61 protein-coding genes and 1 pseudogene are annotated in these 57,671 nt (G+C 28.0%); 8 read left to right on the forward strand and 54 right to left on the reverse strand.

The window, feature by feature from the left end; translation table 11 throughout:
* Positions 1-211: 211 nt before the first annotated feature.
* The 6 genes from CHF27_RS07605 to CHF27_RS07630 all read right to left on the reverse strand — a co-directional run bounded on the left by CHF27_RS07605 (position 212) and on the right by CHF27_RS07630 (position 4,660).
* Positions 212-406, reverse strand: coding sequence for a hypothetical protein (locus CHF27_RS07605; RefSeq protein WP_330409776.1), 195 nt, complete (start codon positions 404-406; stop codon positions 212-214).
* Positions 407-577: 171 nt separating this feature from the next.
* Positions 578-1,318, reverse strand: a complete 741-nt coding sequence (locus tag CHF27_RS07610; RefSeq protein WP_095406416.1) for an FtsZ/tubulin family protein — start codon at positions 1,316-1,318, stop codon at positions 578-580.
* A 35-nt stretch (positions 1,319-1,353) separates the two neighbouring features.
* Positions 1,354-1,854, reverse strand: a complete 501-nt coding sequence (locus tag CHF27_RS07615) for a QueT transporter family protein (RefSeq protein WP_095406417.1) — start codon at positions 1,852-1,854, stop codon at positions 1,354-1,356.
* Positions 1,855-2,181: 327 nt separating this feature from the next.
* Positions 2,182-2,766, reverse strand: a complete 585-nt coding sequence (locus tag CHF27_RS07620) for a CDP-alcohol phosphatidyltransferase family protein (protein ID WP_095406418.1) — start codon at positions 2,764-2,766, stop codon at positions 2,182-2,184.
* 48 nt (positions 2,767-2,814) lie between these two features.
* Positions 2,815-3,498 (reverse strand): TVP38/TMEM64 family protein, encoded by a 684-nt coding sequence (locus CHF27_RS07625; RefSeq protein ID WP_243444975.1) that lies wholly within the window; start codon positions 3,496-3,498, stop codon positions 2,815-2,817.
* A gap of 232 nt (positions 3,499-3,730) precedes the next feature.
* Positions 3,731-4,660 (reverse strand): DUF362 domain-containing protein, encoded by a 930-nt coding sequence (locus CHF27_RS07630; RefSeq protein ID WP_095406419.1) that lies wholly within the window; start codon positions 4,658-4,660, stop codon positions 3,731-3,733.
* Between the two features lie 207 nt (positions 4,661-4,867).
* Between CHF27_RS07630 and nhaA (CHF27_RS07635) the strand changes: the two genes are divergently transcribed.
* Positions 4,868-6,049, forward strand: coding sequence for a Na+/H+ antiporter NhaA (nhaA, locus tag CHF27_RS07635; RefSeq protein WP_095406420.1), 1,182 nt, complete (start codon positions 4,868-4,870; stop codon positions 6,047-6,049).
* A gap of 92 nt (positions 6,050-6,141) precedes the next feature.
* Here nhaA (CHF27_RS07635) and CHF27_RS07640 read toward each other — a convergent pair whose 3' ends face one another.
* The 19 genes from CHF27_RS07640 to CHF27_RS07730 all read right to left on the reverse strand — a co-directional run bounded on the left by CHF27_RS07640 (position 6,142) and on the right by CHF27_RS07730 (position 21,966).
* Positions 6,142-6,615 carry a cupin domain-containing protein gene (locus CHF27_RS07640; protein ID WP_095406421.1) on the reverse strand — a complete coding sequence of 158 codons (474 nt, stop codon included), beginning with the start codon at positions 6,613-6,615 and terminating at the stop codon, positions 6,142-6,144.
* Position 6,616: 1 nt separating this feature from the next.
* A complete protein-coding gene (gene eutH / locus CHF27_RS07645; RefSeq protein ID WP_095406422.1) occupies positions 6,617-7,711 on the reverse strand; it encodes an ethanolamine utilization protein EutH in 1,095 nt (364 codons plus the stop codon).
* 13 nt (positions 7,712-7,724) lie between these two features.
* Positions 7,725-8,282, reverse strand: a complete 558-nt coding sequence (locus CHF27_RS07650) for a BMC domain-containing protein (protein ID WP_095406423.1) — start codon at positions 8,280-8,282, stop codon at positions 7,725-7,727.
* Positions 8,275-8,547: a EutN/CcmL family microcompartment protein gene (locus tag CHF27_RS07655; RefSeq protein WP_095406424.1), complete on the reverse strand. Its 273-nt coding sequence runs from the start codon at positions 8,545-8,547 to the stop codon at positions 8,275-8,277. Before CHF27_RS07655 ends, CHF27_RS07650 begins: the two co-directional genes overlap by 8 nt.
* A gap of 15 nt (positions 8,548-8,562) precedes the next feature.
* Entirely contained in the window at positions 8,563-9,252 is a 690-nt protein-coding gene (locus tag CHF27_RS07660) for a TIGR02536 family ethanolamine utilization protein (protein ID WP_095406425.1), read from the reverse strand.
* Between the two features lie 20 nt (positions 9,253-9,272).
* Positions 9,273-9,899 carry an ethanolamine utilization phosphate acetyltransferase EutD gene (gene eutD / locus CHF27_RS07665; protein ID WP_095406426.1) on the reverse strand — a complete coding sequence of 209 codons (627 nt, stop codon included), beginning with the start codon at positions 9,897-9,899 and terminating at the stop codon, positions 9,273-9,275.
* A gap of 12 nt (positions 9,900-9,911) precedes the next feature.
* Positions 9,912-10,682 (reverse strand): cobalamin adenosyltransferase, encoded by a 771-nt coding sequence (locus CHF27_RS07670; protein WP_095406427.1) that lies wholly within the window; start codon positions 10,680-10,682, stop codon positions 9,912-9,914.
* Positions 10,683-10,751: 69 nt separating this feature from the next.
* Positions 10,752-11,036, reverse strand: a complete 285-nt coding sequence (locus CHF27_RS07675) for a BMC domain-containing protein (RefSeq protein WP_095406428.1) — start codon at positions 11,034-11,036, stop codon at positions 10,752-10,754.
* An 83-nt stretch (positions 11,037-11,119) separates the two neighbouring features.
* Positions 11,120-12,589, reverse strand: a complete 1,470-nt coding sequence (locus CHF27_RS07680) for an acetaldehyde dehydrogenase (acetylating) (RefSeq protein ID WP_095406429.1) — start codon at positions 12,587-12,589, stop codon at positions 11,120-11,122.
* Entirely contained in the window at positions 12,586-13,218 is a 633-nt protein-coding gene (locus CHF27_RS14575) for a BMC domain-containing protein (RefSeq protein ID WP_095406430.1), read from the reverse strand. The genes CHF27_RS07680 and CHF27_RS14575 overlap by 4 nt, the downstream gene beginning before the upstream one ends.
* A 3-nt stretch (positions 13,219-13,221) precedes the next feature.
* A complete protein-coding gene (gene eutL, locus CHF27_RS07690; protein ID WP_095406431.1) occupies positions 13,222-13,875 on the reverse strand; it encodes an ethanolamine utilization microcompartment protein EutL in 654 nt (217 codons plus the stop codon).
* A gap of 18 nt (positions 13,876-13,893) precedes the next feature.
* Entirely contained in the window at positions 13,894-14,775 is an 882-nt protein-coding gene (gene eutC, locus CHF27_RS07695) for an ethanolamine ammonia-lyase subunit EutC (protein WP_095406432.1), read from the reverse strand.
* 12 nt (positions 14,776-14,787) lie between these two features.
* Positions 14,788-16,152 (reverse strand): ethanolamine ammonia-lyase subunit EutB, encoded by a 1,365-nt coding sequence (locus tag CHF27_RS07700; RefSeq protein ID WP_095406433.1) that lies wholly within the window; start codon positions 16,150-16,152, stop codon positions 14,788-14,790.
* Between the two features lie 18 nt (positions 16,153-16,170).
* Complete coding sequence (gene eutA / locus CHF27_RS07705; protein ID WP_095406434.1) at positions 16,171-17,604, reverse strand: ethanolamine ammonia-lyase reactivating factor EutA; 1,434 nt, start codon at positions 17,602-17,604, stop codon at positions 16,171-16,173.
* 166 nt (positions 17,605-17,770) lie between these two features.
* A complete protein-coding gene (locus tag CHF27_RS07710) occupies positions 17,771-19,165 on the reverse strand; it encodes a sensor histidine kinase (RefSeq protein WP_095406435.1) in 1,395 nt (464 codons plus the stop codon).
* 3 nt (positions 19,166-19,168) lie between these two features.
* Positions 19,169-19,744, reverse strand: coding sequence for an ANTAR domain-containing response regulator (locus CHF27_RS07715; protein WP_095406436.1), 576 nt, complete (start codon positions 19,742-19,744; stop codon positions 19,169-19,171).
* Positions 19,745-19,765: 21 nt separating this feature from the next.
* Entirely contained in the window at positions 19,766-20,194 is a 429-nt protein-coding gene (locus CHF27_RS07720) for a EutP/PduV family microcompartment system protein (protein ID WP_095406437.1), read from the reverse strand.
* Positions 20,195-20,210: 16 nt separating this feature from the next.
* Positions 20,211-20,561: an ethanolamine utilization microcompartment protein EutS gene (gene eutS / locus CHF27_RS07725; protein ID WP_095406483.1), complete on the reverse strand. Its 351-nt coding sequence runs from the start codon at positions 20,559-20,561 to the stop codon at positions 20,211-20,213.
* Positions 20,562-20,835: 274 nt separating this feature from the next.
* A complete protein-coding gene (locus CHF27_RS07730; RefSeq protein WP_095406438.1) occupies positions 20,836-21,966 on the reverse strand; it encodes a 1-propanol dehydrogenase PduQ in 1,131 nt (376 codons plus the stop codon).
* A 546-nt stretch (positions 21,967-22,512) separates the two neighbouring features.
* On the opposite strand from CHF27_RS07730, the gene CHF27_RS07735 reads away from it, so the two are divergent.
* Both CHF27_RS07735 and CHF27_RS07740 read left to right on the forward strand, forming a co-directional pair.
* Entirely contained in the window at positions 22,513-23,994 is a 1,482-nt protein-coding gene (locus CHF27_RS07735; RefSeq protein WP_095406439.1) for a sodium-dependent transporter, read from the forward strand.
* The gene (locus CHF27_RS07740; RefSeq protein WP_115976053.1) at positions 23,995-24,096 is read left to right on the forward strand and encodes a MetS family NSS transporter small subunit; all 102 of its coding nucleotides are present in this window, start codon (positions 23,995-23,997) and stop codon (positions 24,094-24,096) included.
* Positions 24,097-24,251: 155 nt separating this feature from the next.
* Here the strand turns inward: CHF27_RS07740 and CHF27_RS07745 are convergent, their stop codons facing one another.
* The 4 genes from CHF27_RS07745 to CHF27_RS07750 form a co-directional block, all read right to left on the reverse strand.
* Entirely contained in the window at positions 24,252-25,514 is a 1,263-nt protein-coding gene (locus tag CHF27_RS07745) for a cation:proton antiporter (protein WP_095406440.1), read from the reverse strand.
* Between the two features lie 427 nt (positions 25,515-25,941).
* Positions 25,942-26,103 carry a hypothetical protein gene (locus tag CHF27_RS14200; RefSeq protein ID WP_158534735.1) on the reverse strand — a complete coding sequence of 54 codons (162 nt, stop codon included), beginning with the start codon at positions 26,101-26,103 and terminating at the stop codon, positions 25,942-25,944.
* A gap of 33 nt (positions 26,104-26,136) precedes the next feature.
* Complete coding sequence (locus tag CHF27_RS14205; protein WP_158534736.1) at positions 26,137-26,301, reverse strand: hypothetical protein; 165 nt, start codon at positions 26,299-26,301, stop codon at positions 26,137-26,139.
* A 338-nt stretch (positions 26,302-26,639) separates the two neighbouring features.
* Positions 26,640-27,584 (reverse strand): L-lactate dehydrogenase, encoded by a 945-nt coding sequence (locus CHF27_RS07750; protein ID WP_095406441.1) that lies wholly within the window; start codon positions 27,582-27,584, stop codon positions 26,640-26,642.
* 370 nt (positions 27,585-27,954) lie between these two features.
* Here CHF27_RS07750 and CHF27_RS07755 point away from each other — a divergent pair, with 370 nt between their 5' ends.
* Positions 27,955-29,097 carry a DEAD/DEAH box helicase gene (locus CHF27_RS07755; protein WP_095406442.1) on the forward strand — a complete coding sequence of 381 codons (1,143 nt, stop codon included), beginning with the start codon at positions 27,955-27,957 and terminating at the stop codon, positions 29,095-29,097.
* Between the two features lie 70 nt (positions 29,098-29,167).
* Here CHF27_RS07755 and CHF27_RS07760 read toward each other — a convergent pair whose 3' ends face one another.
* The 3 genes from CHF27_RS07760 to glpK form a co-directional block, all read right to left on the reverse strand.
* Entirely contained in the window at positions 29,168-29,410 is a 243-nt protein-coding gene (locus tag CHF27_RS07760; RefSeq protein ID WP_095406443.1) for a DUF1667 domain-containing protein, read from the reverse strand.
* Positions 29,367-29,678, reverse strand: a complete 312-nt coding sequence (locus tag CHF27_RS14705) for a hypothetical protein (RefSeq protein ID WP_330409777.1) — start codon at positions 29,676-29,678, stop codon at positions 29,367-29,369. Before CHF27_RS14705 ends, CHF27_RS07760 begins: the two co-directional genes overlap by 44 nt.
* A 196-nt stretch (positions 29,679-29,874) precedes the next feature.
* Positions 29,875-31,389, reverse strand: a complete 1,515-nt coding sequence (gene glpK, locus CHF27_RS07770; RefSeq protein WP_095406444.1) for a glycerol kinase GlpK — start codon at positions 31,387-31,389, stop codon at positions 29,875-29,877.
* Between the two features lie 488 nt (positions 31,390-31,877).
* On the opposite strand from glpK, the gene CHF27_RS07775 reads away from it, so the two are divergent.
* Positions 31,878-33,110, forward strand: coding sequence for an LL-diaminopimelate aminotransferase (locus CHF27_RS07775; RefSeq protein WP_095406445.1), 1,233 nt, complete (start codon positions 31,878-31,880; stop codon positions 33,108-33,110).
* Positions 33,111-33,206: 96 nt separating this feature from the next.
* On the opposite strand, the gene CHF27_RS07780 is transcribed toward CHF27_RS07775, so the two are convergent.
* The 3 genes from CHF27_RS07780 to CHF27_RS07790 all read right to left on the reverse strand — a co-directional run bounded on the left by CHF27_RS07780 (position 33,207) and on the right by CHF27_RS07790 (position 36,582).
* Positions 33,207-34,448, reverse strand: coding sequence for a peptidase U32 family protein (locus tag CHF27_RS07780; protein WP_095406446.1), 1,242 nt, complete (start codon positions 34,446-34,448; stop codon positions 33,207-33,209).
* A 233-nt stretch (positions 34,449-34,681) separates the two neighbouring features.
* On the reverse strand, positions 34,682-36,082 hold the full coding sequence (locus tag CHF27_RS07785; protein ID WP_095406447.1) for an NCS2 family permease: 1,401 nt from the start codon (positions 36,080-36,082) through the stop codon (positions 34,682-34,684).
* 266 nt (positions 36,083-36,348) lie between these two features.
* Positions 36,349-36,582 carry a hypothetical protein gene (locus CHF27_RS07790; RefSeq protein ID WP_095406448.1) on the reverse strand — a complete coding sequence of 78 codons (234 nt, stop codon included), beginning with the start codon at positions 36,580-36,582 and terminating at the stop codon, positions 36,349-36,351.
* A 212-nt stretch (positions 36,583-36,794) separates the two neighbouring features.
* Between CHF27_RS07790 and CHF27_RS07795 the strand changes: the two genes are divergently transcribed.
* A complete protein-coding gene (locus CHF27_RS07795; protein WP_095406449.1) occupies positions 36,795-37,277 on the forward strand; it encodes a permease in 483 nt (160 codons plus the stop codon).
* A complete protein-coding gene (locus CHF27_RS07800; protein ID WP_095406450.1) occupies positions 37,270-37,809 on the forward strand; it encodes a permease in 540 nt (179 codons plus the stop codon). The genes CHF27_RS07795 and CHF27_RS07800 overlap by 8 nt, the downstream gene beginning before the upstream one ends.
* Positions 37,810-37,962: 153 nt before the next feature.
* Here CHF27_RS07800 and CHF27_RS07805 read toward each other — a convergent pair whose 3' ends face one another.
* From CHF27_RS07805 to CHF27_RS07820, 4 genes and pseudogenes are all read right to left on the reverse strand, one after another.
* Positions 37,963-39,228: a sensor histidine kinase gene (locus tag CHF27_RS07805; protein ID WP_095406451.1), complete on the reverse strand. Its 1,266-nt coding sequence runs from the start codon at positions 39,226-39,228 to the stop codon at positions 37,963-37,965.
* Positions 39,212-39,880: a response regulator transcription factor gene (locus CHF27_RS07810; RefSeq protein WP_095406452.1), complete on the reverse strand. Its 669-nt coding sequence runs from the start codon at positions 39,878-39,880 to the stop codon at positions 39,212-39,214. Before CHF27_RS07810 ends, CHF27_RS07805 begins: the two co-directional genes overlap by 17 nt.
* 303 nt (positions 39,881-40,183) lie before the next feature.
* A pseudogene (gene nhaA / locus CHF27_RS07815) lies at positions 40,184-41,320 on the reverse strand (Na+/H+ antiporter NhaA); the annotation flags it as partial.
* A 356-nt stretch (positions 41,321-41,676) separates the two neighbouring features.
* Positions 41,677-44,169, reverse strand: coding sequence for a heavy metal translocating P-type ATPase (locus tag CHF27_RS07820; RefSeq protein ID WP_095406454.1), 2,493 nt, complete (start codon positions 44,167-44,169; stop codon positions 41,677-41,679).
* A 242-nt stretch (positions 44,170-44,411) separates the two neighbouring features.
* Here CHF27_RS07820 and CHF27_RS07825 point away from each other — a divergent pair, with 242 nt between their 5' ends.
* Positions 44,412-45,470: an NAD(P)H-dependent flavin oxidoreductase gene (locus tag CHF27_RS07825; RefSeq protein WP_095406455.1), complete on the forward strand. Its 1,059-nt coding sequence runs from the start codon at positions 44,412-44,414 to the stop codon at positions 45,468-45,470.
* A gap of 91 nt (positions 45,471-45,561) precedes the next feature.
* On the opposite strand, the gene CHF27_RS07830 is transcribed toward CHF27_RS07825, so the two are convergent.
* The 15 genes from CHF27_RS07830 to CHF27_RS07900 all read right to left on the reverse strand — a co-directional run bounded on the left by CHF27_RS07830 (position 45,562) and on the right by CHF27_RS07900 (position 57,628).
* A complete protein-coding gene (locus CHF27_RS07830) occupies positions 45,562-46,014 on the reverse strand; it encodes a MarR family winged helix-turn-helix transcriptional regulator (protein ID WP_095406456.1) in 453 nt (150 codons plus the stop codon).
* A gap of 120 nt (positions 46,015-46,134) precedes the next feature.
* Positions 46,135-46,953 carry an acetyl-CoA carboxylase carboxyltransferase subunit alpha gene (locus CHF27_RS07835; protein ID WP_095406457.1) on the reverse strand — a complete coding sequence of 273 codons (819 nt, stop codon included), beginning with the start codon at positions 46,951-46,953 and terminating at the stop codon, positions 46,135-46,137.
* Entirely contained in the window at positions 46,946-47,824 is an 879-nt protein-coding gene (gene accD, locus CHF27_RS07840) for an acetyl-CoA carboxylase, carboxyltransferase subunit beta (protein WP_095406458.1), read from the reverse strand. Before accD ends, CHF27_RS07835 begins: the two co-directional genes overlap by 8 nt.
* A complete protein-coding gene (locus tag CHF27_RS07845; RefSeq protein ID WP_095406459.1) occupies positions 47,817-49,169 on the reverse strand; it encodes an acetyl-CoA carboxylase biotin carboxylase subunit in 1,353 nt (450 codons plus the stop codon). Before CHF27_RS07845 ends, accD begins: the two co-directional genes overlap by 8 nt.
* Positions 49,170-49,177: 8 nt before the next feature.
* A complete protein-coding gene (fabZ, locus tag CHF27_RS07850; RefSeq protein WP_095406460.1) occupies positions 49,178-49,600 on the reverse strand; it encodes a 3-hydroxyacyl-ACP dehydratase FabZ in 423 nt (140 codons plus the stop codon).
* Between the two features lie 3 nt (positions 49,601-49,603).
* The gene (gene accB / locus CHF27_RS07855; protein WP_095406461.1) at positions 49,604-50,095 is read right to left on the reverse strand and encodes an acetyl-CoA carboxylase biotin carboxyl carrier protein; all 492 of its coding nucleotides are present in this window, start codon (positions 50,093-50,095) and stop codon (positions 49,604-49,606) included.
* Between the two features lie 14 nt (positions 50,096-50,109).
* Positions 50,110-51,345 carry a beta-ketoacyl-ACP synthase II gene (fabF, locus tag CHF27_RS07860; RefSeq protein ID WP_095406462.1) on the reverse strand — a complete coding sequence of 412 codons (1,236 nt, stop codon included), beginning with the start codon at positions 51,343-51,345 and terminating at the stop codon, positions 50,110-50,112.
* 11 nt (positions 51,346-51,356) lie between these two features.
* Positions 51,357-52,097 (reverse strand): 3-oxoacyl-[acyl-carrier-protein] reductase, encoded by a 741-nt coding sequence (gene fabG / locus CHF27_RS07865; protein ID WP_095406463.1) that lies wholly within the window; start codon positions 52,095-52,097, stop codon positions 51,357-51,359.
* 13 nt (positions 52,098-52,110) lie between these two features.
* Positions 52,111-53,052, reverse strand: a complete 942-nt coding sequence (gene fabD / locus CHF27_RS07870) for an ACP S-malonyltransferase (RefSeq protein WP_095406464.1) — start codon at positions 53,050-53,052, stop codon at positions 52,111-52,113.
* Positions 53,045-53,986, reverse strand: a complete 942-nt coding sequence (fabK, locus tag CHF27_RS07875; protein ID WP_095406465.1) for an enoyl-[acyl-carrier-protein] reductase FabK — start codon at positions 53,984-53,986, stop codon at positions 53,045-53,047. Before fabK ends, fabD begins: the two co-directional genes overlap by 8 nt.
* A gap of 46 nt (positions 53,987-54,032) precedes the next feature.
* Positions 54,033-54,254: an acyl carrier protein gene (locus CHF27_RS07880; RefSeq protein WP_095406466.1), complete on the reverse strand. Its 222-nt coding sequence runs from the start codon at positions 54,252-54,254 to the stop codon at positions 54,033-54,035.
* A 56-nt stretch (positions 54,255-54,310) separates the two neighbouring features.
* Positions 54,311-55,288 (reverse strand): beta-ketoacyl-ACP synthase III, encoded by a 978-nt coding sequence (locus CHF27_RS07885; protein ID WP_095406467.1) that lies wholly within the window; start codon positions 55,286-55,288, stop codon positions 54,311-54,313.
* A 342-nt stretch (positions 55,289-55,630) separates the two neighbouring features.
* A complete protein-coding gene (locus tag CHF27_RS07890) occupies positions 55,631-56,209 on the reverse strand; it encodes a hypothetical protein (protein ID WP_095406468.1) in 579 nt (192 codons plus the stop codon).
* Position 56,210: 1 nt separating this feature from the next.
* The gene (locus CHF27_RS07895) at positions 56,211-56,888 is read right to left on the reverse strand and encodes a hypothetical protein (protein WP_095406469.1); all 678 of its coding nucleotides are present in this window, start codon (positions 56,886-56,888) and stop codon (positions 56,211-56,213) included.
* Positions 56,889-56,956: 68 nt separating this feature from the next.
* Complete coding sequence (locus tag CHF27_RS07900) at positions 56,957-57,628, reverse strand: PspA/IM30 family protein (protein ID WP_095406470.1); 672 nt, start codon at positions 57,626-57,628, stop codon at positions 56,957-56,959.
* Positions 57,629-57,671 lie beyond the last annotated feature (43 nt).

Consider the following 57,671-nt stretch of genomic DNA (forward strand, 5'->3'; position numbering starts at 1 on the left):
CGACCAAATCTCCATTGCAAAAGCACTTAGGATTTAACCATATGCCATCTCTACATTTGTTATGATTTCTCACCTTCATAAAGGTTTCTGATTCTATCCTCTATTGTGGTAGTAGAGCTTTAGGATTTACTGGTTTTAAAGTCGTGTCCTATGCAGATTTCTCTACATACGCAGCTTATAGTTTATATTTTTACAATCTTCTTGTAAGATTTTATAAACTATTATTTACTGTTTTTTCCCAAACATAGAGATTGTCTTTTCCTAGTGATAAAAGAACTTGTATATCTTCCTCTTTTACAATATGTCCTTTTTTAAAAGCTCTACCTTTAAATTCTCCAGGAAGTATTTGTGTAATATCATGACATAGTACATGACCTACAGCATCTGTAGTCTTTATTTTTTTCATTTTATCCCCCCTAATTCTTTTAATCAATATATACTAGATTCGCTAAAAACTTACTCTTACCTATAATATATAATATCATAAAAATAACTCTATATTTTTATATTAAATGTTAAAATGAGCTATCTCAAAATACAAAAATTTTGAAATAACTCATTTAAACTTTAAAAATATTTAATTATATATTAATCCAAATCTTATTTTTCCTTCTGATTTTTCTTTTATATATAATGAGAATATCATCTCATATGTATTTTCCGATAATTCTTCTATTTTAGTAATTATTTCATTTAAATTTACTAATATAGTCTCATGTTCACAATAATTATTATCCATATCAACAAATAATATTGCCTTTTTACCTAAAAGTTCATTTCCTATTTGATCTAAGTTATTTACAAGATTTTGAACTATTTCATCAATGCCTTTATTTTTATCAAACTCTTCATAAGAATATTTTATACCTTTATCAGCTGCTAAAACTTCTTTTAAATCTGTTAAATCTATATTTATCATACATGAATAAGATATTGATTCTATAATCATATTTATTAAATTTAATACTTTTTCAAAATTATCTTCAAATAATTTAAATTCTCTATTTAATCCTAATTCATCTTTATTTTCTGTAGATGAAGTATCTAAACCTATTGATAATACTCTTCTTTCACCAGCCATATATGATATTGCTTTAACTATTTCTTTTGCTCTTTTATCCTCGCTAGAATAAGTTAATATTAATATTTCAACTCCATCTAGTAGATTTCTTACATATTCCTTATCTACATCTTGGTTAATATTTATTTTTTCAAAATCCATATTGCCTTTAACTTTGTCTAATATAGAATCTATAGTTTTTATTCCTTCGCCTCCTATGCCTATTATTTTTGCATTTTTAGCATCTTTTGTGTTCATATTATCTCCTCACAATTTCTAATTTATTAAATATATTAAAATACATCTTTTACTAAATTGCCATATTTGTTATAAAAAATTTTAAATAATGGAACTCCAACAATACTTATTACAACAAACTCTCCAAAGCCTACTTGTATCATAGAAAGTATTAATGGCATACCCATAAATACATTTAGCATTCCTCCTATAATTATAGCATTTATAAGTGCTGGCCATAAAGATGCAATAATTAATGATAAAATACTATATTTCATAATCTTTGATGTCAGATAAACTAAGTATGTACTTATAAGTGTTGCTAATGTTCCAAGTATGATATCTGGTACACCATATGGACCTATAACATTTGCAAGAAAACATCCTAATGTAAGCCCTAATATATATTCTTTACCTAAAAAAGGTAATAATACCATAATTTCAGAAATTCTAAATTGAATTGCTCCATAACTTATAGGAGCTAGTGCTAGTGTTAAAGTAGCATACACCGCTGCAAGCACTGCTGTTTTTACTATTGATTTCGTAGTTTTAGTCATTTTTTCCTCCTAATTTTTCAAGTCTTTATTTTAAAGATTTTATATATTTATATTTTGTTAGTGCTGTCGATTTCATACAAATTAAATTGTATTATATCTGTAAATTTATAAAAACTAGGATTAAAATATATTTCAAAACACACAAAAAAACCGTAATAAACTACGGTTTCCACACAAAGTTATAGTATTATAATTAATATAATACCACTATAATGTATTCTTAATACAGGTTACCGTAGTTTTATTTAAAGACAGGAGGTTTACGAACTGTCTTATTAAATTCACTTAAATATTATATAACATAAAATATCTAAACTCAACATTTCTTTATTTTAATATTTTTTTTGCCTCCATCGCTCTTTGTACTGCCGTAATTAAAATCATCAAAGAAAATATATTAATAATAATATTTAAATATATAGGTAAAAGTATCATTAAAGAAAACATTATAAATCCTTCACTTCTTTCAGCTACTCCTGCTTGATAATAAAAAGATTTCATTCCACTTTTTTCTGTTAATGCACCTACTGTTAAAAATATAACCATTGATATTAATATACACGATAAAAGAATTATCAAATAAAATCTAACATCATTAAATTTTAACCCTATTGCTATTATCATACCAATCTCTACTATTCTATCAAATGTTATATCCATTAATGTACCAAAATTAGAACTAGTTTTTGTTTTTCTAGCTATAGACCCATCTACTGCATCTAAATATCCAGAAAACCATAAAATTACAACTGCTAAAATAGGTTTATCAAAATAGATAAACACTGAAGTTAATATCCCAAATACTAAAGCTAACAACGTAACATTATTAGCAGTTAGTTTTAATTTTATGAAAAAATTAGCCCCTGATTCAATTATCGGACTAACGTATTTTCTTCCATGTGTATCTAACATATTTATTTCCTTTCTATTTTTTGCTTATTTTAATCTAATTTACTTGTATTAATCTAGCTTATTTATAGATTTACTTAAAATTTTGTTTTTTAAAAAAATTGAAGTGATAAGAAGTAATATAAGCATAGCTATTGATACATAAAATCCTTTACTAGCCATATTTACAGATTTTGCTCCAATATTAGAAAAAACAACTATTCCTGGTATTGTTCCTATAAAAGTTGCTAACAAAAAATGTTTATACTTAACATTTGTAAGACCAGCTCCATAACTTATTATATCAAATGGAAACAATGGTATTAATCTCAGTAAAAATATTATATAAAAACCATCTTTTTCTATTAGTTTTTCTATTTTGTGTAGCTTATCTTTAGATATTTTTTTTATTATATCTCTGCCTAAGTATCTTGATATAAAAAATGCAATACTTCCTCCAATCAAGGCTCCTATAGATGTGAATAAAAAGCCTTTAAATAAACCAAATATCAAGCCTCCAGCTATAGCTAAAATCGAGTCTGGAAAAAATGTTAATGGAACTAAAGCAAACATTATTATATATATAATTGGAGATAAAATTCCAAAGGAATTAACATATTCTTTTATTTTATATATATCCATTTTAGAAGTCATAACCTTGCTCATTATGTAGATTATTAATATCAATGTAATTAATAAAATACCTTTTTTAATATTTTTTTTCATATAATTTTCTAATCTCCTATTTTTCTTCATATCTCCCCTCACATTCTTTCGACAATATACTTAAATTATACATTTTTTATTGTCTTAGTCAATAATACCTACTCACCCAAAAGATGTATTAAATTTTATAAGTAACTCCGCGAAGGTATATAAATGTAAATTAGCTGACATTTGAAGGTGTTATTTTACCTTCATGCCAGCTAATTTATATTATATACCGAAGCTTCAAGTTACTATTAAAATGCTATCTTAAGACATCCACTTACTCTCCATGAATATCTTTAATTTTTTCTTTATCAAGCATTATATCTTTCTTCCCATATGCTGCTTTACTAAATATTTCTTCAGCTTCTTGTATACTCAATCCTTTTATTATCATATTTTCAGGTTTAGCTTCACCTAATCCATCTTTATAAAGTCCATACAGGTAACATACTGCTTGTGGTAAAAATCCTAACAATCTAGCACCTATACTATCAGCTGCAACAGGATCTGTAGATGCGATTATAAGACCTGGTGTATCTACTGCCTTTCCATTTGATGGTCCTGTCCCTATCATAGCCTTATCACAACTTACTATTGATAAATCTATAGGAACCTTATTAGCAAAACTTCTTATAAACCCATGTAAGTCATCATGTATGCCTGTTTGTTTTTTTGGATATCCATGAACCTCGGCTGGAGGCCATCCCATAGCTACATTTTTTATACTAGCAGTTACAGTAGCTTCTTCATGTTGCTTTAGTTGTGTAAAAGATATTATAACATCGACTTCATTTATTATTTTATTAATAGGCGTTGATTTTATTATATGATGATTTAAATTTAAATCTATATATGGACCATAATTTAAATCTATAAATTCAACCTCCTCATCTTTTATAACTTTTGAATACCCTACTTTCTCCATAACATCTACAGTTTTAGCACCACCTGAACCAGTTGCTATAACTATTTTTTTTGGTTGTTTTTTCTTTATATATTGTATTAATTTTTTCAATGTTTTAGGTCCTACGCAAACACCTGCTTTAGGCCCTTTTTCATTCACCCAATTTGGAGTAATTACTACTGTATCTCCTTTTTTTATTATTTTATCCATAGGTAGCATATCTAGAGCTTTTTCAAGTGAATTACTTTCTGTTAATGATTTTGTTATAGCTACTACAGGGTCCTTTACTTTACGTTCTCTCATTACAAATCACACCTCTTTTTTAAATGGATACAAATATCTACATACTTAGATTATTTGCATTTGAGGTTTCAATATTCTAGTTAATACAAATTGTGATTTTTTATTAATAAATGTATATTTCCTATAAAGTTTTTATTTTTCTTCATATTTAGAAAACAGAAAACATACATTTCTTTAAATAACTATTTATTGTTAGTGGGTGATTACGTGAGACTTCTTAGAACTTATAGAAGACCTGTTAAGTTGGAACTAATTACAAGTATACTGCTTATAATTTCCACAATATCAGCACTATTAATATATAACAGCCCACTAAGAAGTGTTTATAAACATATTTTCAATGATTTTTATATAACCACAAATTTTTCACTACATATGTTTATAAATGATTTTTTGATGGCTGTATTTTTTTTAGTTGCTGGACTTGAAATAAAATATGAACTATTACATGGAAATTTGTCCTCTTTTAAAAAAGCTTCTTTTCCTGTTATAGCTTCAATTGGTGGAGTTATAGTTCCTGCTATAATATTTTTTATTTTCAACAAAAACACTCCTTTTTTATATGGTATTTGCATACCTATTTCTACCGATATAGCTTTTGCAGTTGGAGTCTATTTTATTTTTAGAAAAAAATTAAATCCTAACCTCAAAGTTTTTTTATTATCATTAGCAGTAGTCGATGATTTAATATCTATCGCAGCAATAGGACTTATATATTCAATTGACATAAACTTTACATATTTATCAATTGCCTTTTTTATCTTAATAATACTATTTTTAGCTAACAATGTATTTAAAATTGAAAGTGTTACATATTATTTAATTTCCGGATTGTGTCTATGGTATTTTGTCCATTTAAGTGGAGTTCACTCTACTATAAGTGGTATACTTTTGTCAATAATTATACCTTCTACATCTAGTTCTTGTAATTTAAATTGTCTAGAAAAACTTCAAAGACTTCTAGTACCTATAAATAGCATTTTAATAATTCCAATTTTTGCATTTGCTAATACTGGTATATCTCTTAGCTATAACTTAGACTTTACTAGTGCCTTAAGTCTGTCTTTAGGTATAATTTTAGGTCTGTGTATTGGAAAACCTGTAGGAATAATGCTTTTTAGTTTTATTTCTTGTTTTTTAGGTATTACAGAAAAGCCTTATTATATAAGTTGGATGTCAGTATTTCTTGTTTCATTAATTGCTGGAATAGGATTTACTATGTCTATATTTATATCTGAAATAGCATTTATACATGATGCAGCTTTGATTAATATAGCAAAAATGTCAATTCTTATTTCATCTATAATTTCTATATTATCTACTACAATTGTTATTACATTATGTGATATTTTTAAAAAAACAACTTCTAATAAAAGCCATGTATCTTAATAAAATATTTTTCAAGTAACCTAGTAAAGGGCTGAGAATATAAGTTTCAAAGTAACTCATATTCTCAGCCCTAGCTAAGATTCTATCAAATTTTAATTTTGAGATGCCCAATCTGCTGGATATGTTACATATATAAATCTAGCATAATCTTCTACAGAGAATTTTATTGAACTTCCATTTGGTATAAATATTAATTCCCCTGCATCAGCAGATATTTTTCTTCCATCTATAATTACATCTAAATGACCTTCTATTATATAATCAATCTCATCATAGTTTAAAGTCCAATCAAATGTAGTTTCCTTCATTTCCATCATTCCACAACCAAGTCTTGGACTTTCTTCTAATGTAAATAAATCTTTAGTATAAACTACATCACTAGGATTACCTGTATCCATTCTATTAGATTCATCTACTTTTACAGTTGGTAATTTTACAGATGTTATTCCACTTATGTCTTTATTTCTTACAAAATCAACACTATCACTTTTTCCATTTATTTGATCCTCTATTATTTGTCTAACTAATTTTTCTAATAAAGATTTGTCTAAGTTTTTTATATCCATTTTATGCATTCTCCTTTTTAAGAACTTTATTTGCAATAAATATAGCTAGTATTACTGCTGTTATACCACTTATTAACTTAGCTACTATCATAGGAGCTATCATTTCTTTATTAAATCCTGCTGTAAATCCTAAATGATCTCCAAATACAAATGCTGCTGATACTGCAAATGCAACGTTTATTATTTTACCCTTATCATCCATGTCTTTCATCATTTGGAACATTGGTATACTATTAGCTAAACTTGCAACTAAACCTGCAGCTGCAACATCATTCATACCTAATACTTTACCTAGTGCTAATAAAGGTTTGTTAAATACTTTAGTTATTACTACAACTAATGGGAATGCTCCAGCTAAAACTAATGCTATTCCACCAACAACTTCTATACCTTCTGAAATAGGTTTCATACCTGGTATTACTACTATTCCTGTTAAACTTTCAACTATTCCAGCAGCTAATCCTAAAGTTATTACTATAACTACACCTTTTCCAAAATATGTAAACCCTTTTATAATTGCATTTTGGAACTTTAATATTCCAATTGCTATTAATATGGCGAATATTATTATTGGAACTAAGTTTTTAATAACCATCATAACTGGGAATCCTGCAACTAAACCACCTACAAATGCTCCTACTGGTATTGTTATTATTCCTGCAAGTACACCTGTTGCTAAAAATGATTGGTCTTTTTTATCTATTATTCCAAGTGCTACTGGTATTGTAAATACAATAGTAGGTCCCATCATTGAACCAATTATTAATCCTCCAAACATTGCTGCTTGAGGGTCTTTTGCAAGTTCTACTGCAAGAGGCGCTCCACCCATATCACAAGCTAACAAAGAACCTGCAAACATCGCTGGGTCTGCACCTAAAATATCAAATACAGGAACTATTACAGGTCTTAATATATTAGCTAATACAGGAGCTAAACATATAACCCCAACCATAGCAACTGCTAAAGATCCCATAGCCATTATACCTTCTTCAAATTGTGCACCTAATCCAAATTTATTGTCTAAGCACTTATCTAATGCACCTAAAACCATAAATATAACCATTATGTACATAATAATTTCACTTATCTTATCCATTAAATATCCCCCCTTATTTATTATTTATCAAATTGTCTATTATTTGAATATCAGGAAATGGAATTATAGATATATTTATTATTTCTTTTTGACTTAGTACTTTTTTAGATTCATGTACGCCATATTCTACACTACTTAAATCACCAGAAATCATATAAACTAATTTTCCACCTACTAAAAAAGCTAATTGTAACTTAATTAATTTAACATTACTACTCTTTAAAGCTTTATCTAATGATTTTATTCCTGAACATACCTTTGAAGTTTCTACAATTCCAATTGATAATACACTATTATTTTTTTCATATTTATTTTTCAAACCATTAATTATAGCATCTGACACCGAGTTTATTATAAAGCTATCTAACATATAACCTTCAGATATTTCAACACCATATTCTATAGATTCCTTTACTTCTCCCTCATCGCCAGCTACTATAACTAATAATTTCCCAGGGCATATACTCTTTAAATAAATAATCTCTACAAAAGCTTTTTTAACTATTTTATCACTAATTTCTATACCCTTACTTATACTTCTAAATTCTATAGCTCCGATGCTTTTATTCATCTTCAACCTCAAATGAATCTACTATTCCAACTATTGTAGAATCAACTGGTATTTGAGTATTTTCAACAGAAGCTCTAGCTGCTGAACCATTTGTTACTAGTACTGTATCCCCAATTCCAGCCCCTGCATTATCACTAGCTACAAATAATCCTTCTTGATAATTTTCTTTATCTAAAAAAAGCTTAATTACTAAAAACTTTTGACCGTTTAACTTTTCGTCTTTTCTAGTTGCCCATACATTTCCTACCACTTTACCAATTCTCATATAATTTAACCTCCACTAAATTCTTTTTAGCTGTAAATGATATATTCTTATAAAATCATTAGCTAGTGGTGTTACTATGCATTTCTTGTTTATATGCACAATTTTAATACCATTTAAATGAGGCTTTTTTAAATCAGATTCAGATATAAGCTTTTTAGTTGTTAAATCTATAAACTTATAATCATCACCTGTATTTTTTAAATCTTTTATAACTACTTCTTCATTTCCTATTGGTTGATTGTTATACAATGGTTTATTTTTTAATTGAATATCCTCTATATTTTTAATAATTTGAATTCCATAAGTCTTTATATTTTCCTCATGATCTATGAATTTGTTATATAAAGCTTTTGGTGCTGTTTTTTTATATTTTCTATATTCCAGTCCTTCTTCAAGAGCATATACCTTTTTACCTTGCATAAGCATACTTAAAATAAATCTTTCTTCATTTGAAACACTTATTCCTAAAGACATGTTGCTAAGACCTCTTAAACAAAGTTTTGATATTATTAAAATATCACATTCTTCAATTTTTTCATTATAACAACTTACATTATATTCAGATTTTAGTTGTTTAAAATTATTTAAATCCTTTTCCCAAAGAACTACAACTTTTTCTTTGTTGTTATTTTCTTTTTCTTCTTTTATACTTAATTTTTTACAAACTTCATTTACAATTAAGTCTACAAGTTTATCATAATCCATGTTTTCACCTCCCTAGAGGTCTATTTTTTTAAAATTCTTCCTAGTGTTCCCTTTGAAAAACCACAAGCGTTTGCTTCATCATAGTCTATATGCATAGAAGTATTAAAATTATCGCTAACTCTAACTACTACATCATCAAATACTAACGGTCTTTCTCCAAAAACTTTAACACTTACAACTTGATTATCACTTACTTTAAATTTATTAGCATCTTCATTAGTTATATGTACATGTCGTCTTGCACATATAGCTCCATTTTCTAAGTTAACAACATTGTCATTTGCTAATATTTTTAATCCTGGAGTATTTTTTAAATCTCCACTTTGTCTTATAGGTACTTTAACACCTAAAACATTAGAGTCTGTTAATGATATTTCTACTTGTGTTTCTTTTCTTTCAGGGCCTAAAACTACTACATTTTTTAAAGTTCCTTTAGGTCCGACTATCATAACTCTTTCTTTACAAGCATATTGACCTGGTTGTGATAAATCTTTTGCTTTATTAAGTTTATATCCGTATCCAAATAAAGCTTCTACATGTTCCTTACTTAAATGTACATGTCTACCTGACGCTTCTACTTGTATGAAAGCTTCTTTTTTTACTCTATCTAAAACTTCTTCTATAATCTCATTTATTAAATCTTGCATATTATATCTCACCTACTTATACTTATCTGTCCTAACTTTAAAAATCATAATCCAAAATACTGAAGATAGTCTATTTAATGCTCTTATTAAATCTTTTCTTTCAACATTTCCATATTCTAACTTAAAAGCTTCATATGCAGCAAGTTCTACTTCTCTAGTAAGAGTTCTTATGGAATTTATAGCTACTACAATTTCTCCCATTTTATAATCAGGGAATTCATGTCCTATTCCAAAATATTTTTCAGGATGATGAGATCTTTCTCTTAATTCATCAGGAGTTAATCCTATTAATTTAAAATCATCCAATTTTTCATTTAAAACTTCGCATCTCATTATTGTTCTTACAAAGCTTAAAATTTCTTGTAGTTCTTCTACTAATTTAGGTAAATTATTTTTTTGACATATTATTTGAGTTTCTAATATTTTAGCTTCTAGTGAATCTACCTTACCTCTAAGTAATATTCTTTTATGATCTTTAAATACTAGGGTATTTCCATATAGATGTGTCATATGTTCTGGTTTTTCATCTAGCTTTCCACCAAATATAGTAGTATATTTATAGTTTTTTTCTTTTACTACTTCTTTTATGACTTCCTTAATTATTGATGTATCATCTTCACATTCATTATCATCAATATATTTTAAAACTATATTTCTATCAGATAAGTAAGACTTAGCAGAAGGAGTTATTATTGCTCCTTTTTTAACACAAAATTCTTTTTTATTTTGAAATTCTTTTTGGCTTAATTTTCTTCTTACTTCGCTCTCAGTTAAAACTCCCATAATCCACATCTCCTATCAGATGTATAAAATGTGCCGCCTTTTGTGGCAGCACATTTTATTATTTTTAAATTATTCAACAACTTTTGGTAATATAGCATCTACTTCAAAATGTGGTCTTGGTATAACGTGTACAGATATTAATTCTCCTACTCTTTCTGCTGCTGCAGCTCCAGCATCAGTTGCAGCTTTAACTGCTCCAACGTCACCTCTTACCATTACAGTAACTAGTCCTCCACCTACATGTTCTTTTCCTACTAATTGTACGTTTGCTGCTTTTACCATTGCATCTGCTGCTTCTATTGCTCCTACTAATCCTTTAGTTTCTATCATTCCTAATGCATTTGCGCTTGCCATAATAATTACCTCCAAATTTTTATTTATAAATTTATTTTAAATTTAATTTCTAACTAACCTAATATAATTTGTATAAATTTAAATTAGCATATTTCTTCTAATAACTTTTTAACTAACATGTTTATTAATTCTTCTTTAGCATATAAATCCATACTTAACTTTTGCTCTTTAGAATTTCCTTGTCTTAATTGTTCTACTTCTTTGATTCCATAAGCTACTCTCTTTATATTTATAAGATCTAGTGGTCCTATGTTATTTGAAGTTGAACTACCTCCAATTGCACCGCATCCTAAAGTAAGTGCAGGCATTAAATTAGTTGATCCACCTATTCCACCTAAAGCTGATGGTGTGTTTACAAGTATTCTTGATACAGGCATTTTTAAAGCTGCTATTTTAACTAATTCATCATCATTTGCATGCATTGAGAAAGTATGTCCGCTACCTTCATTTAGTAAAATTTTTCTACATTTATCTAAAGCTTTCCTAACATCTTCTTCAACAAATAGTGCAAGTATTGGAGTAAGTTTTTCTCTTGAGTATGGCTTATTTTTACCTACTTCACTTTCTCTAGCTACTAAAACTTTAGCTTCTTTTGGAACATTTTCTAAGTTAGCTAACTTACAAATATTCTCAACACTTTTTCCAACTATTTGTGGATTCATAGTACCATTTGCTCTCATTATGAACTTTTCAAGTTTCTTGCTTTCTTCTTCATTTAATAAATAAGCTCCTTGATTTTTAAGTTCATTTAAAACTTCATCTTCCATAGATTTTTCAATAACTATAGATTGTTCTGAAGCACATATAGTACCATTATCAAAAGTTTTAGAATCTATTATTCTTTTTATTGCTAATTTAACATCACAACTCTTATCTACAAATGCTGGTCCATTTCCTGGCCCTACTCCTATAGCTGGTGTTCCTGATGAATAAGCAGCTTTTACCATTGCTTCCCCACCTGTAGCTAAAATTAATGATGTATCTTTATGCTTCATCAATTCATTTGTAGCTTGTAGTGTTGGAGTTGTTATGCATAGTATAGCTCCTTTTGGACAACCTGCTTTTATAGCTGCTTCAGTTATTATTTTTACTGTTTCCAATATACATTCTTTTGCATTTGGATGTGGTGAAAATACTATTGAATTTCCAGCTTTTATTGAAATCATTGCTTTATAAATAACAGTTGATGTTGGGTTTGTTGAAGGTATAAGTCCTGCTACAACTCCAACTGGAGTAGCTATATTAATAACTTTATTCTCTTTATCTTCTGAGATTATTCCAACTGTTTTAATATCTTTTATCGCATCATATACCATTTGTGATGCAAATATATTTTTTATTATCTTGTCTTCATACTTACCAAATCCAGTTTCTTCATGTGCCATTTTAGCAAGCTTTTGTGCATTATCACTTCCCGCTTTAGCAATAGCTTCTATTATTTTATCTATTTGATTTTGGCTCATATTTGATAATTCTTCTTGAGCAGTTTTTGCTTCTTTTATAAGACCTCTAACTTCTTGAATAGATACTAAATCTCTATCTATAAGCGTCATCTATCTTCACCCCCTGTAGTTATGTTAATTAATTTGTCTATAATTTCGTTTTTCTTTAAAGCATTTATATCTTTCCATAAAATATCTTTATCTAATTTTCTTAAAAGATTTCTAAGCTGTTTAGTGTTCATTTCTAATAGCTTTGCTTTTGTTAACTCTTTTTCAATATTGATATCATCAGTTATTTGCTCTGTTTCTTCTTCACAAATATCATTTTCTAAATTTTCATCAACTTCTTCTAATTCATTAACTTCACTAATTTCATTAACTACTTCTACTTCATCAACTAATTTAACTTCATCAGTTTCATTAATTTCTTTAACTTCATTAATTTCTTTAGCTTCAATTTCTTCTACTTTATTTAATTTAATAATTTTTCCTATTAAATCATCATCTACCCTAGGTATTACATGATTTGATAAAACTGTACCTATTCTAGATGCTGATTCATTTGCAGCTTCTACAGCAGCTTTTATAGCTCCTACATCTCCAATTAATTGAACTGTAACTATACCACCTTTTACCTTTTCAATATCTAGAAGCTCTACATTTGCAGCTTTTAATGCAGAATCAGCAGCTTCTATAGCAGCTATATATCCGTATACTTCAACTAATCCTAATGCTCGCATCTACTAAAATCCTGTTGGATTTTCTGCCACAGATTTTACAGCTTCTGCAAAAGCATCACATGCTGCTTTACAAGCTGATTGTGAACCTGTAAGTAAAGCCCCTCCAAAGTTTGTTTCTGTAGGAGGTTCAAATAATTCACAAAGTGTAACGTCAGCTGCCTTTAACGCTGCATCTAATCCATACATTGCTTCAAGTGGAGGTGCTACTAAATAAGCTAATGCTTCTCCTTCTTTTATTCCTGCTACTTTTGAAAGATAAGAACCTGTTCTTGATACACAATGAGCATAATATGCTATTGAATCATCTTCGTTAGCACTTATAAAAGTTGATCCATATTCCATAAAATCAAGTACTGCATTTAATCCACTTCTAACTTCTGCTGGGCTAGGTCCTGCTATAATACCTAAAACTTCTCCAGCAAGTTTTGTTGAAGCATTAGCTGCTCCTGCATACATAGATTTTGCATAAACAACATCTACTTCTGCTGCTTTTGTCGCTTCATCAAGTGCTGTATATGTAACATCATCACAATCAGCTGTTACTAATCCTAAGCTTTTGTGATTTGATTCTAATCCTAGTTTTTTACCCATTTCTGGACTAACATTTGATATTATCTTTACTGATAATACATTTGGGCGTATTACATCATTTTTCATAAGTATCCCTCCTAACTATTATTTAAGATCTATTCCTGACGCTTTTTTGTCTAACATAGTCTTTATTAATTCTGCTATATGAGCTCCAGCTTCAACTGCCGTTGTACCACCTTTATGTATGTTAGATACTACTGTTCTTTTTGCTTCTGCCATTCCTATTGTTGGTTTATATGCTATATAAGCAGACATAGATTCAGCAGTTACAAGACCTGGTCTCTCCCCTACTAAAAGGCATATAACTTCTGCACCTGTAGCATCTCCTATTGCATCCATTGCACCAACTCTACAATTCTTAACAAATAAAATATCTCCAAGTTCTATTTGATACATTTTTAAACCTTGTTTTATAGATGGTATAGAATCTTTTAAGTTTGCTTCTATAGCAGATGAACTTAATCCATCTCCAACTACTAATAAAACTTTTTGATTTGTTTTACATATCTGTTTGATTTCTTCTAAAGTTTCTTGTGAGAATCTTCTTCCTAAATCTGGTCTTGTTAGATATTCATCTTTATCTTTGCATAAAGTTTGAACTGATTTTAAATTATTTTCTTTTACAAATTCATCTGATACATCTGAGAAAACTGCATCTTGCGCTGCTGCGTGGTCAGCTCTTACTCTTAGAGCTGTTATTGTTTTATATCTTGCACCCGCTCTTCCTGTTCCTAATCTTGCAGGAGTTTTGCTCTTCATATCTAAATATCCTTCACTATCATGAGGATTATCTACTAATAATTGTTTCTTTAAATCTATCTCTGTTATATCTGGTATACAACCTTCATTATCAATTACTGTTTCTGTAGCTTTTTTTACAGCACTTTCTATGTCATCTGTATTTGTTTGTCCAACCATTTGGCTAACTAATTGTTCTACTAGTTGTTTTAAATCTTTTTCATTCATATCTCAAACCTCCTATCTTAATAATATAGATGCGTCTCCAGCTTTATCAGTTAACTTACCGTTTTTGCTGAATCCCATTTTTTCTAACCATTCATCAAATTCTTTAATTGCTGTTAACCCAAACATTTCTCTTAATGCAGCAGTTTCATGATATCCTGTTGTTTGATAGTTAAGCATTACATCGTCCCCATGAGGTATTCCCATGAAATAGTTACATCCAGCTGTTGTTAATAATATTGATAAGTCTTCTATATCATTTTGGTCTGCTTTCATATGATTTGTATAACAAGCATCACATCCCATTGGGATTCCTGATAATTTACCCATAAAGTGATCTTCTAACCCTGCTCTTATAACTTGTTTTGAATCATATAAATATTCAGGTCCTATAAATCCAACAACAGTATTTACTAAGAATGGTTGATATTTTTTAGCAAATCCATAGCATCTAGCTTCCATAGTGACTTGGTCTACACCATGATGAGCTTCTGAAGAAAGTTCTGAACCTTGTCCTGTTTCAAAATACATTACATTAGGGCCTGTAGCAGTACCTTCTTTAAGAGCTAAATCTCTAGCTTCTTCTAAAGTTTGTGCGCTAAACCCAAAAGCTTCATTACCTTTTTGAGATCCTGCTATAGATTGGAATATAAGATCAGCAGGTGCTCCTTTTTTAATAGCTTCCATTTGAGTTGTAACATGTGCTAATACACAGTTTTGAGTTGGTATTTCAAATTTTTGTTTAACTTCTTCGAATTTCTTTAAAATTGTGTTAACACTTTCAACTGAATCATCAACTGGATTTAAACCTATTACAGCATCACCTATCCCATATGTTAATCCTTCTAAAACAGAAGCCATTATACCATCAGGATCGTCAGTAGGATGATTTGGTTGAAGTCTTGCAGATAAAGTTCCATCTTTACCTATAGTAGTATTACAATGAGCTGTTACTCTTATTTTTTTTGCTCCATAAACTAAGTCCATATTTGACATTAATTTAGCTACTGCTGATACCATTTCAGAAGTTAATCCTCTTGATATTCTTCTTATATCTGCACCTGTTGTGTTTATATCAAGTATCCATTCTCTTAAATCAGCAACTGTCCAGTTTCTTATTTCATTAAATATTTTTTCATTAACAGCGTCTTGTATTATTCTTGTTACCTCATCTATTTCATAAGGTACAGCTGGATTATTTCTTATATCTCCTAAAGTTATATTAGATAATACCACTTTAGCTGCTACCCTCTCTTCTGATGAACCAGCTGCTAATCCAGCTAATTTATCACCAGATTTTTCTTCATTAGCTTTAGCCATTACTTCATTTAAGTTATTAAATTGATATGTTTGTCCAAATAAAATTGTTTTTAAAATCATTGTATATCCTCCTTCCATTTAATTAAAAACTAATGTTTTTATTACTACTGGTAAAACTTTTCCTTCTGCTATTGGTTTTCCAATGTCTATGTAATCTCCATTTTCTACCTTAATACTGTCTATACAAATTATGTCTTTTTCAAAATTTAATAATGAATAAATAGCTTGTCCTAAAACTTTCGCTATATCATTTTCTACAATAATAATTAGTGGTAATTTTCTATCTATAAGCTCTTTCATTCCTTCTAAAAGCCCTTTAGCATAGTCTTGGATTTCAATAAATGTAGGGTTTTTCTTTCCTTCTATTGCTATGGCTACTTTTTGTAAGTCATTTTCAAGCTTAAACCAATTAAGTTTACTTTTTATTGCTTCACTTAAATAGTTACTTCCATTAACCTCATCTTCTAAAGATAACTTCAATATTGGTAAATTTTTAATAGGAAATACTTCATTTGTGTATGTTATTGTACTTCCACTTATTTCTGTTGTATGTGCTCCAGCTCCAACTACAGTTGCCCTTATTGTTTCTATAGATTTTATTATTTGTCTTTGCTTAAATAAATCAGAATTTTTAATAGCTTGACCAAGTAATATACCTATGTCCCCATATTTAAAATAATCATCTATTTCTCCATCATAATAAATATAATCAGCAACCCCACCTGAGAAAGATACACATTTTATTTCTTCATCCAATTTTATGGATTTGTTTGTAACTATAAAGTCGAATAAATTACCTTTAGCTTTCAAACCTATACTCTCAGCTAATAAATCAACCATAATATCTACTATTGGCTTAATATTTTCTTTTGTAGCTACTGTACCAATTTTTATCTCTAGATTATTATCTTGTATTACTTTTTCTATTTTAGGTGATATATAATTTATTTTTTTAGTTGCTTTGTCTACTTTAATAAGCCTTCCGCCTATATCTAAGCATCCAGTATCGCAAACTTCACCTCTTTTAAAAAGAGCTATATTACTGGTTCCTCCACCTACGTCTAGATTTACAACACTTGTAGAATGTTCTTTAGAATATATATGAGCACCAGCTCCTTTTCCTGAAATTATACTTTCTAAATCAGGTCCTGCAGTTGCAACTACAAAATCACCTGCAAATCCACTTAATGTATGTAAAACATCATTTGCATTTTCTTTTCTAGCAGTTTCTCCTGTAATTATTACTGCACCTGTTTGTATATCTTCTTTATTAATTCCAGCTTTAATATATTCTTTATGAACTAATTCCCTAATTTGTTCTCCATTTATTTCATTATTAGAAATTAAGGGAGTAAAGTAGACCTCACTTCTATAAATTATTTCTTTATCTACTATGCTAATTCTAGGTACTGAAAAACTTGAAGCCATATTTTCAACTGTTAGCCTTGAAAATATAAGTTGAGTTGTACTAGTTCCTATATCAATACCTACACTCAAAAGTTGATCCCTCATTCTTTCACCTCCCATATATAAATCAATTTAAAAGAACAAAAAGGCTTAAAGCTACAATAAACGAAATCAAAAACTTTATAAGTATCGTTTATTTATAACCTTAAGCCTCACTGCTCAATTCAAACTACGCCTTTGTAATTTATAGTTAAGAATATAATATTAAATTTTATAATTTAACTTTTAATATAACTTTTGTTCCTTTTTTATCAGAATTTATTTCAATGTCTCCATCTAAAACTCCTTTTGCATAACTATTAATAATATACATTCCTAAGCTTTTTTTATCAACATTGTCCATATTAAATCCTACCCCATCATCTACTATAACAATGTTTTTATAATCTTCATCTGTATTTATAAGTATTTGTATATTTCCACTATCATGATTTTTAAAAGCATGATCATAGCAATTTTGTATCACTTCATTTATAATAAGCAGCAGAGCTGTTGCTTTATCTCCACTTATTTCAAAATCATCGCCAGTAACATATATGTTTATGTTTTTATTATCGTTATATCCACTTTGTATATTACTTATTAATAAATTAATAGATTCTAATACATTTATAGTATTATCATTTCTTTTAGATAATAAATGATGCGTTGATAATATAGTGAATACTCTGCTTATAGTATTTTCTAAACACTGTCTTACATTTTCATCATCAGTTGATCTACTTTGTTTTCTTAACAAGGCTACAACTGTTTGTAAGTTGTTTTTTATTCTATGATGAGCTTCTTTTATAGCTACTGATTTAAATACAAGTTCTTCTTCTTTTTTCTTTTCCTCTGTTAAATCTTGTATTATTTTTACAAGCTTAAATTCTCCATCATACATCTGTAAAGTTTTTATTTTTAAATAATAATCTTTTATTTTTATTTTTTCTTCTGTACTACTAGAACTCAAACTTTTTAGATTTACTATATTCTCAAATTTGTCACACTGTAAAGATAAATCGTCATAATGCATGCCCTTTATCTCTTTTGTATATCCTAAAGATTTATATATATCTGCCGCATTATTGTTTGCAATCTTTAAAATTCCTTTGTTATCAAATATAAAAATTCCTGAATTCAAATGATCTGTAATAACTCTATTTTTATTTATAAGGTTCATAAAATCATCTGAATCTTTTTTATCGTAGCTATTTATTTCAAATTTATTAGTTAATTCTTCACTTATATCTTTTTCAACTATAAGTACAGCTACTACTTTGCTATTTAAGTTTATTGGATGAACTGTTTGTTTAACTAATTTATATTCTTGAGTTAATGCTCTTATATCTTTACTTGGAACACCTGTCTTTAACGTATTAAGAGCTCCTGGTTCATTTTCTTCATATGCTTTTTTTCCAACAACAATATCTTTATATAATGATTTATCATTGGGACTACTATGTGCTACTACTATTGCATATTCTTTGTCTTTACAGAGAACATCTATAAAAACATCACTTTCATGAAACTGAGCTATTAAGTCTAGTGATTTAGATACTTCTATAATCTTTTCTATGTCATGAGAGTTTAAATTTGTATATTCTTTACAAAGATTTTCTATCACTTATTAATCCTCATATCCTATGATAATTATCTTTGCAATTTCGAGCATTGATGTTCTTTTATCCATACTCAGCTTTCTTATTCTATTATAAGCTTCATCTTCTTGTATATTAAACTCTCTAATAAGTATCCCTTTTGCTCTTTCTATTACTTTTCTCTCATCTAGTTTATTTGCTATATTATCTAAATCTTTTTTCATTTTCTCAAATTCATTTACTTTAGATAAACACATTTCAATTGTTGGTATAAATACTTTTTCATTGATTGGCTTTGGTAAATATCCAAAAGCTCCTATATTCTTTGCTCTTTCTATGTATTCTTCGCCTTCACATCCTGTTAATAAAAGAATACCCCCTGCTAAGTTATCTTTTGATATTATTTTACCTGCCTTAATTCCATCTAACATAGGCATATCTATGTCCATAACAACTAATTCAGGTTTAAATTTTTTGCAAAGTTCTATTGCCCCAAAACCATCTGAAGCCTCTCCTACAACATCGTAACCCTTAGCTTCTAGGATATCTTTTACATCCATTCTTGTAATAGGCTCATCATCGACTATTACTATTTTACTATTCATATTTATTTCCCCCAACTAAATTTAATTTAGATAATCTAGTAGCTCAGTTACTCCTAAGCCATCTATAGTGTCAACCTTAAAAATTTCACTTACCCCCGCCATAGTTAATTTTTCTACAGCAAGTTCAATTTCTTCTTTATTTTTAATTTTATTAATTTTAGTTATTATTCCTATCACAGTTTTGCAAAACATTCCTGCAAATCCTGGAGCTATGTAATTTTCACCTTGAGTTGGATCATATACTAACGCTATAATGTCTGCATCTGCTGATGTTACCATTAGTGCACTGTATAATTTTCTATTCTCCATGTATTCTCCAGGTGTATCTATAGAATTATTATATAACTCTACAGATTGAGTTTTTTTATATTTTAATTCTAGTTCGTCAATTTTTTGACATAGTGTGGTTTTACCACTCCCTGTTTTTCCCATAAATATTACTTTTTTCATATTTTGACCTCATCCATTATGACCTAGTTATTTTAGTTAATGTAAAGTTTAAAATATCACCTAATACAGTTAATATTTCATTTAACGCTGATTCTACTGAACTTACATCACCTGATATAACCACAGATCCACTAAACCTATCTATAAATCCTAAGCTAACATCAGATGCTTTTGTTGCTACATCTGCAGCTATTATAGATGCTTCGCTAGGAGTAATAGTCAAAATACCAATGGCATCTTTTTTCTCTACTACCAGTCCTAATTTTTTATAAATATCTTCATTAGGATTTGCTATTATATGTGCCAAAGTAACTTGTTTTCCAGGAACATATTCCTGAACTACTCTTTGTTTCTTTTCCTCAGTCATTTTAGCATCTATCCTCTTTTCTTTTGAATCCAATATTTTACTTATTATTAGAAAAGCTCCCCAATCAAGTGTTTTCTACACTATATCGAGGAGCTTCATTGCTCTTTAAAAGTTCATAACTTCTTTTGCATCACTTCTTTGTGATACTTAAATTATAAATTAGCGTTTTCCTAATGTCAACATTTATTCCACTATTTTTTACTTATTTTTAGTAAATCGAGTTTATTTTCAATAATTTCAGTTTTTTCACTTTTTTATATAATTTTATATAATTTTATTTGATTTTATTTAATATTTTTATAACATCTTCTGTACTTGGTTTTCTTGGATTCGTAATTGTACAAGCATCATTTAAAGCTAAAGTAGCAATTTCACTTTCTAGCGAAGTTAATTGTGAAGATTCTACTTTACATTGGCTTAATGTCATAGGCATATTCATAGACTTTTCAAGTTTATTAATTTCATTTATTAAGCTTTTTACTGCAACTCTAATATTAGAAGATGATAATCCTAATATTTTAGATATATTAGCAAATTTTTTCGCTGCAAATGAATATTCTCTTTGATTATATCCTGAAATATCTGCATTGTATTCTATAATATGAGGTAGTAAAATAGCATTAGCTCTTCCATGAGGTATATGTAATTTTCCCCCTAAAGCATGAGCTATTCCATGATTTAACCCTAAAGATGCTAAATTAAATGCAAGTCCTGCTAAGCAAGAAGCATTGTGCATTTTTTGTCTAGCTACTACATCTTCTCCATCTTTATATGCTTTTATTAAATATTCAAATGCTATGGTAATAGCTTTTTCAGCTAATGCGTCTGAAAAATCAGTTGCATTTGTTGATACATATGCTTCTAGTGCATGAGTTAAAACATCCATTCCTGTATCTGCTGTTATAAAATCAGGAACAGTTTTTACAAGTTCTGAATCAAGTATAGCTACATCTGGAAGTAACTCATCTGAAACTAATGGATATTTAGTTCCTTTTTGCTTATCAGTTATAACTGAAAATGAAGTTACTTCAGATCCTGTACCACTTGTTGTTGGTATAGCTATAAATTCTACATCTTCTATATTTATAATTTTCTTTGAAAGGTTCATTATAGCTTTAGCTGCATCTATTGCAGATCCTCCTCCTAAAGCGATAATAACTTGAGGTTTAAAATTTTTAACTTTTTCAATACCACTTACTATAATTTCTATAGGTGGATCTGGAACTATATCACTAAAAATTTCGTATTCTAATTGATTTAAATTATCCAAAATTTTATTTATAGCACCTGATTTCACCATAAAAGGATCTGTAACTATAAGTACTTTCTTTTCCTTTATAGAGTTTAAATATTTTAGTGATCCTTCTCCAAAACGAATTTTTGTTTTAATATCAAAGCTGTACACGATCTCACTCTCCCTTTAAATGAATACAAAAAAAGCTCCATAGACTCTCGTCTATGAAGCTTCTTTGCTTTAAATTCACATCTTTGTGATACTTTAAATATACTATTTTGAAAATTTCTTGTCAATAAAATTACTAAACTTCTAGATAAATATCTTTTATATACATATTTTTATAATTAAATATTATTATTGACAAATAACAAATATTAGTGTTAAAATCTATAATTAATATAAGAAAAAGGAGGAAATATTATGAAAATTAAAAAATCACAAGTTAAGATAATACCACAATTTAATAGAGTACTCTTATTAGCCGACTTATTTTAGCAATTGTGTTTATGAATAGATAAATTTTATTTATTACTGTCATAGATGCAATTGCTACTTAAGATGATTGCATCTATGACGGCTAATTTTTATTTTGTATATAAAAAGTCTCATAGATTAGTATGGGGCTTTTTTTATATCCTAGGTTAAAAAGTCCCATACATAAGCTATGGGACTTTTTATTTTATATTTATTTAAAATAACTTAGGAGGACTTAAAATGCAAGAAAGTCGAGAACAATGGGGAAGCAAGATGGGTTTTTTACTTGCCGCAATTGGATCAGCGGTAGGTTTAGGTAATATATGGAGATTTCCATATGTAGTTTATTCTAATGGAGGAGGTGCTTTTTTAATACCATATTTTTGTGCTATATTTACAGCAGGAATTCCTCTTTTAATACTTGAATATGGGATAGGTCATAAATTTAAAGGCTCTACACCCCTTTCATTATCAAGAGTTAATAAGAAATTCGAATGGCTTGGATGGTGGCCAATAATTAGTTCTGCCATTATATTATGTTATTATTCAATGATTTTAAGTTGGTCTGTTAAGTACCTAACTTTGAGTTTTAACAAAGGCTGGGGTCAAGATTCTGATACATTCTTTTATAATGATTTCTTAAAATTATCAGAGTCTCCTCTTCATTTTGGAGGAATAGTTTGGCCAATATTAATGGGAATAGCATTAATATGGATTATAAATTGGTTTATATGCTACAAAGGTATAAAAGCTGGAATTGAAAAAGCAAGTAAAATATTATTACCTTGTTTATTAATTATAATGATAATAATAGTTATAAGAGGAGTTACATTAAAAGGTGCAGAAGTTGGATTAAATACATTGTTTACACCAAATTTAGAAAAGATTAAAGATCCTCAAGTTTGGATATCAGCGTATGGGCAAGTATTTTTCTCTTTAAGTATAGGAACTGGTATTATGATGACATATTCTAGTTACCTTCCACCAAAAACAGATATAAATAATAGTGCATTTATGACTGCATTTGCAAATTGTGGATTTGAATTTTTATCTGCTATTGGTGTATTTGCAATACTTGGAGCAATGGCGACTAGTCAAGGTGTCAGTGTAGATGAAGTCGTAACAAGTGGAATAGGATTAGCATTTATAGCATTTCCTAAAGTATTTACAATAATGGGTGTATGGGGAAATATTTTAGGAGTTTTATTTTTTACTTGTTTAATGTTTGCAGGAATCACATCATCAGTATCATTAGTTGAAGCAATTTCAGCATCTATAATTGATAAATTTGGATTAAAGCGTAAAAAAGTTGTTACAATTATGTGTTTAGTTGGATTTTTAATAAGCACAGTTTTTGCAACAAATGCAGGCTTATATTTGCTAGATATTATGGATAATTTTATAAATAACTATGGAATAGTTGTAGTTGGATTATTAGAATCCTTCGTTATTGGTTGGGTTCTTAATCCTAACGTAATAAGAGATCATACAAATGCTATTTCGTATTTTAAAATAGGAAAGTGGTGGAATATAATTATAAAATATATTACACCTACATTATTAACTCTAACACTAATTCAAAGTCTTATAACAGAGTTTAAAACTCCATATGGTGGATATACTTTAACATCATTATTTTTATTTGGATGGTCAGTTATAGCATTTGGAATTATATGTGCAGTACTAATAAGCAAGAAACCTTGGAAAAAGGAGGCTTTATAAATGACAAGTTATGCTATAGCATTTTTGATATTAGGATCGACTATCCTTTTTGGAGGGTTAATGATAACCATAACTATTACTATCAAAAATGAAAAAATGTAAATTAATTTATGATAGATTTTATATATACATAATTTTAATTGTATACAAATAAAATGGATTATCTTAAAATAAAATTTTGTGGTTAACCTACCGCTTGGGCTGAGTATAAATTCTCCCCCCTCTTCGCTAGGTTACTTCACAAAATTTTTATTATTTTAAATATTTTTTAATTCTTCTTTACTTTCCTGCTCCTCTAATAATCCAAGTTTCTTAGCTGCTAGTTTTGTAGTACTTCCTTGTATTATTAAAGTAACTAATATAGTCATAAATACTATAGATGATATTATTTCATACCCTTCTACTTTCATTGCTGATATTATCCCACATAGTGCAGCAGGTATTACCCCTGTTTCTCTAACCCACATCATAAATAATATTTCATTCTTTTTCCACTTAGCTTTTCTATCGAAAATAGTACAAATTAAAACACATATTGGTCTAGCTATAAACATTAATCCTAATACTGAAGCTAGTGAAGGTAAGAAATATTTACCTAAAACTTGCAAATCTACTTGACTTCCTAATATTATAAATATTGCCATTCTACAAATATTCCCTACGGTTTCTGCCACATAATAATCTGCATCATATGATTTTTTAGTTAGCCATATTCTAAAATTCTTCTTATTTCCATTAATTATTCCTACTATGAAACAAGACATATATCCACTTCCACCAAGCTTTGTAGATAATTCATATGCTATTACTACAGATATTATTGATATTATTGGAGCAAAATCCTTAAATATTCCATATGGTTGGTCGTTTACTAATTTTAAAAGTAGGATACCTGTTACTATCCCAATCACAACTCCAACAATAACCATTACGCTTAAATTATATACATTATCTATCAAAGAAAACTTTCCTAATGATATTATAGCTAATACAGCTGAGGTTAATATTGCTCCTGTTGCATCATTAAAAGCTGATTCACTTATAACTGTTTGCTTAACTTTATTATTTATTTTAACCTGATTAAATATAGGAACTAAAGTAGCTGGGTCAGTTGATGCTATTATAGACCCAACAAGTAATGCAGTAATTGTACTAACTTCAAATGTTAAACCTACTATCTTTTGCATAATAAATGCAGATATAAATACACCTAATGTAGATAATAAAAAAACTGATATTTTTACATTCTTTAATACTTTTAAACTAATCTCTTTTCCACCTAAATACAATATAAATGCTGATCCAAAAGTTAATATTAATTGATTTTCCACTTGATATTGGCTTATATTAATAAATTTCATAATTGATGGTCCTATTAATATACCCACCACTAAAAATAATACTACATCTGGTACTTTCATAATTTCACTTAATTTACTACAAATAATCCCCGTCATAGAAACTATTGCAAATATTATCAATAAGTTATTGCATGCAATTGTGTGTATAGACGACTCCATTCAAACATCCCCTTAAATTTACTTTATTATATTATATCACCAAGATTAATTATAGTGATAATAGTTAATTTTACTTTTATTGTCACCATTTTTTTTGTCATTTATATAACAAAATAAAATATTTGTATTTCATATTTTCATTCAGTATAACTATGTACTTTTAGAGATTTATAATTTTTTTAATTTTATTTAGTAATCAAAATTTTAAATTAATTGATTATATTAACAAAATTTAAATTTTATTTTAACAATAGTAAACATATATACAGATAATTACTGCCATTTAATTAACATTTTAATTTTAAACAACAAAAAGGCTGAAAATTCAACAATAACTAAGAATACAAATTCTCATTTGTATCAAAGCTCCCTTGAAATTTTCAGCCTAAATTTTTATTATATAGCCTTAAATAATTATAAATATTTTTTATTTATAATTACTTAATCTCTCTTCCATCTCCTCTTTTGTTTCTTCTTTTATATCTGCATTTATCATAATTTCATCAATAGAGGAACTAATACTCAATACATTTTTAGTAAATTGTAATGCATCTTCATAAGGTCCATTTCTAAATTTATTTTCTGTCATTTACTTCACTCCTCTAGTATTGATTTTATTATTTTAGCATGGAGGAAAATGTTTTTTCTTAGCTAATCTGTCACCTAATACATCTGCTATTTTTTTATTAGAATGAATTTCATTTGCTATTTCTTCTTTTGTATTATTCTCTTTTAAAAGCTTTTCTATAGTTTTATTATTATCTAAAGCTTCTTTTTTGTTTTTCATAATCTTTTTCCTTTCAATATAAATTTACTTCATAACATTAAGTTATCCATATAAACTTCTTTTACTACTATTAATTTTTGTTATTTATATAGATTATTATCATTACTACTATTATTTATTATTATAGTTTTTTAACTTTTTAATCAATTTAGTGTATATATAATTTTTATAAATTAAAAAGTACCTCAATGCATTACACTGAGATACTTTTTTATTTTCTAAAAATTCAAACTTTTTAGCTTTGCCAAAACATTTAATAAATACTTTAATAAATAAAATAGACCATCTTAAGAGTTTAAATATAATTTCAATCTTAAGATGCCCCTTATTTTATTATTTTATAAATCAAGCTTATTTATGTTTTCTTTCATTATATCTATAGATTTATCTAATTTAGCTTTTTCAGTTGTATCTAATGCTAAATGTGTTACCTCTCTAACCCCATCTTTGTTAACAATACTAGGTACTGCTATATAAACATCTTCATGTCCATATTGTCCATCTAAATATGATGATACTGTTAATATACTATTTTCATTTTCAAGTATAGCTTTAGTTATTCTAGTTAAGGCCATCCCTATTCCATAATAAGTAGAATTTTTACATTCAATTATTTTGTAAGCTATATTTTTCACCTCATCTTCTATACTAGATAACTCATCAAATTTTATTTTGCTTTCTTTTCTTGATGCGATTTGATAAATTGGTTGAACCCCACATAAAGCATAACTCCATGCTACAAATTGAGAGTCTCCATGCTCACCCATTACATATGCATTTATATCCTTTGGATTAACATCTAATTTTTCGCTTAATGTATATCTAAGTCTAGCTGAATCTAATGTAGTACCTGATCCTATCACTTTCGATTTTTCTAAGCCTGACAATTTCCACGCAACATAAGTCATTATATCAACAGGATTTGTTGCAATTAATATTATTCCGTTAAATCCTGATTTTTTTATTTCATCAATTATAGACTTCATTATTTTTGTGTTTTTATGTAATAAGTCTAATCTTTTTTCACCTTCTAATTGTACTGCTCCTGCTGTTATACAAATTATATATGCATCTTTACAATCACTATAATCACCTGCATATATTTTCATTTTTCTAGGAGCGAAACTAAGTCCATGATTTAAGTCTATAGCTTCTCCATGAGCACGATCTTTGTTAATATCTATTAATACTAATTCTTCACATGTCCCTTGATTTAACATAGAGTAAGCATAACTCATTCCAACCATTCCCGTTCCAACTATAACTACTTTATTTTTTTTCATTTTATCCTCCTACTTAAATGTCTTGTTTGTCTTTCCTTATTTATATATTGTAACAATATTTCAACAAAAAAATCTTTAATATTGTTTTTAGATACTCTTTAAAAAATTATAATATCTAATTTTATCATATTATGTAAATTTTTAGTATTAATATTATATATTTTCATTGTTTTTTCTTCAATTTAATATAACTAAATTTCTTTATTTATTGCTATTACTAAAGTTTTCTCCTTATATTTGTCTATAATTTGATTATATTTAGAGATTTGAATTATTTTATATGAAAAATTTAATAATAAGTGTATAATTAAGTATACTAATATGGAAACTTATATTAATTTCCTGTATTTCAATATAAAAGGAGTTTAGAATGAACACATTTGAACAATTAAATTTAAATAACAAACTAATAGATGGATTAAAAAAACAAGATATAACTTCTCCTACAGAAGTTCAATCTTTAACATTTAAAAATATACTAGAACACAAGGATATACTAGCTAATGCACAAACTGGAAGTGGTAAAACTTTAGCTTATCTTTTACCTATGTTTGAAAAAATAGATACAACTAAGAGAGAAACTCAGGTATTAATACTTGCTCCAACTCATGAATTAGTAGTTCAAATAACTAATCAAATTAGTTTACTTGCTGATAACTCAACTATACCTGTAACATGTCTTCCTATAATAGGAGAAGTCAATATTCAAAAACAAATAAAAAATATAAAGTCAATAAAGCCTCATATAGTAGTAGGTTCTTGCGGAAGGGTACTAGACTTAATTAAGCAAAAGAAATTAAAAGCTCATAATATTAAAACTATAATATTAGATGAGGTTGATAGTTTGCTTAGTGGTAAAAACATATCTGTTGTTAAAGATATAATAAAATGTACTTTAAGAGATAGACAATTATTAGGATTTTCTGCTAGTTTAAATGAAAAAACAATAGATATATGTACTGACTTAATGAAAGAACCCGTTGTTATAAGGGCAACTAAAGAAATGACTATTAACCCTAAAATAAATCATATGTATTTATTAGGTGAAAAAAGAGATAAATTTACATTACTTAGAAAAGCTTTAGCCTCAGCTAATCCTAAAAGAGCTATAGTTTTCGTAAATAATGAAGAAAGTATAGAAGTTATAACATCTAAATTAAACTATCATGGATACAAAGCTATAGGAATATTTGGTCAAATGACTAAAGAAGATAGAAAAAATGCTCTTAATAAATTTAGAATTGGTAAAGCTAGAGTTTTAGTTTCATCTGATTTATCTGCTAGAGGGCTAGACGTTGTTGATACTTCTCATGTATTTAATTTAGATTTTCCTGGAAGTAAAAATGAATATATTCATAGAGCAGGTAGAACTGCTAGAGGTAATAGAAAAGGCGATGCTATATCTATAGTTACTAAAGCTGAACTAGCTGATATAAAAAGATACAAAAGAGAGTTTAATATAAACATTAAACCTAAAACTATAAAAGAAGGTACCATAATTGATGCTAAATAAATAAATTAAACTAATAGGGTGCTAAAATTTTGTTTCTAACTTAACTAAATTTTAGCATCCTATTAAAATTTTATAAGATAGCCTCTAAAGTTTTAGTAGCAACTATATCTACACCTATTCCTAACACATTTTCAACTATTATATCTCCAACATTTACTGGTGCTTTTACTTTGACATCATCTAAAACTTCCATTATTTCAAATATCTTTTCTTTAGGAACTGAATCTCTAGTTTTTACTGGTAATAAATTTAAATAAGTATCACTTATACTATATATTTTCTTTATTTGCCATCTGTATAAATTTTCCTGCATATTCTGGATCTGTTAATTCTTCTTTAAACTCATGTAGTCCAAATCCATTGTGTATACATTGATTTAATATTCCTCCAAGATCTCTATCTCTTTCAATTATAAGTACTTTCTCTGCTCCATTTTTCTTTGATTCTATAGCTGAACCTAGCCCTGCTGGTCTATTTATAGCATCTACTATCTCTGCTTCTGTAACAGTTTCATATCTACAAATAACCTTTTTATATTTTTCATCTTTTTTAATAGCTTCTCTTCTTTCATCTTTAGTCATTAATACAAATGGCTTTTCTTTCTAATAGGGTTAAAGTTTTCTTTTCCAACTAAGTTAGTACCTTCTCCTATAATTGCTACATCATACATCACTTAGTCCACCTTGCATATATTTATTTATAAAAAACAGAGACCCCCCTATATATTTTATATAGAAGGCTCTCTCATTCTCTTGCCTATATTAATATTTTTAGCATTTATAATTCTTCTTCATCTTCTTTTGCCCATTGTAGAGATCTTTTAACTGCTTTTTTCCATCCTCTGTATAATTGATTTCTCTTTTCTTCTTCCATAGATGGTACAAATTTCTTATCTATATTCCATTTATTTTTAATATCTTCTTTACTTTTCCAAAATCCTACTGCTAATCCAGCTAAATAACAAGCACCTAAAGCAGTTGTTTCTATAACTTGTGGTCTATATATTTCTGTATCTAATATGTCAGCTTGGAACTGCATTAAGAAGTTATTTGCACAAGCTCCTCCATCTACTTTTAACCCTTTTAATTCTATTTTTGAATCATCTTGCATAGCTTCTAATACATCTTTTGTTTGATAAGCTATCGATTCTAAGGTTGCTCTTACTAAATGCTCTCTATTAGCACCTCTAGTAAGACCCATTATAGCTCCTCTTGCATACATATCCCAATGTGGAGCTCCTAAACCTGTAAATGCTGGAACCACATAAACACCATTAGTATCTTCTACAGAACTTGCATAAAATTCACTTTGTTTTGCATTATATATTATTTTAAGTTCATCTCTTAACCATTGTATCGATGCTCCTGCTATAAATATACTTCCCTCTAGTGCATACTCTACTTTACCATCTACACCCCATGCTATTGTAGTTAAAAGTCCATTATTAGATTTTACAGGAGTTTGACCTGTATTCATTAACATAAAACATCCTGTTCCATATGTGTTTTTAGCAACTCCCTCGTCAAAACACGCCTGACCAAATAATGCTGCTTGTTGATCTCCTGCTGATCCTGCTATTGGTATTTCAGCTCCTGCTAACATTTCCTTATCAGTATATCCATAAATTTCACTAGAAGGTCTTACATCTGGTAACATGCTCTTTGGTATATTAAGTTCTTCAAGTATTTCATCATCCCATTTTAATTCTTTTATATTATATAACATTGTTCTTGATGCATTTGAATAATCAGTTACATGTACCTTTCCACGAGTTAAATTCCATATTAACCACGTATCTACAGTCCCAAATAATAAATCTCCACTTTCTGCCTTTTCTCTTGCACCTTCAACATTATCTAGTATCCATTTTATTTTAGTTCCACTAAAGTAAGCATCTATTAAAAGACCAGTTTTTTCTCTTATACTATCTTCTAATCCTTTATCTTTTAGAGCTTCAGATATATCTGCTGTTCTTCTACATTGCCATACTATTGCATTATATACTGGTTTTCCAGTATTTTTATCCCAAACTATAGTAGTTTCTCTTTGGTTTGTTATCCCAATACCTGCTACTTCATCTGGTCTTATTCCTGACATTTCTAAAACCTCTCTCATAACACCACTTTGAGTCGCCCATATTTCCATCGGATTATGCTCAACCCAACCTACTTGTGGATATATTTGAGTAAATTCCTTTTGTGCTGTATTAACTATATTTCCTTGTATATCAAATATTATAGCTCTTGAGCTAGTAGTTCCTTGATCTAATGCCATTATATATTTCTTTTCCATTCATAATTCCTCCTATATTTTCGTATTATAACGTTTATTTCATAATTTTAAAAGTACTTATAATGAAAATTTGGATTTTTATTTTGCTTCTTCTACTAGCTCCTCTTTAGCTAAATATTTTTTTATACATTACTTATCCCCTTTATTTTCTTAACGCAAAAAAGAGAGAACTATTGAATTTGTTGTAGATACAGCCATCTCTCCATGTTATAAAACTTGCATTATTTCTATAGTCCCTGGTGTTACTTTTTTTAAGCTCTCTAATGCATTTTCAAGAGATAAACTATCTAAGTTGTAACTATCCCATCTATTTGAAGTTCTTTTTTTTATAATCTACTATCACTGGATTTGGTGCTACACCTGATACTATATCTAGATGAACAAAAACTTTTTTTCTACAAATTATTCTAATCTTAATTAAAATAACTGTATCAAATTTAAAATATATAAATATTATATATTATATCAGAATATTTGGAGGAAATAAAATGGACAGTATAGATAGCATTGTTGCTAATCGTTTTGGAAACTTATCTTTTTTTTCAACTAGTAGTAGGTTATATAAATTCGAAAAAATAAAAAATATAACTACACGTGTTAAATTAAAACACCCTAATATAAATCTAATTGATATGGGTGTTGGAGAACCAGATAAAATGGCTGATGAATCAATAATTAATATCCTTAATTTAGAAGCTAGAAAGCCTGAAAATAGATTTTATGCAGATAATGGTATACTTGAATTTCAAGAAGCTGCATGTAAATATATGAAAAACATCTATAATATAGATTGGTTAACTACAGAAAATATAATACATGGTATTGGTTCTAAATCAATTTTATCAATGATTCCCCTAGGATTTATAAACCCTGGTGATATATGTTTAATGACCGTTCCTGGATATCCTATCCTTGGAACATATACCAAGTTTTTAGGTGGAGAAGTTTATAATCTCCCTCTTTGCGAGGAAAATGGATTTTTTCCTGATTTAGAAAACATTCCTAAAGATATATTAAAAAAATCTAAGTTACTTTATATCAATTATCCTAATAACCCTACTGGTCAAGTTGCTACTAAAGAATTCTATGAGTATGTAGTTAATTTTGGCAAAAAAAATAATATTTTTATTATTTCAGATTTAGCTTATGGTACTTTAACTTATGATGGTTATAAACCCCTGAGTATATTTAACATAGATGGTAGCATTGATATTTGTATGGAGATACATTCTCTTTCTAAGTCATTTAATATGACTGGGTGGAGATTAGCTTTTGTCGTTGGTTCTAAAAAAGCAATTAAGTTATATTCTACAATAAAAGGACATACTGATTCTGGCCAATTTAGAGCTATTCAAAAAGCTGGTGCTTATGCTCTTGACAATTATTACCTTACCGATATAAATCGTGAACGCTATTCTAGAAGATTCAATTTACTAGTTGAAGTTTTAGAGGAAGTCGGTTTTAAAGCAAAAAAACCTAAAGCAGGATTTTACTGTTATGTACCTATTCCTAAAGGTGTAAAAAAAGGTATCAGATTCAATAGTGCTGAAGAAGCCAGCTTATATATCTTATCTAATTCTCTTATATCAACTGTACCATGGGATGATTGTGGTGCTTTTTTAAGATTTTCTGTTACTTATGATGCTGACAATATTGAAGATGAACTAATTGTCATGAATGAGTTGAAATTGAGGTTAATATCTTTAAATTTAGAATTTTAAATTATCTTTATAATTAAATTAACTGACTTAAAATACTATTTAATCTTTACATTTAGTATTTTGAGTCAGTTTCATTTTTTATTTACACTAAGTTATCTATACAGTAGTTATAGAAGCTATAGGTTTTCTTAATATATAGTCTTTGCCTACTTCTATATCTAATTTCATTTTAACAACTTGTCTTGCATGAGGAGCTGACTTTATTGGTTCTCCTTCTTCATTATACATTTCTAATATTGTAGCATGCATAGTTTCTTTAAATGGTCCTATGATTTCTATCTTATCGTTTACAAACATTCTATTTCTTTGTTCTACTATTACAAGTCCAGTTTCTTCTTCATGACCTTTAACTATGCCTACAAAATCATAATTTCTTATATACGATGCTGATTTATAGTTATGTGCATTAGAATCTGGTCTATCAAAGAAGAACCCTGTACTATAATCTCTATGACTTCCCTTTTTAAGTTCTTCTAACCAAATAGGATTAAATTTCCAATTATCTGGATCTTTATAATATTCATCTATCGCCATTCTATATGCTCTAACTGTAGTTGCTACATAATAAGCCGTTTTCATTCTACCTTCAATTTTAAGACTTGTTATTCCACTTTCAAAAATTTCTGGAATATATTTTATCATACATAAGTCTTTTGAATTAAAGAAAAATGACGCATCTATTCCTTCAATTACCGGTTCATAATTTCCTGGAGTTTCCTCTTTAACTAAAGTATACTTCCATCTACAAGATTGTGCACATGCTCCTCTATTAGCATCTCTTCCTGTTGTATAATTACTTATTACACATTTCCCTGAATAAGACATACACATAGCTCCATGAACAAAAGCTTCTATATCCATATCAGCTGGAGTATTATCTCTTAATTCCTTTATTTCTTTAAAAGACAATTCTCTTGCCATTACTACCCTTTTGGCACCTTGATTATACCAAAAGTTTGCTGCACCTGAATTTGTTGTGCTAGCTTGAGTACTTATATGTATTTCCATATTTGGAATAGTTTGTTTTACTATAGTAAACACTCCTGGATCACTAACTATAACCGCATCTACACCTATTTCTTCAAGTTCTATTAAATACTTTTGTAATTGTTCTAATTCTGCATTTCTAGGTATTATATTTACCGTAACAAAAACTTGCTTTTCTCTTTCATGAGCAAAGTTTACACCCTCTTGCATATCTTCTTTAGTAAAGTTTTTGGCAGCAGATCTCATACCAAATATTTCTCCACCAATATATACTGCGTCAGCTCCATACGTAAAAGCTATTTTTAATCTTTCTAAGTCACCTGCTGGTGCTAATAATTCTACTTTTCTCATCTGTTCTCCTTTGTTTCTATATATTTTCATAGCCTAAAGGCCTAAATAAACTTATGTTATAATATATTCTTCAAATACAACACTATAAAAATCATTTTTTATAGTTTTACCATTTATACAATCCATATTATATAATATCATTTTTATTAATTTTTTTATACCTATATTTAAGCATAAATATTAAAGAGGATATTTCAATATTTAAAAATTTAATGAAATATCCTCTTTATATTTTATAAAAATATTAGTTTAATCGCAAATAAAATTGCTAAAGCCACCATAATAATAGATACATTTTTTTTATCTTCTTGTTTTTTAGTTCTAAATACATTATATAATATATTTATACACACATATGATAATATACCTAACGTAAGTCCATCACCAATACTATATGTAAGTGCCATAGTTGCAACTGTAATAAATGCAGGAACACCTTCAGTAATATTATCAAACTCAATTCCTTTAACTGCTCCAAGCATTAAATATCCAACATATATTAAAGCTGGTGCTGTTGCACACCCAGGTATTGATATAAATATAGGAGAAAAGAACATTGCAATTATAAAAAGTATTCCTACCGTTATTGCAGTCCATCCTGTTCTTCCACCTGCCACAACACCTGTTGAGCTTTCTACATAAGTAGTAACTGTAGATACTCCCATAAAAGCTCCTGTTGTAGTTGCTATAGCATCTGCTAGTAATGCTCTTCCTGCATTAGGAACATTTCCTTTTTCATCTAACATATCCGCTTTAGAACATACACCAACTAATGTTCCAACTGTATCAAAAAAATCAACAAATAAAAATGTACATACTACTGCTATAAATGTACCTATGTTTCCTGGATGGAAAATATATTTAAAATCAATCTTTCCAGCTATAGGTGCCATACTTTCATATTTAAATATTCCTTTTGGCAAATATATTCCTAATTTTTGTGCATATTCAGGATTAATTAATGCAAATCCCCATGCAATTAACGAACTTATTACTATTCCATAAAGTATAGAACCTCTTACACTTTTTTTATCTAAAACAGCAATTATTACTAACCCAATACAAGATATAATTACTGTTGGAGTAAATGTTCCCATTTTTACAAGTGTAGCTTCGTCACCAACTACAAGCCCACACCCTACTAAACCTATAAATGCTATAAATATCCCTATTCCACCAGTTACTGCTAGCTTCATATTTTTAGGTATTGCATTTACCACTGCTTCACGTACTTTACATAAAGATAAAATAATGAAAATTATACCTTCTACAAACACTGCTGTAAGTGCTATTTGCCAAGAAATACCCATTTTTAAGACAACTGAAAATGCAAAGAATGCATTAAGTCCCATACCTGAAGCTAATGCAAATGGAAGATTTGCTATCAACCCCATTAATATACATCCAAATCCAGCCGCCAAACATGTTCCTGTAACAAGAGCTCCTGCTGGCATTCCCGTTTTTGATAATATGTTAGGATTTACAGCAATTATATACGCCATAGTTAAAAATGTAGTTACACCTGCCATAACTTCTTTTTTCATGTCAACTTCATTGTTTGATAAAATAGGAAAAATCTTTTGAATTGCAGTCAATTCCTTTGTTGTTGTCAAACTCCCTTCTGTTGTTTGCATAACAACACCCCCATTAAATTTTTAAAATATATTGAAAATAAGATTTGAAACATTATGATATTTTTATAAAGATTTTTTATATTTATATTAAGTGTTTACGAATATTATTGTAGTATATATACATTTCACTGTCAACTAATACGTATAAAATGTATTCATAATCATTTTATTATTCGATTTTTTAATTTCAGGAATGATTTTTTAACCAATATCAAAGTGTATAATTAATAAACTGTACCCAATGAGTACAGTTTATTAGATTTATATTATTTAAAATTTTGTTTATTTTCATTTTCCATTTGATTTTCTAATTCCTTTGAAACCTTCTTTTGTTCATATTTATCTTTCATATCTTCTACTTTCATTTCTACTGATGATTTCAGACCCTCTGCATCTGCTTTAAGATCTTTAGCTGTATGTTTTAATACGTGTCCTGCTTTTTCAAATCCTTTCGATACATCTTCCTTCATATTTTCCATGTCTCTTTTTAATCTATCCATTATTTGACCTCCTATATAATAAAAGTTTGTATTATTTTTTCCAAAATACTACACATTATTTATATTATTAGTGAATTTCTCATATTCTATGTACATAAACACTAATTTCATAAATATAAGTTGTAGATTTAACCAAACTTTATTTCTAATAAAATTAACTAATTTCTATTATCATTCATAACATATAATATATTTTTATAGGGGGTATATAAATGACATCTTTTATTTTGTACGGACTTGCCATAGTTCTTTTTACAGTTTCATTTATAAAAGATAAAGCTAAATCAAAAAAAGCATTAAAAAATGCGGCTAAATCCTTTGAAAATATAATGCCTCAATTTCTTACTATAATTGTAATAGTTGGAATAATTTTAGCTGTATTTGATGCAAAAACTATTTCAGATCTTTTAGGAAAAGAATCTGGTCTTTTAGGTATAACAATATCTTCTATCGTAGGTTCCATCGTTATGATGCCTACATTTGTTGCTTTTTCTACCGGAAATAGTCTTTTAAACTATGGTGCTGGATATGCTCAAGTTGCAGCTTTAGTGTCTACGCTTACATTAGTAGGTATAATGACTTTCTCTCTAGAATCAAAATTTATCGGTAAGAAGGCTGCTTTTTACCGAAATTTCATAGCATTTTTATTTTCTTTTATAGTTGCTTTGATTTTTGGGGTGGTGCTTGATGGGTAATTTAAAATTTATTTTAAATCGATATAAGTATTTCTTAATATCTCTTTTAGTTTTATTTTTTATCTTTTTGATTAATAAAAATTTAAGTATCAAAGTTTTCAAAATATCAAAATCTAGTATGTTTCAAATGCTTGCTGTTTTACCGCCTATTATGCTTTTACTTGGATTAATGGATGTTTGGGTATCTAGAGAATCTATGATTAAGTTTATGGGAGAAAATTCAGGAATTATGGGAATAGTTTTATCTATCTTAATAGCATCCTTTGCTGCTGGTCCAATGTATGCTGCATTTCCCTTCACAGCAGTTTTATTAAAAAAAGGTGTTAAATTTTCTAATGTAATAATTTTTATGAATGCATGGTGTGTTGTTAAATTATCTACACTATTATTTGAAATTGGTGCACTTGGATATAAATTTACAATGATTAGGTTATTTATTGATATACCTGGAGTTATTATTATGGGATATTTAGTTGATTATTTTGTAAACAAAAAAAATCCTACAAAATTTGTTTTGCAGGATAATAAATAATGATTATAATGATAACTCCATTTGAGAATGTGAGGGAGGGTTATCATTATAATCTGGTAGTATATTATATTTTTAAGCTAGTCTTTTATACTTAATATAATATATCTCCTATATGAATTTATTGTGAGTTTTTTATGAATCAAAATTGAAATTTCAAAAAATAACCGAAAATACAACACAATTAGATTTGTTTTTTATATTATATTCAAATCCATGACTTTTTAAAATTTGACCTACTATATATAATCCAAGTCCACTTCCTCCTGTTTTTCTAGAACGAGATTTTTCTATTCTAAAAAAAGGATTAAATATTTCACTTAAATATTGCTCCTCTATTGTAACTCCTGTATTTTCTACTTCTAAATATATCTTATTTGATGTGGTACGCTTAGATTTGGAATTCTTTTTATAAAGTCTAATAATTAAACTCTGTCCTTGAGGAGAATATTTTATTCCATTATTAATTATATTATTTATAGCCTTAGTTATTTTTTCTTTATCTCCTTTTATTTCTAAATTGTCTTGTATCTCTAGTATCGTACTTATATTTTTTTCTTCGATTAAAAATAATTGTCGTTTTACTAACTTATTTAAAAGAGTACTTATTTCTATCGTGGTTAAAGTTAAACTTCTTTCTAAAATTTCAGATTTTGATATTTCTATCATCTCATTTACTAAGTCTTTTAACTCCTGTGTACTGTCATAACATTTTTTAAGATAAATATCTCTATCTTTGTATTTTCCTACGTTATAAATCATACCCTCTAATTGACCACTAATTATTGTTATCGGAGTTTTTAATTCATGGGATATAGTAGCTACAAAGTCTTTTCTTCTTTTTTCTTCTTCTCTTTCACTGTTTATTATATTAATCAATGGCTTTGTTATTACTTTTGAATATATGTATGCTCCTATTATACCTATTATAGCTGCAACAAATATAATATAAGGCATTAGATTTCTAATAACCGAATTAGCCTCATCTATAGGTTGCAGGGGCATAATTATATCTAAGTTATATGGTAATTCACTATCTCTAGTTTTTATAAAAGTAGAAACTCTATATTCATCTTTTCCACTTCTTAATATATAATTTCTATATTTAGATAATAAAATTTCGTTTTTGCCATGTACTACTCTTCCAGTATAATCTCTTAATAAAATAACTAAGTTTTGGTCCTTTGACATATAATAAAGTCTCATTTTTAAAGTCTCAGTATCATAATTCCCTGAATCTTCTTGTAGTGTTTTTAAGCTCTTATCCAAAATATCTATTTTATATTTATGATAATATGATGGTAATAAACAATATAATATTAAATAAATTATCATTGCTAAAGCTATAAGTAATCCAGTAGTTATAGAGAATAGTTTATATTTTATACTTAACTGTTCCCATTTATTAAATATTTTTTTCAAGAGTATATCCAATTCCCTTCACAGTTTTTATATATGGTAAAGTTATTTTTTTTCTTATATTTTTTATATGTGCATCAACTATTCTAGTGTCTCCATAATAATCATACCCCCAGATACTATCTAAAAGGCTTTCTCTTGTTATAACTTGAGGATATTTTTGTATCAAAGTCTTTAAAATATTAAATTCTTTTAATGTTAATTCAATATTATTTCCATCTATACTTGCCATATATGTATCTAAATCAAGTCTTAATTTTTCAAATAAAATAAATTTACCATTATCACTTTTACCACTTCTTCTTAAAATAGCTTCTACTCTTTTTATAAGTAAATTAAATGAAAATGGTTTTGTTATATAATCATCACATTCTAATTCAAAACCTTTTAACTGGTTTACTTCCTCATTTAATGCAGTTAAAAATATTATTGGTACATTTGAAGATTTTCTTATCATCTTGCATGCAGAGTATCCATCTAAATTAGGCATCATTATATCTAATATTATTAAATCGTATTCTTTCTCTTTAAATTTTTTTACTCCTTCTAATCCATCATTTACATAATTTACATCATATCCTTCTGCACTTAAAAATTCTACTATCAACTCTTGTATACTTGCATCATCTTCAACAACTAATATAGATTCGCTCATGTTTATACTCTCCTATTTTAAATTATATATATAAATATTATTTTATATATATGAAATTAATATGAAATTTTTTGGTACTATCCTTATATCTCGACCAAATAAAATCTATTATTTTATAGACATACTTAAGTCTACACTATTTATATAATAATAAACAATATTTTCATTATCTTATTTTTCATAATAAAATTATAAATTATTTCTTCCTAAATAATAAATTTTTAAAATTTTTGCTTAATTAAATAAATAAGGAAGTATTTAAAGATATACCTTTAAACACTTCCTTAACACTGAATTTATTATTTATCTAAGTTTACCTATTAACGCATGTGCATGCTTAAATTGAGGTTTTTTATGAAATAATGGCTTAACCAATGTAGTTATATAAGTTAAACTAGCTGATAAAACTGCTGCTAATAATATAGATATCTTAGCTGTATCTATTAATTGAGCATTGCTAACAAATGCAATTTCTGCAACAAATATAGACATTGTAAATCCTATTCCTGCCAACATAGCTACTTGTAATAATGAAATCCAGCTACAATTTTCTGGTTTTTCAATTATATGAAGTTTAGTTCCTATATAACTAAAAGACATAATTCCTAGTGGTTTACCTACAACTAATCCCACTATTATTCCATGAACCATAGTGCCTAATTCAGCATAATTTATTTTTACTCCTAATTTTATTGCAGTATTAGAAAATGCAAATAAAGGCAATATAAAAAAATTACATATAGGCGCTATTTTTTCCTGTAATCTTTCAAGTAAAGGTTTTCTTCCTCCATATGATTTTGCTGGTATAACTATAGCTAATAGAACTCCACTTATAGTAGAATGTATTCCACTTCTATAAACAAAATACCATAATACTAATCCTAATAATAAGTATGGATAAGAATCACTTATTTTTAACTTTTTATTCATATACGCTAAAATACATACTATAATTAAAGAACCTATAATCCATTTCACACTTAAATTTGAAGAATAAAAAGTTCCTATAACTAATATAGAAATCAAGTCATCTACAACTGCTAAAGATAATAAAAATATTTTTAAACTAGGCTCTAACTTATTTTTTAAAAGCATAAATATTCCAACTGCAAATGCAATGTCTGTTGATATAGGTATTCCTATGCCTCCAACAAACTTAGTATTATGATTAAATAAAAAGTATATACATGCTGGTATTATTACGCCTCCGCAAGCCGACATAACTGGAAAAGTAGCTTTTTTTACTGTAGATAAATGTCCATGTAAAACTTCATGTTTAATTTCACACCCAGCTAACAAGAAGAATATTGCCATTAAAAAATCATTTATAATCATGTGTAAATTAAATTCCCCGATTAAATTTACTCCACTAAAAATATATTGATATATTTTATTCAAAGGAGTGTTAGCTACTATAATAGCTAATAAAGTTGACATAGTTAATAAAACGCCTGGTTAACACCTCTGGTTCAAGTTTTGTATTTGTAACTTTTTCAATCTCTACTTTTAATTTCATATATAAAGCCCTCCCCCTTTTTATTATATGTAATTATGTCTTTTGAGTTATTATAATATATATTTTTTATAATTACAAACCATTGAATTTACTGGTTTTTTACAAAAAATCAAATTATAAGCTACATTGTGAATATAATTAATTACTAGTTCAATTTAGTTAGATTTCTTATTAATTATTAAAGCCTAACTGATATTTTACTTAATAATAATTTTTTTATAAATTAATAAAAACAACAAAAATTCCTTATAAAAAAATTTTTGTTGTTTTTATTATTTTGTTACTTATATGGTTTAAATTTTTTAAGTCTAAGTGCATTTGACACAACAGAAACTGAGCTTAGACTCATAGCTGCTGCCGCAAACATAGGATTTAAAAGCGGACCTCCAAATAAATAAAGTATTCCAGCTGCTATAGGTATTCCTATTGTATTGTATCCAAATGCCCAAAATAAGTTCTGTTTAATATTCTTTATTGTTTCATGACTTAATTTTATAGCTGTTGGAACATCCATTAAATCACTTTTCATTAAAACTATATCTGCAGACTCCATAGCCACGTCTGTTCCACTTCCTATAGCTATTCCTATATCTGCCGCTGCAAGTGCTGGTGCATCATTTATTCCATCTCCAACCATTGCTACAAATCTACCTTGTTTTTGCAATTTTTTAACTTCATTTGATTTCTCTTCTGGTAAAACTTCTGCAAGAACTATATCTATTCCTACCTGAGATGCTATTGCATTTGCTGTTTTTTTATTATCACCAGTAACCATAGCAACTTTTATATCCATACTATGAAGAGTTTGTATTGCTTTTTTACTACTTACTTTTACAACATCTGCAACAGCAATTATTCCTGCTAAGTTGTTATCTAATGCAATATACATAGGTGTTTTTCCTTCACTAGCTAATTTATCAGATTTAATTTCAAAATCATCTAAATTAATATTTCTATCTTGCATAAGTTTTTTATTTCCAAGTAATACATTTTTTCCATCTATGTTAACTTCTATACCATGACCAGGTATAGCTTTAAACTTATGAGTTTCTTCAAATTTAATGTTTCTTTCTTCTCCAAATTTAACGATTGCTTCACCTAATGGATGTTCAGATCCTTTTTCAGCACTAGCTGCTACTTTTAAAAGATAATTTTCATTTATATTTTTATTTACAATTATGTCAGTAACTCTAGGTTTTCCTTCTGTTATTGTACCTGTTTTATCAAATATTATAGTATCTACTTTATGAGCAGATTCTAGAGATTGTCCGCCTTTTATTAAAATTCCATTTTCAGCGCCTTTTCCTGTTCCAACCATTATTGCTGTAGGTGTAGCTAAACCTAATGCACACGGGCATGCAATTACTAATACAGATATAAATATTGTAAGTACAAATACAATATCTTTTCCTCCTATTAATAACCACAATAATGCTGATATTATAGCAATTCCAATTACTACTGGTACGAAATATCCTGATACAGTATCTGCTAATTTAGCAATAGGCGCTTTTGTACCTTGTGCCTCCTCTACTAATTTTATTATTTGAGCAAGTGCTGTATCACTTCCTACTTTTTCTGCTCTAAATTTAATAGTACCATTTTTATTTATACTTGCACCAGTAATTGTATCTCCTATATTTTTTTCAGTTGGAATACTTTCTCCTGTAAGCATTGATTCATCTACTGCTGTATGACCTTCTAAAACTAATCCATCTACAGGTATTTTGCTTCCTGGTTTTACTAATATAATATCTCCTACTTGAACTTCATCAATAGGTGTTTCTATCTCTTTATTATCTATAATTATTATCGCTGTCTTAGGCTGAAGATTCATAAGTTTTTTTATAGCCTCTGATGTTTTACCTTTTGATTGTGATTCTAAATATTTTCCTAATAATATTAAAGCTATTATTATTCCTGCACTTTCATAATATAATTGATGATGATGCATTTTAACTACATTTTTATTAACTATTTGAAGCGTTGTATATAAACTATATAAAAATGCTGATAATGTACCTATAGCAACTAATGTATCCATATTAGGACTTTTACTAAACAGAGACTTAAATCCATGTATATAAAATTTATATCCTGCACCCATTATTGGAAGTACTAATATAACTTGAATTAAAGCATAATTTAGTGTATTTTCCATAGGATCTATTATCTTTGGAAGAGGCCAAGGTCCTATTGGTTTTATTATCATTGGACCCATAGCTATGTAAAATAATGGTATTGCAAATGCCACAGCTATTATAAACTTAATAAATAAACTTTTAATTTCTTTTTCTTTTCTAAGCTTATCTTCATCTATAGATTTATTTTCATTTTCCTCTATAGCTTTATATCCGGCTTTCTCTATAGTTTGTTTTATCTGAGTTAATTTAACTTTTGATGGATTATATGATATATTAGCTTTTTCTGTAGCTATATTTACACTAATATTGTCTATTCCATCTAGCTTTTTAACTACTCTTTCTACTGCCTTTGCACAAGCTGCACATGTCATACCTGTAATCTTCATATCTATTTTTTTATAATTATTCTCTATAACTACTTCATAACCTGCCTTCTCTATAACTTGTTTTATATCATTAAACTCAATTTTACAAGTATCATATTCTATTGTAAGTTTTTCTGTTGCTATATTTACACTTTGATTAGAAACTCCGTCTAACTTTTTAACTACTCTTTCTACTGCTTTAGCACAAGCTGCACATGTCATACCTTTAATTTTATATGTTTCATTTTTATTGTTTGAACTCATAATTTCTCCTTTCTATGTTACTTTTCAATTTACTTAATATTCTTAAATATACCCCCTATAGGTATAGTATGATATTTTATTTTCAAAATCAACTATTTTAATAAATATATTTAATAACTTTTATATTTTATATGTTTTTTATTACATATTTATAGTATAATATTAAGTATTAGTACCTAGTATTAATACTTGACATTATTATCCAGTTTTTAAACTGATAAATATACATGAGAGGTGAAATTATGGTAGAACCGTTAATAATAGGAGATTTAGTTGCTAAAGTTCCAATAATACAAGGTGGTATGGGTATTGGAGTTTCTAGATCTTCACTTGCAAGTGCAGTTGCTAAAGCTGGAGGAATAGGCATAATCTCTGGTGTTCAAATAGGATATGACGAAGATGATTTTGAAAATAATTGTTTAGCTGCTAATTTAAGAGCTTTAAAAAAACATATAGAAATTGCAAAAGCTAATTCTAATGATGGAATTATAGGTATAAATCTTATGGTTGCTATGAATCATTATGAAGAATTTGTAATGGAATCAATAAAATGTGGAGTTGATATTATAATATCTGGTGCAGGGCTTCCAATTAAATTAGCTTCATTAGCAAAAGATAGCAATGTTAAAATTTGTCCAATAGTTTCATCTGCTAAAGCAGCAAATCTTATACTAAAAACATGGGATAAAAAAAATAATACAACTGCTGATTTAATTGTTGTAGAAGGACCAAAAGCAGGTGGACATCTTGGCTACAATAAAAATGATCTTGAAAATTTAGATTCGATAGATTATGAAGGTGAATTTACTAATATTCTAGAAATAGTTAAAATATACGAAAAAAAATACAACAAAAAAATACCTGTTATAGCTGCTGGTGGTATATCTTCTGGCAAAGATGTCAAAAAATTTATAGATATGGGTGCAAGTGGTGTTCAAGTAGGAACTAGATTTGTAACAACTTATGAATGTGATGCTCATGAAAACTTTAAATTAGCATATGTAAATGCTACTGAAAAAGATATTCAAATAGTTAAAAGTCCTGTTGGTCTTCCTGGAAGAGCTATTAACAATAAATTCTTAGAAAAAATTAATTCTAATACTCCTAAAATAGCTAAATGTTACAATTGCTTAGTCTCTTGTAATCCAAAGACTACACCTTACTGTATATCTACAGCTCTTATTAATGCAGCAAAAGGCGACATAGATAATGCACTTCTATTTTGTGGACATGATGCTTACAAAATTAATGAATTAAGTTCTGTATCTCAAGTTATAGATGAATTAATTTCAGAGCTTTAGACCAAATAAAAATAAGGAATCTAAAAAGTTATATTTTTTAGATTCCTTATTTTTCATTTGTTTAAAATTTAATTATAAATAAAAAAGCCTCCTATTGGAAGCTTTTATATTTATCTTCAAAGAATATATTCACTTTTTCAAGGGCTAAAGCTAATGTATCTTCTTCATTAGTAGTAAAATTAGAAATCATAGCTTTAATCATTTCTTCATGGAAAAGATAATGAATATTATAAGCTTCTTTTCCTCTTTCTGTTAAGTTTACTAAAACGACTCTTCTATCTTCCTCTATTCTCTTTCTTTCAACATATCCTTTTTTTATAAGTTTATTTATTGCAGTAGTTAGAGTTCCTACTGCTATTCTTAAATCGTGTGCTATTTCTCCCATTGTCCTAGATTTATCTAATCCTATAGCTTCTATAGTGTGTATTTCTGTTATTGATAAATCTATGAACTTTGTGTTTTTTAAAGACTTTTCTTCAATGTGTAAAATATCATTAAATAATTGTACCAATAGTTTGTTTAATAAAATTTCTGTACTTCTCATAGTTTTTACGCTCTCCATAACTTATAATTTATTACTTTAATTTAATTATAATAAAGTTTATAAATAAATTCAATTGATACAATTATTTTCGACTGTAAAATATTTTTACATTCAAAGTATCTAATAACCAAAATTGCCCATATTTCTAAATTTATCATATCTGTTATTTATAAGTTGATTTTCATCAAACTCTATTAGCTTATATATTTCATCTTTTATTACATCTTTTATTTTTTTTGCCATCAAGTAAGGTTCTTTATGAGCTCCTCCTTGTGGTTCCTGTATTATATTATCGATTATTCCAAAATTTTTTAAATCTACTGCTGTTATTTTCATAACCTCAGCTGCCTCTTTTACTCTAGTACTATCCTTCCATAAAATAGAAGAAAAACCTTCTGGTGATAAAACGGAATAAATCGAATTTTCTAGCATATAAATTTTGTCACTTACAGCTAGAGCTAGGGCACCTCCACTTCCTCCTTCTCCTATGAATATAGTTATTATAGGAGTCTTTAATTTACTCATTTCAAATAAATTTTTCGAAATCGCCTGCCCTTGGCCTCTTTCTTCCGCTTCTAAACCACAAAATGCACCTGGTGTATCTACGAAACATATTATAGGTCTCTTAAATTTTTCTGCTTGTTTCATTAACCTAAGTGCTTTTGTGTACCCTTCAGGATGAGGCATTCCAAAATTTCTTTTTATATTTTCATTTGTATTGCTACCTTTATTAATTCCTATAATAGTTAAATTAATTTCCTCTAATCTTCCTATTCCACCTATGATAGCTTGATCATCTTTAAAAGTTCTATCTCCATGCAACTCTAAAAAATCTTCAAAAATATTATCTATATAAAATTTAGAATTTGGTCTATTTTTATCTCTTGCTATATTAACCTTATCCCAAGCTGATGCTTTTTCTTTTATTTCGCTATACATTTTCAACCACCCCATGTAAGATTAATATTTTAGACAAATATGTTTTTAAATCTTTTCTTTCTACTATAATGTCTATAAAACCTTTTTCCTTACTAAATTCAGCTGTTTGAAAATTTTCAGGAAGCTTTTGATTTATCGTTCCCTCAATTACTCTTCTTCCTGCAAATCCTATTATAGAATTTGGCTCACTAATTATTATATCTCCTAATGTAGCAAAACTAGCAGTTACTCCTCCTGTAGTTGGATTAGTAATTATACTTATATATAGAAGTCCTTTATCACTATGTTTTGCTAGTGCTGCTGATGTTTTAGCCATTTGCATAAGGGAAAATATACCTTCTTGCATTCTAGCTCCTCCAGATGCACTAAATATTATAAGTGGTAATTCATTTTCTGTTGCATACTCAATAATTCTAGTTATTTTTTCTCCAGTTGCACTTCCCATGCTACCCATCATAAAATAACTATCCATTATAGCTGATGCAACCATTTTTCCATGTATTTTTCCATAACCTGTAATTACAGCTTCTTTTAAGCCTGATTTTTTTTCACTTAAAGCTAGCTTTTCTTCATACCCCTCAAATTGTAATGGATTTTGAGGTACTATATCATCAAACAAAGTTACAAAAGTATTTTTATCAAATATCTGTGATATTCTCTCTTTTGCTCCTATTCTAAAATGATATCCACAATTTATACATACATTATTATTCTGTTTTAAATCTTCTATATAAATTATATTTTTGCACTTGTTGCAATTAATCCATTTTCCTTCAGGTATGTTTGGCTTCACACTATAATTATCATCTTTATCTAAAGGTATCTTTTTGACAGTTACGTATTGTTTTTTCTTAAATAGACTCTTAAGCATCTTCATTCACCATCTTTTCATTTAAAAATGATGTTGTATAGTTTCCTTTAATGAAATCTTTTTGTTCTAATATCCAATATTGAAATTCTATATTAGTGTCTATTCCACCAACTGCAAACTCACCTAAAGACCTTTTCATTTTTACTATTGCATCCTCTCTATTCTTTCCATGAGTTATTAATTTACCAATCATAGAATCATAATAAGGAGGTATACTATAACCACAATAAATTGCACTATCTACCCTAACTCCTAATCCAGCCGGCATATTTAATTCTGTTATTTTTCCTGGACATGGCGTAAAGTTTTTTCTTGGGTTTTCCGCATTTATTCTACATTCTATAGCATGACCATTTATAACAATATCTTCTTGAGTAAGTTCTAATTTTAAATTAGATGCTATCTTTAATTGTTCTTTAACTATATCTACATTTGTTACCATTTCAGTAACTGGGTGTTCTACTTGAATTCTTGTATTCATTTCCATAAAATAATAATTTTTAGAACTGTCTACTAGGAATTCTATAGTTCCTACATTATTATATTTTACAGATTTAGCTGCTTTAACTGCAATTTTTCCCATTTCATCTCTTAATTTTTCATCTAGAAAAGAAGATGGTGCTTCCTCCAGTACTTTTTGATTATTTCTTTGTAAAGAACATTCTCTTTCTCCTAAATGAATAACATTTCCAAATTGATCTGCTATTATTTGAAATTCTATGTGTCTTGGATTTTCAATATATTTTTCAATATAAACTCTGTCATCATTAAAACATGCTTTTGCTTCTGATTTCGCAGTATTATAATTATGCTCAAATTCTTTAGCATTTCTAACAATTCTAATACCTTTACCTCCACCACCAGCTGCAGCTTTTATCATTACAGGAAATCCAATTTCAAGTGCAATATCTAAAGCCTGACCTTGAGATTTAATTTCATCTTCAAATCCTTCTACAATAGGTATATTTGAATTTTTCATTACCTTTCTAGCCATCGCCTTATCTCCCATAAGTTCAATGGTCTGATAATCAGGCCCAATAAATTTAATATTACATTCTTGACACATCTTTGCAAATTTAGGATTTTCAGATAAGAAACCAAATCCAGGATGAATACCTTCACAACCTGTTAGTATACATGCACTCAATATATTAGCAATATTTAGGTAGCTGTCTTTGCTAGATGGGCCTCCTATACATACAGCTTCATCTGCTAGCTGTGTATGTAGAGCATCTTTATCTGCCTGTGAATAAACTGCTACTGTCTCTATTCCTAGTTCTTTGCAAGCCCTAATTATTCTTACTGCTATTTCTCCTCGATTTGCTATAAGTATTTTTTTTAACATAATATCACCTATCCAATAGCGAACATTATTTCACCTTCGCAAACTAATTTTCCATCTACTGTTGCACTTCCTCGTCCAACACCTATATTTCCTCTCATTTTTACTATTTCAACATATAATTCTAATTTATCACCTGGTGTAACTTGCTTTTTCCACCTAACTTTATCTGCTCCTACTAAAAATCCTATTTTACCTTTGTATTCTTCCATAGATAATATAGCTATAGCTCCCATTTGAGCTAATGCTTCTAATATTAACACCCCTGGCATCACTGGATACTCAGGAAAATGTCCATTAAAGAAATTTTCATTAATAGTTACATTTTTATATCCTTTTGCACTTTTTCCTTCTATAACTTCTTCTATCCTATCAATCATTAAAAAAGGATATCTATGAGGTAAAATCTTTTTTATGTTCTCAACTTCTAACATAATTTATCTCCTTATTTTAAATATTGGCTGTGCATATTCAACCATATCTGAATTTTCAACTAAAACATCAACTATTTCACAATCAAATTCTGCAACGATTTCATTCATAAGTTTCATAGCTTCTACTATACATAAAACTTCTCCTTTTGAAACCTTTTGGCCCTTTATTGCAAATGGTTTTGCATCAGGAGATGAAGCCTCATAGAAAGTTCCAACCATTGGTGATTCTATATAATCAAAGTTTTCTCCATCATCCTTACTATCATCTTTATTTGAAATATTTTTTATAACTTCATTATCATTTTTGATTTCTTTATTTATATTATCATTTGAAATACACAATTCTTTTTCATTATAAATATTATCTATACTTTTATTATTTCTATCCAATGATTTATCCATCTTAATATAATCATTTTGAGTTTTCACTTCAAAATACGATAAATTAGAAGTATCAACTAAATCTATTAACTCTTTGATTTCACTAAATTTCATAACTGCCTCCTAAATTATTCCCATCTCTTAAAAAGTAATGAAGCGTTGTGTCCACCAAATCCTAATGAATTACTAATTGCATATTTCAAGTCACAATTTCTCCCAACATTTGGTACATAATCTAAATCTAATAATTCATCTTTATTTTCATAACCTATTGTTGGTGGTATAAATCCTTCACAAAGAGCTTTAATACATACAATAGCTTCAATAGCTCCTGCTGCTCCTAATAAGTGACCAGTCATAGATTTAGTAGATGAAACTGGAATATTATATGCATTTTCTTTAAATACTTTTTTTATTGCTATAGTTTCAAATAAATCATTATAAGTAGTCGATGTTCCATGAGCATTTATATATGAAATTTCATTTTCATTTATCTTAGCTTCCTTAATAGCATAAGACATTGCTTTTGCTGCACCTTCTCCATTTGGATCTGGTGATGTAATATGGTAAGCATCGCAAGTAGATCCATAACCAACAATCTCTCCAAATATTTTAGCGCCTCTTTTTTGAGCATGCTCTAAACTTTCTATTATAAAAATTCCAGCACCTTCTCCCATAACAAATCCTGTTCTTTCTTTATCAAAAGGTATAGATGCTTTTTTAGGATTATTATCACTATTTAATGCTCTCATATTAGAAAAACCTGCAATTGCTATAGGAGTAATAGACGCTTCTGTTCCTCCACATATCATTACATCTGCATATCCATCTTTTATATATCTAAATGCATCTCCAATATTATTTGTACCAGTTGCACAAGCTGTAACTGCTGATGTACAAATTGCTTTTGCTTTGTATCTTATAGCTATATTTGCTGCTGCTGCATTTATTATTGTCATTGGTATATACATAGGTGATACTCTTTTAGCACCTTTATTGTGTAAATTTTTAAATTCACTTTCATGGGTATGAAAACCTCCTATACCCGAACCAACCATTACACCAAATCTATCATTTTCAATTTGATCTAAATTTAATCCAGAATTTCTAATAGCTTCTTCGCTAGCTACTATTGCATATTGAGTAAATTTATCTAATCTTCTTGTTTCTTTTTTATCTAAACAATCTTGTGGATCAAAGTCTTTGACTTCCCCAGCAATTTTAACATCTAATTCTGAAGTATCTATAGATTTAATAAAATCTATACCTAATGTACCAGATTTTATTCCTTTCCAAAAACTCTCTACATCATTTCCAACAGGAGTTACTGCTCCCATTCCCGTTATTACAACTCTATTACTCATAAAAACCTCCTCTACATCGCCATTCCGCCATCAATATTAATTACTTGCCCTGTTATATAATCTGAATTATTACTTGCTAAAAATGCAGCAAGATTAGCAATATCATCTACATTTCCAAGTCTTTTTAATGGTATTTGAGAAAGTAAAACTTTCTTAGCTGATTCACTCAACACTTTTGTCATATCCGTATCTATAAATCCAGGTGCGATTGCATTTACATTTATATTTCTACTTCCAAGTTCTTTTGCTAAAGATTTAGTCATACCAATTACGCCTGCCTTTGAAGCACAGTAATTAACTTGCCCTGGATTACCTACTACTCCTACTACTGATGACATATTAATTATTTTGCCACATCTTTGCTTTATCATAATTGGAGTAACAGCCTTTAGGCAATTAAATACTCCTTTTAAATTTGTTTCTATTACTTTATCAAAATCTTCTTCACTCATTCTTACAATTAAAGAATCTCTTGTTATTCCTGCATTATTAACTAATATATCTATTTTTCCAAAAACTTCTTTTGTTTTATTTATTAAATTTTCAGCTTCTTCAAATTTACTCACATCTGCCTTTATTAATAATGACTTAACGCCATAATGATTTATTTCTTCTTGTAGTTTTAAAGCTTCTTCTTTGTTTCCTCTATAATTAATCACTATATCAGCACCTAGTGAGGCATATTTTAAAGCAATTGACTTTCCAATCCCTCTAGTAGCACCTGTGATTATTGCACATTTATTACTTAACATATTTCTCCTCCTACTAAATAGATGTTTTTATGAGCTTAACTGTTTCCTTAAGAGAATCAATATCCTCCACATTGTAAACAGTAACTTCTTTGTCAATTTTTTTAACAAAATTACTTAAAGTTTTTCCAGGCCCAATTTCTACAAATACATTAACTCCTTTAGAAATCATATCTCTTATACTGTCTTCAAATAATACAGATGACATTATTTGTTTTCTTAGTAATTCCTTTATATCGTCATCTTCCAAATAAGGTTTCCCTTTTACATTTGAATACACTACTTTTTTTGAAGATTTAATATCTATATTTTTCAACTCTTCATAATATTTATAACTTGCTTCTTTGTATAAAGAACTATGGAATGGCCCACTTACTTTAAGAGGTATACATATTCCTTTTAATTCTTTTGTTATCTTAACTGCTTCTTTTATAGCTGGTAACTCCCCAGATATTACTGTTTGTCCTGGGCAATTATAATTAGCAGCTTCGATTACTCCAAATTCAGAAGCTCTTTCTAATAATTCATTTATCTTTTGTTTATCTAACTTTAAAACAGCTGCCATACCACCTGTATCTTTATCTAAATAGCTATCCATAATAGAAGCTCTTGTTTTTATTAATTTAACTCCATCATCAAATGAAATAACTCCACTATAAATAAGTGCACTATACTCACCTAAAGACAGTCCTGCAACATAATCACTTTCTATGCCTTCTAATTCTAATGCTTTTAAACAAGCTAAAGAAACTAATAATATAGCCGGTTGATTATTCTTTGTATCCATTAATGTTTCTTCTGGTCCTTCAAATATTATCTTCTTTATAGGCATATCTAATAATTTTTCACCTTTATCAAATATTTTTCTACATTCATCTATATTTTCATATAAACTTTTTCCCATATTTATATATTGAGAACCTTGCCCAGGAAAAAGGAATCCAATTTTTTTATTCATTTACCCTCCTAAAACACTTAATGCTTTCGTTTATTATTTCATCTATTATCTCTTTACAACTTTGTTCTTTTTTTACTAAGCCTGCTATTTGACCTGCCATAACAGATCCATTTTCAATATCTCCGTCTCTTACAGCTCTTTTTAAAGCACCTTTGCCTAATTTTTTTAAACTTTCATCATGTATATTATTTAAATTTGATTTTTCAAGTTTTAAATACTCTCTAGTAAGTTTATTTCTTATCGATCTAATTGGATGAGATGTACTTGCTCCTGTTATTTCACTATCTATATCCCTAGCTTTTAAAACTTTTTCTTTATAATTTTTATGAACAGTACATTCTTTTGCTACCAAAAATCTTGTTCCCATTTGAACACCTTCTGCTCCAAGCATAATAGATGCTGCTAATCCTCTTCCGTCTCCTATTCCACCTGCTGCTATTACTGGAATATCTAACACATCTACAACTTGTGGAACTAAGGACATAGTGGTCAATTGACCAATATGTCCTCCTGCTTCCATTCCTTCTACAATAACTGCATCTGCTTTATATTTTTCCATACGTTTAGCAATAGCAACAGAAGGTACAACAGGAATAACTTTTATATTATGCTCTTTCCACATATCCATATACTGTGCTGGACTTCCTGCTCCCGTTGTAACAACCTGAACCTTTTCTTCGCAAACTAATTTAGCTATTTCACCTGCATTTTGTTCCATTAACATTATGTTAACTCCAAAAGGTTTATTAGTTGATTGTTTAGCTTTTCTTATTTCTTCTCTTACAACATCTGTAGGTCCTACACCTGTTATAATTCCTAATCCTCCAGCTTCACTCACAGCTACAGCTAAAGATGCGTCACTAATCCATGCCATTCCACCTTGTATAATAGGAAACTGTATGTTAAGCAATTCTGTAATTCTAGAATTTTTCATAATTCCTCCTGTAAATACCTCTTACTATTTCTTAATTTTTCTTATATTACTTTTGATTTTCTTGTATATAATTTACTACATCTTTTACTGTTTTTATATTTTCAGGATTTTCAACTGTTATTTCAAATTCCTCTTCTATTTCCATTACTAATTGAAATAAATCTAATGAATCTATTTCTAATGATTCAAAAGTACTTTCTAAAGCTATGTCTTCCTCATTTATAGATAAATTGCTCACCATAATTTCTTTTACTTTGTTAAATATCATTTTTGTTACCTCCAAAATTTTTATTTTTATTTTTAATTTAAATTTTAACTTTTATACTATATATTCCAATTTATAAGTGAAGCACCATAAGTTAATCCTCCACCAAATCCAACTAAAATAATTTTATTACCTTTCTTTATTAAGCTTTTTTCATTCATCTCATTTAAAGCTATTGGTATAGATGCAGCTGACGTATTTCCATAATTTTGTATATTTGTATAGAATTTTTCAGTAGAAATATTTAATTTTTTAGCTGCATATTCTATTATTCTTACATTTGCTTGATGAGGAACTATGTAATCAATATCATCAATTGTCATATTCTCATCTTCTAAAATTTGTTTTATACATTCCACAATTTTTGATGTAGCAAATTTAAAAACTTCTCTTCCATTCATCTGTAGTTTTTTATTTCTTGAAACTGATTCTTCTAAAAATGGATTTTCTACGTCTTTTGCTCCAATAGTTATAAATTCATGATTTTCGCCTTGTGATTTGCATAAACTTTTTATTATTCCTTTATCATTACTTTTAGACAGTACAGCAGCTCCTGCCCCATCGGCAAATAAAACACATGTACTTCTATCATTCCAATCAATTGCCTTAGATAAATTTTCTGCTCCTATTACAAGAGCATGTGTATATTTATTACTTTTCATAATAGCAGAAGCTATGTCTAGTCCATAAATAAAACCTGTGCAAGCTGCACTAATATCAAAAGCTAGTGCATTTTTAGCACCAATATTTTTTTGTACAATGCACGCCGTTGATGGTGTGAACATATCAGGTGTACATGTCGCTACAATTATTAAATCTATATCTAGTGGTGATATATTTGCCATTTTCATTGCATTTTCACAAGCTTTACTTGCCATATAAGAAGTATCTTCTCCTTGTGATATATGCCTTTGTATTATTCCTGTTCTATCAGAAATCCATTCATTATTAGTGTCAACTATTTTACTAATTTCAAAATTAGTAACTATCCTAGAAGGTACATATGAGCCTAATCCTTCTATGATTATTTCTTCCATAAGCATTCTCCTTTATCGATGTACTTATATTTCGATTATCAAACTATAAAAGTAGAAAATTTTATATTAAATACATCCTTATCAGCTTCCTTATCAAAATAATTAAAATGTATTGTATGTTTCTTATTTTTCTAATTAAAATATTTCGACGTTTAATTATTTCGATAATCAAAATATATTATATCCAAAACAAAATGTCAACGATTATTTTTGTTTTTTTTAGATACAAACTTAAAATATAAGATTATTACTAGTATTCATCAATTCCTAACTAAATATGAAAAATATTTTATAAAAAAAAATTGTCTTTCTAAATAATTTAAAAAGACAATTTAATAATTTCTATTTTCTTCTACTTCTTATAAAATCAATTACAATATATGCTATTACTATTACCATTATTATGGTTACTAATTTAGTTATCCATGAACTCATTCTAAACCCGTGCATCATTCCATAAAATGGGTTTGAAAATCCATAAAATCCTCTATTCCCAAAAATAGGTCTATAATTTCCCCCACCATAACCACTTCCACTATTCTTTTTACTAGTATCATTATTGTTATTTGAATTATTTTCACTACTGCTATTATTCGGTTTTTTAGTAAAAGATCCAGAATCGGGTTTTATACTACTATTTGTATTTGGTTTTGTTGTTGTAGCATTTGGTTTTGTTGAAAATCCACCTGAATCAGGCTTTATTATAGAAGTTTTAGGTTTAGTCGAATAACTCTTACTACTACTTCCACCAGATTTAAAACTTCCCGAACTAGGTTTAGAGCTTGAATATGATTTTGCAACAATATATTGATTGTTATTTTGGGCATATACATCACTGCTAGGTACTAAAAATGAAATATAAGTAAATAAAAGCAAAAATGTAGTTAAAAAACATAAAATTTTCTTTTTATTATTTTTCATATTATACCCTTAACCCCATTTCTATAAATTTATCATTAACCCTAATTAATTCATCTTGATTATCTCCTTCTATTACTGAATCATAGTATTCTTCACCTTTAAGTTTAGAATATCTAAGTATATGTTGATTGTCATAATCATCTTTATCAACTAAATAAACATATCTTGAGTATCTTCCTTCATTATCTTTTTCAATTAAATATCCTTTTACATTAAATACGAATTCTTTGTCTCCTTGATAAAGTGATACTGTATCATCTGAATTTGTAAGTAAAGCATTTTCTTTATTACATCCAGACACATATTCTTTTTCTCTACAATTAAAACAATGATTCATATTACAAACTTTTACACAGTTTCTACATTCACATTTACTACACTTATCCAACTTATCTAAATCTACAAGTTTTTTCCTATCTAAATAAGCATCTATCTTTTCTTCAGGATTTTTTTGTGAATTAAATAATTTCTGAAATAATCCTTTATTATTATTTTCTTCTTTTTCTATATTATCTAAAAAATTCATGTATTCTTTTAATACATCAACTTTTTTTATAAAACTTCTTTTATTTAATTCTTCTTCATCTAATATTTGTTTTAAATCATCACAAGCAAACACTAAATCTGTATAAATTTTATTATATTTATTTTTTTCTTTTTCTATTTTTTCACTTTTCAAGAAAATACCCCCTTAATACTTACACATTTCAAAAAGGTAGATAGCTTTTAACCATCTACCCTTTACTATTATTTGTTCATTTCTTGTTTTATTCTTTCTAATTCATCATTTACTTTTGAATCAACTGCTGGTGAACTTTTTATATATTCATCTAACATAGCATCTTCATCTTTTGGTTTTAAATCTTCTAATGCTTTCCCATAGCTTTCTTTTTGTGAAACTTTCTTTTCTAATTCATCTAAATTTATTCCATTATCATCATTAAGACCTGCTAATGTTTCATTTATTTCATTACTTATTTCAGCTACATCTAGTCTAGTTGCTAGTTCTTGCTTTTTAGATTTCATTTTTGATATTTCAATTTCTAAGTCTTGTATTTTATTTTTTATAAGTTGTATTTTTTCATCTTGCTCTTTTATTCTATTGTCTGTTTGAACTAATTTTTCTTGTAAATCTAGTTTTTGTTTTACAAATGATTGTGCTTTTTCAGTATCTTCTTTTTGTATTGCAGATTTTGTTGCTTCTTCATATTTGTTTATCTTATCTTGTAAATCTTTTTTTTCTTTTCTTATGCTGTCTACAGATGCCATGAAATTTGCACATTGTTTTTTAGCCTCTTGAAATAATTGTTCCTTTTTAGTTATAGATAAATCTAATAATTCTATTGGATCTTCATGTTTTTCTAAAGCCTTATTTGCTTTTGCACTTACCACATTTTTTAATCTTTTAAAAAAACTCATTTTTTTCTCTCCATTTCATTTATAAGTAAGTAAAATTCTATAT

Source organism: Romboutsia maritimum (assembly GCF_002251085.2).
In the GTDB taxonomy this organism is placed as follows: domain Bacteria; phylum Bacillota; class Clostridia; order Peptostreptococcales; family Peptostreptococcaceae; genus Romboutsia_B; species Romboutsia_B maritimum.

Coding starts and splice junctions, on each gene's coding strand:
- CHF27_RS07605 (WP_330409776.1), bottom strand. CDS start 406: ATGAAAAAAATAAAGACTACAGATGCTGTAGGTCATGTACTATGTCAT.
- CHF27_RS07610 (WP_095406416.1), bottom strand. CDS start 1,318: ATGAACACAAAAGATGCTAAAAATGCAAAAATAATAGGCATAGGAGGC.
- CHF27_RS07615 (WP_095406417.1), bottom strand. CDS start 1,854: ATGACTAAAACTACGAAATCAATAGTAAAAACAGCAGTGCTTGCAGCG.
- CHF27_RS07620 (WP_095406418.1), bottom strand. CDS start 2,766: ATGTTAGATACACATGGAAGAAAATACGTTAGTCCGATAATTGAATCA.
- CHF27_RS07625 (WP_243444975.1), bottom strand. CDS start 3,498: ATGAAGAAAAATAGGAGATTAGAAAATTATATGAAAAAAAATATTAAA.
- CHF27_RS07630 (WP_095406419.1), bottom strand. CDS start 4,660: ATGAGAGAACGTAAAGTAAAGGACCCTGTAGTAGCTATAACAAAATCA.
- CHF27_RS07640 (WP_095406421.1), bottom strand. CDS start 6,615: ATGGATATAAAAAACTTAGACAAATCTTTATTAGAAAAATTAGTTAGA.
- eutH (WP_095406422.1), bottom strand. CDS start 7,711: ATGGATAAGATAAGTGAAATTATTATGTACATAATGGTTATATTTATG.
- CHF27_RS07650 (WP_095406423.1), bottom strand. CDS start 8,282: ATGAATAAAAGCATCGGAGCTATAGAATTTAGAAGTATAAGTAAGGGT.
- CHF27_RS07655 (WP_095406424.1), bottom strand. CDS start 8,547: ATGAGAATTGGTAAAGTGGTAGGAAATGTATGGGCAACTAGAAAAGAC.
- CHF27_RS07660 (WP_095406425.1), bottom strand. CDS start 9,252: ATGGATTATGATAAACTTGTAGACTTAATTGTAAATGAAGTTTGTAAA.
- eutD (WP_095406426.1), bottom strand. CDS start 9,899: ATGCAAGATTTAATAAATGAGATTATAGAAGAAGTTTTAGATAGAGTA.
- CHF27_RS07670 (WP_095406427.1), bottom strand. CDS start 10,682: ATGGGAGTTTTAACTGAGAGCGAAGTAAGAAGAAAATTAAGCCAAAAA.
- CHF27_RS07675 (WP_095406428.1), bottom strand. CDS start 11,036: ATGGCAAGCGCAAATGCATTAGGAATGATAGAAACTAAAGGATTAGTA.
- CHF27_RS07680 (WP_095406429.1), bottom strand. CDS start 12,589: ATGACGCTTATAGATAGAGATTTAGTATCTATTCAAGAAGTTAGAGGT.
- CHF27_RS14575 (WP_095406430.1), bottom strand. CDS start 13,218: ATGCGAGCATTAGGATTAGTTGAAGTATACGGATATATAGCTGCTATA.
- eutL (WP_095406431.1), bottom strand. CDS start 13,875: ATGAAAAATGATGTAATACGCCCAAATGTATTATCAGTAAAGATAATA.
- eutC (WP_095406432.1), bottom strand. CDS start 14,775: ATGAATGAAAAAGATTTAAAACAACTAGTAGAACAATTAGTTAGCCAA.
- CHF27_RS07700 (WP_095406433.1), bottom strand. CDS start 16,152: ATGATTTTAAAAACAATTTTATTTGGACAAACATATCAATTTAATAAC.
- eutA (WP_095406434.1), bottom strand. CDS start 17,604: ATGAGGGATCAACTTTTGAGTGTAGGTATTGATATAGGAACTAGTACA.
- CHF27_RS07715 (WP_095406436.1), bottom strand. CDS start 19,744: ATGAATAGTAAAATAGTAATAGTCGATGATGAGCCTATTACAAGAATG.
- CHF27_RS07720 (WP_095406437.1), bottom strand. CDS start 20,194: ATGAAAAAAGTAATATTTATGGGAAAAACAGGGAGTGGTAAAACCACA.
- eutS (WP_095406483.1), bottom strand. CDS start 20,561: ATGACTGAGGAAAAGAAACAAAGAGTAGTTCAGGAATATGTTCCTGGA.
- CHF27_RS07735 (WP_095406439.1), top strand. CDS start 22,513: ATGCAAGAAAGTCGAGAACAATGGGGAAGCAAGATGGGTTTTTTACTT.
- CHF27_RS07740 (WP_115976053.1), top strand. CDS start 23,995: ATGACAAGTTATGCTATAGCATTTTTGATATTAGGATCGACTATCCTT.
- CHF27_RS07745 (WP_095406440.1), bottom strand. CDS start 25,514: ATGGAGTCGTCTATACACACAATTGCATGCAATAACTTATTGATAATA.
- CHF27_RS14200 (WP_158534735.1), bottom strand. CDS start 26,103: ATGACAGAAAATAAATTTAGAAATGGACCTTATGAAGATGCATTACAA.
- CHF27_RS14205 (WP_158534736.1), bottom strand. CDS start 26,301: ATGAAAAACAAAAAAGAAGCTTTAGATAATAATAAAACTATAGAAAAG.
- CHF27_RS07750 (WP_095406441.1), bottom strand. CDS start 27,584: ATGAAAAAAAATAAAGTAGTTATAGTTGGAACGGGAATGGTTGGAATG.
- CHF27_RS07755 (WP_095406442.1), top strand. CDS start 27,955: ATGAACACATTTGAACAATTAAATTTAAATAACAAACTAATAGATGGA.
- CHF27_RS07760 (WP_095406443.1), bottom strand. CDS start 29,410: ATGCAGGAAAATTTATACAGATGGCAAATAAAGAAAATATATAGTATA.
- CHF27_RS14705 (WP_330409777.1), bottom strand. CDS start 29,678: ATGACTAAAGATGAAAGAAGAGAAGCTATTAAAAAAGATGAAAAATAT.
- glpK (WP_095406444.1), bottom strand. CDS start 31,389: ATGGAAAAGAAATATATAATGGCATTAGATCAAGGAACTACTAGCTCA.
- CHF27_RS07775 (WP_095406445.1), top strand. CDS start 31,878: ATGGACAGTATAGATAGCATTGTTGCTAATCGTTTTGGAAACTTATCT.
- CHF27_RS07780 (WP_095406446.1), bottom strand. CDS start 34,448: ATGAGAAAAGTAGAATTATTAGCACCAGCAGGTGACTTAGAAAGATTA.
- CHF27_RS07785 (WP_095406447.1), bottom strand. CDS start 36,082: ATGCAAACAACAGAAGGGAGTTTGACAACAACAAAGGAATTGACTGCA.
- CHF27_RS07790 (WP_095406448.1), bottom strand. CDS start 36,582: ATGGATAGATTAAAAAGAGACATGGAAAATATGAAGGAAGATGTATCG.
- CHF27_RS07795 (WP_095406449.1), top strand. CDS start 36,795: ATGACATCTTTTATTTTGTACGGACTTGCCATAGTTCTTTTTACAGTT.
- CHF27_RS07800 (WP_095406450.1), top strand. CDS start 37,270: ATGGGTAATTTAAAATTTATTTTAAATCGATATAAGTATTTCTTAATA.
- CHF27_RS07810 (WP_095406452.1), bottom strand. CDS start 39,880: ATGAGCGAATCTATATTAGTTGTTGAAGATGATGCAAGTATACAAGAG.
- CHF27_RS07820 (WP_095406454.1), bottom strand. CDS start 44,169: ATGAGTTCAAACAATAAAAATGAAACATATAAAATTAAAGGTATGACA.
- CHF27_RS07825 (WP_095406455.1), top strand. CDS start 44,412: ATGGTAGAACCGTTAATAATAGGAGATTTAGTTGCTAAAGTTCCAATA.
- CHF27_RS07830 (WP_095406456.1), bottom strand. CDS start 46,014: ATGAGAAGTACAGAAATTTTATTAAACAAACTATTGGTACAATTATTT.
- CHF27_RS07835 (WP_095406457.1), bottom strand. CDS start 46,953: ATGTATAGCGAAATAAAAGAAAAAGCATCAGCTTGGGATAAGGTTAAT.
- accD (WP_095406458.1), bottom strand. CDS start 47,824: ATGCTTAAGAGTCTATTTAAGAAAAAACAATACGTAACTGTCAAAAAG.
- CHF27_RS07845 (WP_095406459.1), bottom strand. CDS start 49,169: ATGTTAAAAAAAATACTTATAGCAAATCGAGGAGAAATAGCAGTAAGA.
- fabZ (WP_095406460.1), bottom strand. CDS start 49,600: ATGTTAGAAGTTGAGAACATAAAAAAGATTTTACCTCATAGATATCCT.
- accB (WP_095406461.1), bottom strand. CDS start 50,095: ATGAAATTTAGTGAAATCAAAGAGTTAATAGATTTAGTTGATACTTCT.
- fabF (WP_095406462.1), bottom strand. CDS start 51,345: ATGAGTAATAGAGTTGTAATAACGGGAATGGGAGCAGTAACTCCTGTT.
- fabG (WP_095406463.1), bottom strand. CDS start 52,097: ATGTTAAGTAATAAATGTGCAATAATCACAGGTGCTACTAGAGGGATT.
- fabD (WP_095406464.1), bottom strand. CDS start 53,052: ATGAATAAAAAAATTGGATTCCTTTTTCCTGGGCAAGGTTCTCAATAT.
- fabK (WP_095406465.1), bottom strand. CDS start 53,986: ATGAAAAATTCTAGAATTACAGAATTGCTTAACATACAGTTTCCTATT.
- CHF27_RS07880 (WP_095406466.1), bottom strand. CDS start 54,254: ATGATATTTAACAAAGTAAAAGAAATTATGGTGAGCAATTTATCTATA.
- CHF27_RS07885 (WP_095406467.1), bottom strand. CDS start 55,288: ATGGAAGAAATAATCATAGAAGGATTAGGCTCATATGTACCTTCTAGG.
- CHF27_RS07890 (WP_095406468.1), bottom strand. CDS start 56,209: ATGAAAAATAATAAAAAGAAAATTTTATGTTTTTTAACTACATTTTTG.
- CHF27_RS07900 (WP_095406470.1), bottom strand. CDS start 57,628: ATGAGTTTTTTTAAAAGATTAAAAAATGTGGTAAGTGCAAAAGCAAAT.